34 protein-coding genes are annotated in these 45,405 nt (G+C 66.8%); 10 read left to right on the forward strand and 24 right to left on the reverse strand.

The window, feature by feature from the left end:
• On the forward strand, window positions 1-6,809 hold a 6,809-nt coding region (locus FBZ89_RS28690; protein WP_145754334.1), incomplete at its 5' end, for a hypothetical protein.
• 194 nt (window positions 6,810-7,003) lie between these two features.
• Here FBZ89_RS28690 and FBZ89_RS28695 read toward each other — a convergent pair.
• The 3 genes from FBZ89_RS28695 to FBZ89_RS28705 form a co-directional block, all read right to left on the reverse strand.
• Window positions 7,004-8,347: a nucleotidyl cyclase domain-containing protein gene (locus FBZ89_RS28695; RefSeq protein WP_145754336.1), complete on the reverse strand. Its 1,344-nt coding sequence runs from the start codon at window positions 8,345-8,347 to the stop codon at window positions 7,004-7,006.
• Between the two features lie 64 nt (window positions 8,348-8,411).
• A complete protein-coding gene (locus FBZ89_RS28700) occupies window positions 8,412-9,485 on the reverse strand; it encodes a HAMP domain-containing protein (RefSeq protein ID WP_186457639.1) in 1,074 nt (357 codons plus the stop codon).
• A gap of 44 nt (window positions 9,486-9,529) precedes the next feature.
• On the reverse strand, window positions 9,530-9,988 hold the full coding sequence (locus tag FBZ89_RS28705; RefSeq protein WP_145754339.1) for a cache domain-containing protein: 459 nt from the start codon (window positions 9,986-9,988) through the stop codon (window positions 9,530-9,532).
• 558 nt (window positions 9,989-10,546) lie between these two features.
• On the opposite strand from FBZ89_RS28705, the gene FBZ89_RS28710 reads away from it, so the two are divergent.
• Entirely contained in the window at window positions 10,547-12,328 is a 1,782-nt protein-coding gene (locus FBZ89_RS28710) for a sensor histidine kinase (RefSeq protein ID WP_186457640.1), read from the forward strand.
• A gap of 114 nt (window positions 12,329-12,442) precedes the next feature.
• Window positions 12,443-13,840: a chromate efflux transporter gene (chrA, locus tag FBZ89_RS28715; protein ID WP_145754342.1), complete on the forward strand. Its 1,398-nt coding sequence runs from the start codon at window positions 12,443-12,445 to the stop codon at window positions 13,838-13,840.
• A gap of 20 nt (window positions 13,841-13,860) precedes the next feature.
• Here chrA and FBZ89_RS28720 read toward each other — a convergent pair whose 3' ends face one another.
• The 21 genes from FBZ89_RS28720 to FBZ89_RS28825 form a co-directional block, all read right to left on the reverse strand.
• Entirely contained in the window at window positions 13,861-14,934 is a 1,074-nt protein-coding gene (locus tag FBZ89_RS28720) for a DMT family transporter (RefSeq protein WP_145754344.1), read from the reverse strand.
• 35 nt (window positions 14,935-14,969) lie between these two features.
• Complete coding sequence (locus FBZ89_RS28725) at window positions 14,970-16,121, reverse strand: M20 aminoacylase family protein (protein ID WP_145754346.1); 1,152 nt, start codon at window positions 16,119-16,121, stop codon at window positions 14,970-14,972.
• Between the two features lie 31 nt (window positions 16,122-16,152).
• Window positions 16,153-16,644 carry an Lrp/AsnC family transcriptional regulator gene (locus tag FBZ89_RS28730; RefSeq protein ID WP_004271966.1) on the reverse strand — a complete coding sequence of 164 codons (492 nt, stop codon included), beginning with the start codon at window positions 16,642-16,644 and terminating at the stop codon, window positions 16,153-16,155.
• 118 nt (window positions 16,645-16,762) lie between these two features.
• Window positions 16,763-18,166 (reverse strand): aspartate aminotransferase family protein, encoded by a 1,404-nt coding sequence (locus FBZ89_RS28735; protein WP_246172965.1) that lies wholly within the window; start codon window positions 18,164-18,166, stop codon window positions 16,763-16,765.
• A gap of 113 nt (window positions 18,167-18,279) precedes the next feature.
• Window positions 18,280-19,371: a tartrate dehydrogenase gene (locus FBZ89_RS28740; protein ID WP_145754347.1), complete on the reverse strand. Its 1,092-nt coding sequence runs from the start codon at window positions 19,369-19,371 to the stop codon at window positions 18,280-18,282.
• Window positions 19,368-20,846: an NAD-dependent succinate-semialdehyde dehydrogenase gene (locus tag FBZ89_RS28745; protein ID WP_145754348.1), complete on the reverse strand. Its 1,479-nt coding sequence runs from the start codon at window positions 20,844-20,846 to the stop codon at window positions 19,368-19,370. The genes FBZ89_RS28740 and FBZ89_RS28745 overlap by 4 nt, the downstream gene beginning before the upstream one ends.
• A gap of 23 nt (window positions 20,847-20,869) precedes the next feature.
• Complete coding sequence (locus FBZ89_RS28750) at window positions 20,870-21,727, reverse strand: GNAT family N-acetyltransferase (protein WP_145754350.1); 858 nt, start codon at window positions 21,725-21,727, stop codon at window positions 20,870-20,872.
• Window positions 21,728-21,944: 217 nt separating this feature from the next.
• Window positions 21,945-23,783 carry an ABC transporter ATP-binding protein gene (locus FBZ89_RS28755; protein WP_145754352.1) on the reverse strand — a complete coding sequence of 613 codons (1,839 nt, stop codon included), beginning with the start codon at window positions 23,781-23,783 and terminating at the stop codon, window positions 21,945-21,947.
• 1 nt (window position 23,784) lies between these two features.
• On the reverse strand, window positions 23,785-24,678 hold the full coding sequence (locus FBZ89_RS28760; protein WP_145754353.1) for an ABC transporter permease: 894 nt from the start codon (window positions 24,676-24,678) through the stop codon (window positions 23,785-23,787).
• On the reverse strand, window positions 24,675-25,661 hold the full coding sequence (locus FBZ89_RS28765; RefSeq protein ID WP_246172936.1) for an ABC transporter permease: 987 nt from the start codon (window positions 25,659-25,661) through the stop codon (window positions 24,675-24,677). Before FBZ89_RS28765 ends, FBZ89_RS28760 begins: the two co-directional genes overlap by 4 nt.
• Window positions 25,662-25,664: 3 nt before the next feature.
• Window positions 25,665-27,221, reverse strand: a complete 1,557-nt coding sequence (locus tag FBZ89_RS28770) for an ABC transporter substrate-binding protein (protein ID WP_246172951.1) — start codon at window positions 27,219-27,221, stop codon at window positions 25,665-25,667.
• Window positions 27,218-28,516 carry an NAD(P)/FAD-dependent oxidoreductase gene (locus FBZ89_RS28775; protein ID WP_145754355.1) on the reverse strand — a complete coding sequence of 433 codons (1,299 nt, stop codon included), beginning with the start codon at window positions 28,514-28,516 and terminating at the stop codon, window positions 27,218-27,220. Before FBZ89_RS28775 ends, FBZ89_RS28770 begins: the two co-directional genes overlap by 4 nt.
• 341 nt (window positions 28,517-28,857) lie before the next feature.
• Window positions 28,858-29,784 (reverse strand): 2-hydroxyacid dehydrogenase, encoded by a 927-nt coding sequence (locus FBZ89_RS28785; protein WP_145754357.1) that lies wholly within the window; start codon window positions 29,782-29,784, stop codon window positions 28,858-28,860.
• Window positions 29,781-30,887 (reverse strand): PepSY-associated TM helix domain-containing protein, encoded by a 1,107-nt coding sequence (locus FBZ89_RS28790; RefSeq protein WP_145754359.1) that lies wholly within the window; start codon window positions 30,885-30,887, stop codon window positions 29,781-29,783. Before FBZ89_RS28790 ends, FBZ89_RS28785 begins: the two co-directional genes overlap by 4 nt.
• A 122-nt stretch (window positions 30,888-31,009) precedes the next feature.
• Window positions 31,010-33,112: a TonB-dependent siderophore receptor gene (locus tag FBZ89_RS28795; protein ID WP_246172952.1), complete on the reverse strand. Its 2,103-nt coding sequence runs from the start codon at window positions 33,110-33,112 to the stop codon at window positions 31,010-31,012.
• A gap of 318 nt (window positions 33,113-33,430) precedes the next feature.
• Window positions 33,431-34,015, reverse strand: a complete 585-nt coding sequence (locus FBZ89_RS28800) for a hypothetical protein (RefSeq protein ID WP_246172961.1) — start codon at window positions 34,013-34,015, stop codon at window positions 33,431-33,433.
• A gap of 1 nt (window position 34,016) precedes the next feature.
• Window positions 34,017-34,754 carry a HupE/UreJ family protein gene (locus tag FBZ89_RS28805; RefSeq protein ID WP_145754362.1) on the reverse strand — a complete coding sequence of 246 codons (738 nt, stop codon included), beginning with the start codon at window positions 34,752-34,754 and terminating at the stop codon, window positions 34,017-34,019.
• 9 nt (window positions 34,755-34,763) lie between these two features.
• Window positions 34,764-35,147 (reverse strand): hypothetical protein, encoded by a 384-nt coding sequence (locus tag FBZ89_RS28810; RefSeq protein WP_145754364.1) that lies wholly within the window; start codon window positions 35,145-35,147, stop codon window positions 34,764-34,766.
• 29 nt (window positions 35,148-35,176) lie between these two features.
• Window positions 35,177-35,911 carry a DUF4198 domain-containing protein gene (locus tag FBZ89_RS28815; protein ID WP_145754365.1) on the reverse strand — a complete coding sequence of 245 codons (735 nt, stop codon included), beginning with the start codon at window positions 35,909-35,911 and terminating at the stop codon, window positions 35,177-35,179.
• Window positions 35,912-36,133: 222 nt separating this feature from the next.
• Window positions 36,134-36,688, reverse strand: a complete 555-nt coding sequence (locus FBZ89_RS28820; protein ID WP_145754367.1) for a DUF2231 domain-containing protein — start codon at window positions 36,686-36,688, stop codon at window positions 36,134-36,136.
• A gap of 3 nt (window positions 36,689-36,691) precedes the next feature.
• Window positions 36,692-37,084 (reverse strand): copper-binding protein, encoded by a 393-nt coding sequence (locus FBZ89_RS28825; protein ID WP_145754368.1) that lies wholly within the window; start codon window positions 37,082-37,084, stop codon window positions 36,692-36,694.
• A gap of 677 nt (window positions 37,085-37,761) precedes the next feature.
• On the opposite strand from FBZ89_RS28825, the gene FBZ89_RS28830 reads away from it, so the two are divergent.
• From FBZ89_RS28830 to FBZ89_RS28860, 7 genes are all read left to right on the forward strand, one after another.
• Window positions 37,762-38,430 carry a haloacid dehalogenase type II gene (locus tag FBZ89_RS28830; RefSeq protein ID WP_145754370.1) on the forward strand — a complete coding sequence of 223 codons (669 nt, stop codon included), beginning with the start codon at window positions 37,762-37,764 and terminating at the stop codon, window positions 38,428-38,430.
• Window positions 38,427-39,137, forward strand: coding sequence for a cupin domain-containing protein (locus FBZ89_RS28835; protein ID WP_145754371.1), 711 nt, complete (start codon window positions 38,427-38,429; stop codon window positions 39,135-39,137). The genes FBZ89_RS28830 and FBZ89_RS28835 overlap by 4 nt, the downstream gene beginning before the upstream one ends.
• 181 nt (window positions 39,138-39,318) lie before the next feature.
• A complete protein-coding gene (locus FBZ89_RS28840; RefSeq protein WP_145754373.1) occupies window positions 39,319-40,524 on the forward strand; it encodes an acetyltransferase domain-containing protein in 1,206 nt (401 codons plus the stop codon).
• Window positions 40,525-40,665: 141 nt separating this feature from the next.
• The gene (locus FBZ89_RS28845; RefSeq protein WP_145754374.1) at window positions 40,666-41,841 is read left to right on the forward strand and encodes an alanine racemase; all 1,176 of its coding nucleotides are present in this window, start codon (window positions 40,666-40,668) and stop codon (window positions 41,839-41,841) included.
• Window positions 41,842-41,846: 5 nt separating this feature from the next.
• A complete protein-coding gene (locus tag FBZ89_RS28850) occupies window positions 41,847-42,263 on the forward strand; it encodes a RidA family protein (RefSeq protein WP_145754375.1) in 417 nt (138 codons plus the stop codon).
• 119 nt (window positions 42,264-42,382) lie between these two features.
• On the forward strand, window positions 42,383-43,831 hold the full coding sequence (locus tag FBZ89_RS28855) for an aldehyde dehydrogenase family protein (protein ID WP_246172963.1): 1,449 nt from the start codon (window positions 42,383-42,385) through the stop codon (window positions 43,829-43,831).
• A 30-nt stretch (window positions 43,832-43,861) separates the two neighbouring features.
• Window positions 43,862-45,187 carry an NAD(P)/FAD-dependent oxidoreductase gene (locus FBZ89_RS28860; protein ID WP_145754378.1) on the forward strand — a complete coding sequence of 442 codons (1,326 nt, stop codon included), beginning with the start codon at window positions 43,862-43,864 and terminating at the stop codon, window positions 45,185-45,187.
• The last annotated feature ends 218 nt before the right edge of the window (window positions 45,188-45,405 follow it).

Here is a 45,405-nt window from a genome sequence, read left to right on the forward strand (position 1 = left end):
CGGCCAGCCTGACGGGCGGCGCCGTCGTCGCCACCCTGTCGTCCACGGTCAATTACCTGGCGGGCCAGGTCGGTCCCACCCTGATGACCGGCGGCGCCGGGTCCAACTACGCCGGTGTCAGCGTCACCACCAGCGGCGTCACGGGCCTCAGCATGGCCGGCACCACCAGCGGCACCGACCTGATACTGGTAGGCCTGAACGACTATGTCGGCGGCACCCTCACCAGCATCGCCAACAGCGGCACGCTCAGCGCCGTCACCGCCGTCTATATCGCCGGCACCGGCAGCCTGGGGACCCTGGCCAACAGCGGTGTCATCGCCGGCAGCATCACCAACCTGGGCAGTGGCGGCCTGACCATCACCGGCGGCGGCAACGGCACGGTGGGCACGCTCACCGGCCTGTCGGGCATGGGCGTCATCACCAGCGGCACCGCCGACGTGGTGTTCGCGTCCGGTGCCCTGGCGCTGAACGACAGCGTCAATGTCGGCAGCCACACGGTGGTGAACAGCGGGGCCAGCCTGATCCTGGCCGGCACCATCGGCGTCACCGGCGCCTACCGCCAGACGGGCGGCATCCTGCTGATCGACCCGGCCACGGCGCAACTGGTGGTCAGCAATGCCGCCAGCATCACGGGCGGCACAGTGCGGGCCAGCCTGTCGAGCGCCAGCAACTACCTGGCGGGCAGCGCCTACACCCTGGTGCAGGGCGGCGCCGGGTCCGACTATACCGGCGCCGCCATCACCGTGACGGGCCTTCAGGGCCTGGGCGGCAGCGCTTCCATCGCCACGGTGGGCGGCAGCCTCGACCTGCTGCTGGCGGTCACCACCGACTATGTCGGCGGCACGCTGGGGACGCTGTCCAACACCGGCACCTTGGGCGGCGCCACACCGGTCTACATCGCCAGCAGCGGCACGCTGGGCACCCTGGTCAACAGCGGCGTGATCCAGGGCAACATCCTCAATGCCAGCGCCAACGCCCTGACCATCCAGGGCGGCACCGGCACGGTGGTGGGCACGCTGACCGGCGGTGGCATCATGAGCACGCTGGCCAACGTGGTGCTCGCGTCGGGTAACCTGGCGCTGAACGACCAGGTCACCGTCACCGGCCACACCTTGGTCAACAGCGGCGCCTCGGTGCGGCTGACCAGCATCATCGGTGTCACCGGCGGCTACAGCCAGTCGGCCGGCACGCTGGCGCTGGCCTATGGCGGCGGCCAGCTGTCAGTGACCGGCGCCGCCGTGCTGACGGGCGGCACTATCGCCCTCAGCGGTGCGCCCGGCACCCTCAACTCGGCAGCGGGCCAGGGCGGCGGCACCGCGGCCGTGGCCGGCGGGGTGGGGTCCAGCTACATCGGCCTCAGCTACGCCTCCGGCATCACGGGGCTGGAGTTGACGGGCAGCGTCGGCGGTACCAGTCTCTACCTGGTGGGGTTGAACGACTATGTCGGCGGCACGCTGGGCACCCTGGCCAGCGGCGGCACCGTCAGCGCCGGCAACGCCGTCTATGTGGCGGCCACGGGCGGCATCGGCATCCTTTCCAACAGCGGCACGCTGGCGGGCACGCTCAGCGGCGTGCGCAACGGCGGCTCCATCGGCGCCCTGCTGAACCAGGGCCTGATCGCCGGGGCAACCGCGCTCTACAACGCGGCCGGCGCCGCCCTGGGCACGGTGACCAACAGTGGCACCCTCAGCGGCAACATCGTCAACCTGTCCTCGGGCGACCTGGTCATCGCGGGCAACGGCACGCTGGCGGGCGGCACCATCACGAACGCGGCCAGCAACCTAGTGTTCGCCGGGGGGGCCCAGGTGGTGGGCGACGCCATCAATGTGGGCAGTCACACGGTGGTGAACAGCGGCGCCAGCCTGACGCTGGCCAGCACGCTCAGCATCACCGGCAACTACAGCCAGGCCCTCGGCACGCTGGCCCTCGGCACGCTGTCGGCGGTGGTCAGCGGTATCGCCAGCATCAGCGGTGGCATGATCACCACGGCCCAGCTGGATGCCGGCGGCAACTACGTGGCGGGGGGTGCCGCCGGCACGTTGGTGCAGGGCGGGGCCGGGTCCGGCTACAGCGGGGTCAGCATCACCTCGGCCATCACCGGCCTGGCCGCCGCCACCCGCGTGGCCACCATCGGGTCCAGCGTGGACCTGCTGATCGCCGTGGCCAACGACTATGTGGGCGGCACGCTGGGCACGCTCAACAACACCGGTACTGTCAGCGGCGTCACCACGGCGGCCTACATCGGTACCCTGGGCAGCCTGGGCACCCTGGCGAATAGCGGCCTGCTGCAGGGCACGCAATACGGCGTGCACAACCTGGGCCGGATGGCCCTGGTCAGCAACAGCGGCACGATCGACGGCCGGGTGGGCCTGTACAACCAGGGCAGCATCGGCACGGTGGTCAACACCGGCGCCCTGATCGATGCGCCGTCGGTGGCGGCGGCCGGCCTGAACAATGCCGGGACCATCGGCACCATCCTGAACCAGGGGCTGATCAGCGGCACGGCCTACGGCCTGTACAACAGTGCGACCCTAGGCGCGGTCAGCAACAGTGGCACCATCGCCGGCCAGGTGGCGGTGCAAAACAGCGGTACCATCGGCACCCTCAGCAACAGCGGCACCATCGCCGGCGTCACCGCCCTGTACAACCAGGGCAGCATCGGCACCATCGCCAACAGCGGCGTCATCGCCGGCAGCATCGTCAACACCAGCGCCAACGCCCTGGTGTTCACCGGCGGCGCCGGTTCCACCATCGGCACCCTGACGGGCCAGAACGGCGCCATCGGCACCATTACCAGCACCAGCGGCACCGTGGAACTGGCCAGCGGCAACCTGCTGCTGAACGACCAGGTGAATGTCGGCACGGGCACGCTGGTGAACAGCGGCGCCAACGTGCTGCTGACCAACGCTATCAGCGTGACGGGCAACTACAGCCAGTCGGCGGGCAATCTTTCCATGGGCATCGGCAGCGGCACGGCGGGTGAGCTGCTGGTCAGCGGCGACGCCGCCTTCACCGGCGGCACGGTGGCGGTGACGGCGCTGTCGGGTAGCAACCTGATCGCGGGCCAGAGCTACACCATCGCCGAGGTGGGCGGGACCTTGACCACCAGCGGCCTCAGCGCCGCGGCCACGGGCTTCAGCGCCACGCTGGGCAGTGGCACGAACGGGTCGGCCACCGACCTGCTGCTGACCCTGCTCAGTGACTATGTCAGTGGCACGCTGGGGACCCTGACCAACAGCGGCACCATCAACGCCGCCACGGCGGTGCTGATCACCAGCGCCGGCAGCCTGGGCACCCTGGCCAACAGCGGCACCATCATCGGCAACGTGATCAACAATAGCGCCAATGACCTGGTGGTCGTGGGCGGCACCGGTGGCACGGTGGGCGGCTTCTCCGGCGGCACCATCCGCAACAGCCTGAGCAACCTGACCTTCGCGTCGGGTGCGGTCAGCCTGGCCGACGCCATCGACGTGACCGGCCACACCGTCAGCAACACCGGGGCCAGCCTGACGCTGGCCGGCGACGTGGCGGTGACGGGCAACTACAGCCAGACGGCGGGCACCCTGTCGGTGGCCGGCCATGTCCTGAGCGTCAGCGGGGCGGCGCAGGTGACGGGCGGCGTGGTGGATGCCGGGATGAGCGGCACGGCCAATTACCTGGTGGGCGACAGCGTCACCCTGATCCGGGGTGGCAACGGCTCGACCTACACCGGCTCCACGGTGGTCAGCGGCCTCACGGGCCTGGACGCCACGGGTGCTGCCAGCGGCAGCAACTTGGCAGCCGTGGCGGGCAACGACTATATCGGCGCCAGCCTGGCCGCGCTGACCGTCACCGGCACCCTGGCCAATACGGCCGGCGGCGCCACGGCGCTGTACATCGCGTCCACCGGCACCCTGGGCAGCCTGACGAACAGTGGTGTCGTCAGCGGCAACGTGACCAACGTCTCCGCCCGGGATCTGACCATCACCGGTGGCAGCGGCACTGTGGTGGGCAGCTTCACCGGCGGCACGATCCGCAACACCGGCGCCAACGTGGTGTTCGCGTCGGGCGCGGTGGCCCTGGGCGACGCGATCGACGTGGGCGGCACGCACACGGTCAGCAACATCGGGGCGGCCATCGGCCTGACCACGGACGTTGGCGTCAACGGCACCTATGCCCAGAGCGCGGGCAGCCTGACCCTGGGCGGCCATGTGCTGACGGTCAGCGGCCCGGCGCTGGTCACGGGCGGCACGGTCAGCGCCGGCGTCTCCGGCGTGGGCAACTATTTCGTGGGCGACAGCGTGACCATGATCCAGGGTGGGGCGGGGTCGTCCTACACCGGGGCCGTGGTCACCAGCGGCTTGACCGGCCTGGACGCCAAGGGGTCGGTCAGCGGCGGCGACCTGCTGGCCGTGGCGGGCAACGACTACATCGGGGCCAGCCTGGCCATGCTGAACGTCACGGGTACCCTGGCCAACAATGCCGGCGGGGCCACGGCGCTGTACATCGCCAGCACCGGCACGCTGGGCAGCCTGGCCAACAGCGGCACCATCAGCGGCAATGTGGTGAACCAGTCGGCCCGCGACCTGACCATCAACGGAGGGGGCAATGGCACGGTGGGCCGCTTCAGCGGCGGCACCATCACCAACACGGGCGCCAACGTGGTGTTCGCGTCCGGTGCGGTCAGCCTGGGCGACGTCCTCAACGTGGCGACGCATACGGTCAGCAACGCCGGCGCCAGCATCGCCCTGGCATCCGACGTGGCCGTCACGGGCAACTTCGCCCAGAGCAGCGGCACGCTGGCCGCCGGCGGTCATGTCCTGACCGTCAGTGGAGCGGCCAATGTGACGGGCGGCGTGGTCAACGCCGGGGTCAGCGCCACCGGCAACTACATCGTCGGCGACAGCGTCACCCTGATCCAGGGCGGCACGGGCTCCAACTACGCCGGGGCCACGGTCACCAGCGGCATCACCGGCCTCAGTGCCAACGCCGTGACCAGCGGCAGCACCTTGTTGGCGGCGGCGGGCAACGACTATATCGGTGCCAGCCTGGCCACGCTGACCGTCGCCGGCACCTTGGCCAATACCGCCGGCGGTGCCACGGCGCTGTACATCGCGGCTACCGGCACGCTGGGCACCCTGGCTAACAGCGGCACCATCAGCGGCAACGTGGTGAACCTGTCGGCCAACGACCTGGCGGTCGAGGGTGGCACGGATGCGGCCCCCGGCGCCCTGACCGGCGGCACCATCACCAATACCCAGTCCGACCTGCGCTTCGCCAGCGGCACGGTGCGGTTGGCCGACACGGTGAACGTCGGTAGCCACAGCGTGGTCAACAGCGGGGCCACCCTGCTGGTGAACAGCGCGGTCAACATCACCGGCAGCTATAGCCAGACGGCCGGCAGTCTGGTCATCGGCGCCACATCGCTGACCAGCTACGGCAGCCTGGTGATCAGCGGCAGCGCCAGCCTGACGGGCGGGTCGGTGACGCTGCAGGGGGCTGGCGGCAACGCTCTGCAGGCCGGTACCTACACCATCGCCACGGCGGGTAACGGCCTCAACCTCAGCGGAGTCAGCTTCAACGCCACCGGCTACACCGTCAGCTCCGCCACCGTCACGGTGGGCGGCACCACCGACCTGGTGGTGACGGTGGCGGGCACCACCACCAACTACACGGCCGTGGGCGTGGCCCAGGGCGGTGCGGCGGTGGGTTCAGGCGCCGCCCTGGACCAGATCGCCGCGCTGGCCTCCTCGTCCATCACCAGCAACGCGCAGGTGGCGGCGTTCACGCAGCAGGTGCTGGCGCCCCTCGCGAAACTGTCGGTGGAGGCCAAGCAGGTGGCGGTGGCGCAGCTGGCCCCCAGCCAGCTGACGCCGCAGCTGACCGCCACGGCGGTCACGCCGACGACGACGGCGATCAGCCAGCATCAGGAAACGGTGGCCAGCCTGATGGACGGATCGGCGAAAGGCGCCGCCGCCGGTTCTGAAGGCCGCGAGGGTGTGATCTGGGGCGAGATCCTGGGCGGCGGCGTGCTGCGCGGCACGACGACGGAGGCGGCGGGCTACCGCGCCAGCAGCAGCGGCGTGGTGCTGGGCGCCGACTGGTTCGCCAGCGACGAGGCCATGGCGGGCCTGGCCTTCAGCTGGATCAACAGCGCGTCGGTCGGCCAGGGCGTCATGGCGGGCAGCACCACGCGGGTGGGCAGCTATCAGCTGACCGCCTACAGTGTCTGGCGGCCTGACTGGGCGGACCAGCGCCTGTCGGTCGAAGGCCAGGTTGGCTGGGGCTACAACCACTACGACCAGCGCCGCGTCATCCAGTTCCTGGGGGCCCGCGCCAATGCCAACTACGGCGGGGAGCAGTACCTGGGCAAGGTGACGGTGGGCTATGACCTGCCGGTGGCGCGGGACTTCACCCTGACGCCGCAGATCAGCGTGCGGGCCGTGCGCCTGACCAACCATGCCTATAACGAGCGGGACGCAGGCATCGCCGACCTGAACATCGACGCCCTGGTGACCAACGCCATCACCCACGAGGTGGGCGTGAAGCTGGACACCCGCATCGACACCGGCATCGGCCGCCTGTTCCCCGACCTGCGGGTGTTCTGGGTGCACGACTATCTGAACGGCCCCATCGCCACCACCGGCGCGCTGGCTGGCGTGACCTTCGCCAGCACCACCGGCCGGCCGCAGGCCGACGGCCTGGGTGTCGCCCTGGGCGCCACCGTGGAACAGTCGGACGGCTTCAAGCTGCGCCTGGAGTACAACGGCGAGTACCGCCACGACTACCAGGGCCACTCCGGCGTCCTGCGGGCCAGCTGGGACTTCTGAGGGGGGCCTGCCATAAGCCATCCGGCGGCCCGCGCCCTGGGGCGTTGATCAGACGTCCTGAGCGTAACGTCTTGCGCCATCCCGTCTGCTTCGGCGCCTGGTGCGGGGCATGTGCGGGCAGTTGAGCAGCATGCAGGTGTCGCGCGGTGATTGATATGGGGTGAGTAGGACGTGGCCTCCCGGAGGCTTCGCCATTATGTTCCAGGGCCGCGGCCCAGTTCGTGGCGGGGCTTGCGAATGACGTGGCCTGGCACCGCCGTCCAGGGTCCGATGAAGTCTCCCGCCAGAAAATTAATCCCCGCCGCTGTGGCGGCGGCCTCGGCGGCCTTTATCTCCACGCCTTCCAGCAGGGTGCCCAATCGCAACTTCTGGGCTGAGGAGGCGAAATAGGCGAGATCGATGGCTATCCGTTCCGTCAGGACAGGGCCGGGCAGTGTCGCCACCACTCCCGTGGCACCCGCCGCCGCGAAGGTTGGAAGGTCGCGGCTTTGAAGTTTGGTCGCGACAGTCACGCTGCGCCCGAATGGCCGCAGACAATTGATCAACTCGCGAAGGCGGCCTTCGGGTATTCCATCCGGCAAATCCTCCAAGCGATAATTCAGGAAGGGGCGGAGGTGCGCCGGAATGCGTCCCACCAAGTCGATAACCTGCTGCCGCCGGCTGTTGACCGATATGCTTTCGTAGTGGACGGGGAGGGAAAGAAAGAAGCGGAAGCGGTTCTCGTACAGCTCCAGGTAAGTTTCGATAGCTCCCTGAATGATCACGAGATCGAGGTCCAGGACCTCCATGGGGTTGGCACTGGTACCCAAGAGCGTCCCGGTGCCCCAAAACGCGTGATTGCCCCGCATGCGGCGGGCTCGGGCGATATAGAGAAACAGCACTTGCCGGGTGACGTCCCAAGCGGGCTGGTACATGACCTCCACCGCTTCGGCCGGGACGCTCCGCCACGGTTCAGCCCAAGCGGTGCCGCTGCTTACCTGCTGCTCCGATGCGGGCCGGGCCATGGACTTCGCGACCGCTTCCAACAGCTCATCCAGTGAGGTGGCCTGGAGGTGTAGCGTGCCATCCACAATTCCGACCACGGACGTCACCTGGATGGTGGAGGTGTCTGATTCTCCCAACAGCAGGCGCTGCAGATCTTCGATGATCCTTCCGCATATAAGGCTCGCTTCGCGATTACCCAGCTGTGCGAAGACGATCACAAAGGTTCCCTCGCCATGGCGGAAAAACACGTCGTGTGGGGAGAGAACATCCGCCAACAGGCGTTCCGCCAAAGTCAGCACCTTGCTTCGGACGGCAGTCCATCGTTCGCCCAGCTTCACCTTCAAACTATCAAGGCCGATCATCTGTACGCTGCCAGCGGCCACGTGCGACCTTCCGGCCAGAATGGACCGCAAACGGTCGTTCAACTCGATCTCGGACGCGGGCGCAGGCGTGGGTGGTGGAGCGCTGTTCCCAGCTTTCCCCGCCGCCGGCAGTGGCGGTGGCGGTTCGCCGTCCTTCAGCCACGACGTGATCTTGTCGAGGAAAGCAGACACGGTCTGCGAACCTTTCGGGGCGGCGCCGTCCGAAGAGCGTCGCCTCTTGTGCCATCAGGCGGACTTAATAGATTTCCCGCGAAAATGACCGGACGACCTTGGCAAGATTCTCCAGCACCGCAACCGTGCGCGGCCCGGCGGCGGAACATTCGGGGGTGAGGGCGCCATTTCCTGGTGAAGGATCAGGACTGGCGCCGACCGGCGGATCATCACCGCGGATTTGCTCAATGGCAGTCAAAATCTCGCGCTCGACCGTCCAACTCATGGTTTCAAGCCATGCCGCCTTTTCCTGCTCGGTGCGCTGCCGCTCCGCCTCCTGCTGGCGCCGCAGGTCTTCCAGCAGGGATGCGGTTTGACGCAACCCATCCACCGCACGGGCCATCGTCCCCAGTTCGTCCTTGGCATGCAGGCCGGGAACCGTCACCGAATAGTCCTGGCGTGTAAGGTCCTGCAGAGTCCGGGTCAACGCCATGATCGGCGCCGAAACCGCCCGGATGATGACGATGACCAGGAGGATGGCGATCATGCCGACCGCGACCACGGCAGCGGCAAAGGCCAGCCGGCCCGTGTACATGGAACTTTTCAGGCGAGCGATGCGCTCCTCTTCCAATATGTCGAACTTGGATGCCAGGCCGGCCACGAGATGCTTGGTTTCGTCGTAGGCGCGGGCGGTCGCGCTCATCATGGTCAGGGCGGTACCGGGGTCAGAATCCACCATGTCGACCACCAGTGCCGCCGCTTTGGTGAACTGACGGGCATGGCCCTGGATCTCGGTGAGCGCGGCGCCATCCGCGGACTGTTCCGGGACAGCAGCGATCAGGGCGGCGGAGAGATCATCCACCACCTTCAAGTCATTGGCCGCATCATGCGCCATGCGGGTGATCTTTGGGGCGTCGCTCTCCTCCGCCGCCACGGAAACCAACCTGTAGAGGGAGGTCATGGTGGTGTCGAGCTTGGTGTCGAACGCCGCCACCTTTTGCTGGGGTCTGAGAACATCCTGGTCCAGCGCCGTGACGTGAAGGGCATCCGTTGTCAGCAGGGCAAAGGCGCCGCTGCCGATGCCCACGAGAACGATCAGCAAGATCGCGGGGGCGGCTGCAACCTTGGCGAATATCGGCATATTGTGCAGCCGCAGCATGGCCCTATGTCCCGCTTCATTCGCTGGAAAAGTATTAGGTACCGTCATGGCTTGTATATGCCGACACAGACAATGACGCTATCCGAGTGTTCGCAGTATGTAGATTTTCTGGAGATCCTCCTGGTGGACGGATCGGTGAATTTATATTCGTGCCAGAATTTGTCGTTCTTCTCGGCTAAAGAAATTCGTTCCCGTATATAATAGATGCCATCCACGTCTTGGATATCGATGAGGTTCTTGCCGACGAGTTTTGGATTGGCGCCATGGGCCAGGCAGTTTCCTGAAAAATCATAGACAACGACGTAAAGGTCGCGATCTATGAAACGAGGATATTTGGCCGTGATTTCGGAATACGCGGTCTCTGGGTTGGTTTGCTTAAGATAGGCGATGGCCCTTCGCGTCATCGCGATCGCGTCTTCGGCCGTACCGTTCTCGCCTGCCCATGCCGGGAGGGCCAGGAAGGAGAGCAGCAGCGAAAAGGCCAGGATAGAGCGCCTGTGCATCACCGTTGTCCTTGGCATTAAGGATTTTCTTGAGAAGTTCCGTGGACTCAGTCTGGTCAGCCGTTTTTACCTTAGCGGCAATCTCTTAAGGAATCGTTGTTTTGGCAGGCGGTTTGGTCAATCAAAATAAATTATCCTAAGAACGAACCTGTCCTTGATCGCGTATCAGTAATGAAATCTTAACAGATTTGGTAGATGTGGGGTGTAAACTAAATAATATGGCCTGCTGAATGTCGGTGAAATATTGAATGGATTTCCTGGCTTTGTAACTTGTGTGCCAGATGCTCGGTGATGTGAAACGACACGATCGAATGACCCCGCCAATTCCAATAGAATCAAATGATCGCCGTGCCAATCGGCGTCCAATCCGCATGCCGAGTTACACCCGCAGGCTACAGACCCGGGGCTCCGCCCCCCATGGCCTGAGCACCACGTTCCGACCTCCATCGCCACCATGCGCATAACCTGCGGCGCCGTGTCCCAGCGGCGTAATCCAAAATATTCGGTGCGGCGTGGAATAGTAGTGACATCATGCCGCTCCTTAAGGGGCAGGTAACGATGTCACTTGCGAGCCGTCTCCTCATCCTCGCCGCCGCTGCGGCGTTACCGGCTATCGCGGCCGAAATATATAATGAAATCGCATTACGCCACGCGCGCACAGACGAGGCACGTTTGGGCGTCTCGCGGCAGGCCGATTTGGTGGCGACCGATCTTGCCGCGATATTCGACGGGGGCCGTCAGGTCCTGGCCACCTTGACGAGCCTGGCTCAAGTTCAGGACCATGACATCGCCGGCTGCGGGGTAATGGCGCGGCAGGCGATGAAGGTGCACGATGGTTACGACAATATTGTCGTGGCCGATGGCGCCGGTCAAATCTGGTGTTCGGGCATTGAGGGTCCTGCTCGTGGCCTGCCGAACGTCGCGGATCGTGCCTATTTCAACCAGGCCATCAAGACGGGCCGGTTTTCCGTTGGTGAATTGGTTCCCGGGCGAATTACGGGAAAGCCGTCGGTCCAACTGGCCTTGCCCTATGCCGGCCGAGAGGGAAGCTTGGCGGGGGTGATGATCATCTCCCTCAATGCGGACTGGCTCGCTCGACATTTCGCCGCGACCGGAGAATGGACCACCGATCATACTTTGACGCTTGCGGACCGAATGGGCTCCGTGGTGGTGCGTTTGCCTGGCAACGAGAAGTTTCGGGGAACCTCTGCCCGATCCAACATCGAGGAGGTCCAGTGGTCCCCTCAGCGAGGCGTGGTGGAGACGATCAAGACGATGGACGGCGTTCCCCGGCTGGTGGGATATGTCCCGTCCACGATAGGGCCGGAGGGCTTTTACATCGGCGTCGCTGAAAGCCGTGATGCGATCTACGCCGCCTTGAATCGCGCGACGCTTCGATCATCGCTCATCAATGGCGTGGGCCTGGCGGCGGCCATGCTGGTGGCATGGTTCATGGGAGCCCGTCTGGTCCGCCGTCCGGTCAATCTTCTGCTCATGGCCGCGAAGTCCTGGCGCTCAGGCGATCTCTCCAGACGCGCCAGCATGGTGGGGAAGGGCGAATTCATTGAATTGGCCATGGCGTTCAATGAAATGGCCGAGCACTTGGAGCAGGCGAGCGCCCACAAGGACATGCTTCACAGCGAGTTGTCGCATCGCATGATGAACAGCCTGCAGATTCTGGCGACGCTGATCGACCGGCCAGCGCGAACGCTGGCGGATACGAATGCCCGGCAGACCCTGACGGAGGCGGCTGGGCGGGTCCGATCCATGGCCATGGCTTATCAACGTCTCCACCGCTCGCCGGACGGGGCTACAGTGAACGTGGCGGATTTCCTGCAGGCTCAATGCAGCGACCTGGCGGATGCCATGATGGCGACGCCGGGGCGATTGGAGGTGGACGTCGCGCCCATCCTGCTACCGGTTAGCCAAGCCATGCCATTGGCTCTTGCCGCCAATGAAATGCTGACGAATGCCCTGAAGCACGGTCAAGCGGACGGTGGCGTCAAGGTTACGCTGAAAGCGGAAGGACGCCGCTGCATCTTGACGGTGGCAAATGCGGGCGATCTGGCAACGGATACGATTGGCAAAAGAAAGGGGGGCTTCGGGTTACAACTGGTGCAAGCCATCGCCGCCCAGCTGGGTGGAGAGTTGCGGCCCAAAGCCGCTGGTGGCGGCGTGGCGTTTATTCTGTCCTTCCCTCTTGAGGATGAGATTATTCTTGGGACGAACGCTGGCGGCGGTGGAGCAATAGCTGATCCAGGCGGGGTGGATGAACCAGGCGGGGTGGATGAAAAGGTCATCCTTGGGCGCCCGCCCACAGCTGCGCCTACGAATACTTAGGACGAATACTTAGGACGGCCTGGCCCGTCGGTCACGCCGGATGCGGTGATCGCCGCCGTGCCGGCACCCGTTGGTTGGAAGTTGATGCCGATACCAAGAAGGGAAGTTGACGCCATGACCGACGCCGCCCTCCGTTCCCCCGCCGACGTGCCGGCCCACGGCATCTCCTTCGGCGAGGCGCTCAAGGTCTGGGCCCGCGTCGCCGCGCTGAGCTTCGGTGGCCCCGCCGGGCAGATCGCGGTCATGCACCGCATCGTGGTGGAGGAGAAGCGCTGGATCGGCGAGGAGCGGTTCCTGCACGCCCTTAACTACTGCATGCTGCTGCCGGGCCCGGAGGCCCAGCAACTGGCCGTCTACATCGGCTGGCTGCTGCACAAGACGCGGGGTGGCCTGGTCGCCGGCACGCTGTTCGTGCTGCCGGGCTTTCTGTCCATCCTGGCACTGAGTTGGATCTACGTCCTGCTCGGGTCGGTCGACGCCGTCGCCGGCCTGTTCTTCGGCCTGAAGTCGGCTGTGCTGGCCGTGGTGCTGCAGGCGGGGATGCGCGTGGGATCACGGACCCTGAAAAACCGGGCCATGGTGCTGCTGGCGGCCGTGGCGTTCCTGGCCATCTTCGTGGGCAAGGTGCCGTTCCCCATCATCCTGCTGGCGGCGGGCCTCATCGGTTACGCCGGTGGCAAGGCCGGGCATCCGGCATTCAAGGGCGGGCAAGGCCATGGTGCCGCCGGCGGCACGGCGGTGCTGGACCGGGAGACGGCGCTGGGCGAGGAGATGCCGGCCCATGCGCAGCCCTCCTTGCCCTGGTCGCTGCGGATTTCCGGGATCTGCCTGGTGCTGTGGCTGGTTCCCGTCGTGGCTTTGGTCCTGCTGCTGGGGCCGGACGACGTGTTCAGCCGCATCGGCATCTTCTTCTCGCAGATGGCGGTCGTCACCTTCGGCGGCGCCTATGCGGTACTGGCCTATGTCGCGCAGCAGGCGGTGGACATCTATCACTGGCTGGCGCCGGGCGAGATGCTGGACGGGTTGGGCATGGCGGAGACGACGCCCGGTCCGCTGATCATGGTGCTGGAATTCGTCGGCTTCCTGGCGGCATTCCGCGCGCCCGGTGCCCTGCCGCCGCTGGTGGCCGGCACCCTGGCGGCGGTGTTGACCACCTGGGTGACCTTCGTGCCCTGCTTCCTGTGGATTTTCCTGGGGGCGCCCTTCATCGAGAAGCTGCGCGGCAACCGCGCCGTCTCCGCCACCCTGACGGCGATCACCGCCGCCGTGGTGGGCGTGATCCTCAATCTGGCGGTCTGGTTCGCCTTGCACGCCCTGTTCCGGGAGGTGACGGACCTCAAGGCGTTCGGCCTGGTGCTGGAAATCCCTGTGCTGGCAAGCAGTAACGTGGCCGCATTGTTGCTGACCGCCGCAGCCGTCGTCGCGGTGTTCCGGTTCAAGGTCGGGATGATCCCGGTGCTGGCGGCCTGTTCCGTCGCGGGTCTCGCGCTCCGGCTGGCCGGCTTGGCCTGACCTCGTTCGGCCAGTGCCGCTCAGGACTCCGGATGGGAATGGCGGTGGTGCAGGTCGGGATAGTGGGGATGGCGGTGCACCACCGGCGTGTGCCGGTGCGCGTGGGAGTGGGGTTCGCCCGGGGATGTGCTGGGCGCGTGGTCGTGCTGGTGGTGCTCGTCATGCACATGGACGTGCTCGTGCACCATTTCCTCATGGGCATGCTCATGCTCGTGGTGCTCGACCAAGTGCAGGTAGAGCCCGATCCCCATGAGCACGGCCGCCACCATCAGGCGCCAAGTCAGGGGCTCATCGAACAGCATCAGGGCCAGGATGGCGCCGATGAAGGGTGCCATGGAGAAGTAGGCGCCGGTGCGGGCCGTGCCCAGGTGGCGCAGGCCCAGAACGAACAGCACCAGGCTGAGACCGTAGCCGAAGAAGCCCACCACGGCGGTGGCGGCGGTGACGCCGACGGACGGTAGCGCCGCTCCCTGGGACAGGGCCAGAACCAGGTTGACGCTGCCCGCCACCAGCCCCTTGGTCATGGCGATCTGGACGGGATCGGCGGAACTGAGCCGGCGGGTGAGGTTGTTGTCGATGCCCCAGGCCAGGCACGCCCCGGCGACGGCGAGCGCCCCCCAGCCGACGCCCTCCGGCCCACCCTGCCAGGACAGCAGCAGCGCCCCCGCCAGTATGGCCAGGGCGCCCAGCAGGAGACGACGATCGACGTTCTCATGGAAGGCCAACCAAGCGATGCCCATGGTGGCCAGTCCCTCCAGGTTCAGCAATAAGGCGGCGCTGGAGGCCGGGGTGCGCGTCAGGCCGACCATCAGCAGCACCGGGCCCACCACACCACCCGCCAGCACGACGGCCGCCAGCCAGGGCAAGTCCCCCCGCCGCAATGGCGCCTCTGGCGGATCGATTCCTAGGAGCCGGCGACCCAGGTGCACGATGCCCAGGCCGATGCCGGAGCCCAGGTAGAGCAGGCCCGCCAGCAGCCAGGGATCGACATGGCCCACCAGCAGCTTGGCCAGGGGCGTGCTGGCGCCGAAGAGTGCGGCCGAGGCCAGGGCCATTGGGGCGCCCGGCCAAGCGACGGATCGGGACAGGGCCATGGCGTTCCCCCTGTTAAATAATCAGGGTTAAATGATCAGGCGGCGAGCAGTCGTTCGGCCAGCGACACATGCAGGCGCACGCCAGTCGCGAGAATGGCATCGTTGAAGTCGTAGTGTGGATGATGGAGCGGCGCTGACGCCGCTCCATCCCCCTGGCCCAGCCATAGATAGGCACCCTTGCAGGCCTGCAGCATGAAGGCGAAGTCCTCTGACGTGAAGGCAGGCTCCGGCGCGGTCCTGGCGTCGGCGCAGACCGTCCCGGCGGCGGCCAGCGCCTCGGCCGCCGCGTCCGCGTCGTTGATTGTCGCCGGATAGTAGCGGTCATAGGTGACGGACATGCGGGTGCCGCTCGCAATGGCCACGCCCTCGGCCACCTGCCGCAAGGAGCCCTCGATCCGGTCCTGGACGGCCGCGTCGAAGCTTCGCACCGTGCCGGTGACGCGGACCTCGGCCGGCAGGACGTTGTGCGCGTGGCCGCCGTTGATCTGGGTGACCGACAGGACGGCCGACGCCGTGGGGGAAATCCGCCGGGCCACGATGGTGTTCAATTGGCCGACCAGGTCGCTGGCGGCCAGGATGGCGTCTGGCGTCTGGTGCGGCAGGGCCGCATGGCCGCCCCGGCCCTCCACTCGGATCTCGAACTTGTCGGCGGCGGCCATGATGGGGCCGGGTCGGGTGGCGACGGTGCCGGCCGGCAGATCCGGCCAGTTATGCAGGGCGAAGACCCGCTGGCAGGGGAAGCGCTGGAACAGGCCCTCCTGAACCATGGCCCGGGCGCCGCCCAGCCCCTCTTCCGCCGGTTGAAAGATGAAATGCACCGTGCCGTCGAAGCGACGGGTGCGGGCCAGGTGACGGGCCGCCCCCAGCAACATGGCGACATGGCCGTCGTGGCCGCAGCCATGGAAAGCGCCGGTGTGGCGGCTTTGATAAGGCAGGCCGGTCTTCTCGTGGATGGGCAGGGCGTCCATGTCGGCACGCAGGCCTACGCATCGGTCCGACGCGCCTGCCTTAAGGACGCCGATGACGCCAGTGCCGCCGATGCCCGTGTGTACCTCCAGGCCCAAGTCGGTGAGTGCCCCGGCAACGCGGGCCGCCGTGCGGTGTTCCGCAAAGCCCAATTCCGGGTGGGCGTGTAGATCGCGCCTGAAGGCGATGAGCGGTTCAATGAGATCGTCTACGTCGGCCATGGCGCGTCTCCAACGGGCTTGCCCGGGCCGCCTATCCGCGCTCGAACAGGCCCTGGATCGGGTAGTGCTGTTTGATGAAAGGGGTTTTGATGACGATGTAGCTGAAGTACTTTTCGATGCCGAAATCACCTTCCAGCATGCTCTCGATGATGGTCTGGTAATGGGTGACGCCGACCGTGATGAACTTCAGCAGGTAATCGTAGCCGCCGCTGACCAGATGGCATTCCACGATCTCGTCGATCTTGCGGATCTTTGATTCGAAACGGGAAAAGTCGCCGCTGCGGTGTTCCGACAGTGTCACTTCGGTGAACACCGTCATGAAGTCCCCTAGCTTTTGGTAATTGATCTGGGCCCCATACCCGGTGATGTATCCCGCCTTCTCCAGCCGCTTCACCCGTGCCAGGCAGGGGCTGGGCGATAGCCCCACGGCGTCGGCCAGTTCCACGTTCGTGATGCGGCCGCTCTGCTGCAGCTGTACCAGGATGTTGATGTCGATACGGTCGAGTTTGGGGCCGAGCGTCATGTTTCGGTCTGGTCTCCTGTCCCGGGCGGATGATGATGAGGCATTCCCCCGCCGCCTTGAAGGGGAAGCGGCTGCCAGCTTACATCGTCCGAAGGCGGATCAGCCCGCCCAATATTCATCATGTGAGAGCGCCCCGGACGTCCGGCTTCTCCAGTATAATGTCCAAAGTCTGGCGGATGCGGGCGAAGATCATGTCCATTTCATCTTCGGTACAGCACAGGGCCGGCGCAAGCCCCAGGATGTTGTCACCGAAGGCGCGGAAGATCACGCCGTTGCGGTACCCTTCCGCGAATAAACGTTCCGGCAGCTTCAGCGCGGGATCGAACCGTTTCTTGGATGCCTTGTCGGCGACCAATTCAATGGCACCGAGCAGGCCGCGCCCCCGGACATCCCCCACCAGGGGGTGGCCGGACAGGCCCTCCAGGCCGGCGGCGAAGCGGGGGGCGACGTGCCGCCCATTGGCCAGGATGCCGCCCTCTGTATAGAGCCGCAGCACCTCCAGCCCGATGGCGGCGCTGACCGGGTGGCCGGAATAGGTTTGGCCGTGGCCGATGGGCAGGTCGGGGGCCGCACCGTCGGCGATGCCCTGGTAGACGGCGTCGGACATCAGCACCGCCCCCATGGGCGCGTAGCCGGCGGTCAAGCCCTTGGCCACCGTCATGAGGTCGGGGTTCACGTCCTCATGCTCGCAGGCGAACAGGGGGCCGGTGCGGCCGAAGCCGGTGATGACCTCGTCGGCCACGAACAGGATGTCCAGCTCCGTACAGACGTCGCGCATGGCCTTCAGCCAGCCCGTGGGAGGGACGATGACGCCGCCTGATCCTTGGATGGGTTCGCAGAAGAAGGCGGCGACGGTGTCGGCCCCCAACTCGGCGACCTTGGCGCGCAGGTCCGCCACCGACTGCGCGATCACCGCCGCCGGGTCGGCGCCCACCGGGCTGCGGTAGGGATAGGGCGACGGAATATGATGCTGCCAGCGCAGCGGCACGTCGAAATTGCGGTGGAAGTTGCCCAGCGCCGTAAGGCCCGAACTCATGGCCGACGAACCGTGATAGCCCCGTTCCAGCGCGATGAACTGCTTCTTCCCCGGTTTGCCGATGGCGTTGAAGTAGTGGACGATGTAGCGGATGGCGCTGTCCACGGCGTCGGATCCACCCAGGGTGAAATAGACGTGGGTCAGCGACGGTGGCGCCAGTTCCACCAGGCGCTGGGCCAGGCGCACGGCCGGCTCCGATCCGAAATGGAAATAGCCGGTGGCATAGGGCAGGCGGCGGATCTGCTCGGCGGCGACCTCGGCGATGCTCTCCTGCCCATAGCCGACGTTCACGCACCACAGGCCGGCGAAGGCGTCCAGCAATTCACGGCCGTCCATGTCGGTCACGTACATGCCGCGCGCGCTCTGCAGCAGGGTGGCGCCGCGCGCCTCATGGCCGCGGAAAGAGGTGACGGGATGGATCAGATAGTCGCGATCGACATCCACGAGGGAACGGTTGCGCTTCAGCATCGGGCTCAGGCTCATCATGGTGTCCACGGCTGAAAGCCTAGCCGACACCGGCTGGTCAGATGCGCCGTGTTAGGCCCGGGCGGGTGCCGCCGCGCCCCTTCTTCCGGGTCGCGGCGGCATAAAATGCCGTGTCAGCGGAGGGCCTCGGCGATGGCCTTGCCGCAGGCCTCGGTGCCAGCCTTGCCCTTGAGGTCGGCGGTGCGCAGGCCGGGTTCCTTCAGCACGGTTTCGATGGCCGCCATGATGGCCGCGGCGGCGGCGGTTTCGCCCAGATGGTCCAGCATCATGGCGGCGGACCAGATCTGGCCCACCGGGTTGGCGATGCCCTTGCCGGCGATATCGGGGGCGGAACCGTGCACCGGCTCGAACAGCGATGGGTGGGTGCCATCAGGGTTGATATTGCCGGAGGGGGCCACGCCGATGGTGCCGGTGCAGGCCGGCCCCAGATCCGACAGGATGTCGCCGAACAGGTTGGACGCCACCACCACGTCGAAACGGTCGGGGTTCAGCACAAACTGCGCCGTCAGGATGTCGATGTGGTACTTGTCCCAGCGCACGTCGGGATACCGCGCCGCCATGGCCTCCACCCGCTGGTCCCAGAAGGGCATGGTGATGGCGATGCCGTTGGATTTGGTGGCGGAGGTCAGGTGCCGGTTGGGGCGGCGGTTCGCCAGGTCGAAGGCGTAGCGCAGCACCCGATCCACGCCGAAACGGGTCATGACCGTTTCCTGGATCACGACCTCGCGGTCCGTGCCGGCGAACATGTGGCCGCCGACAGAGGAATACTCGCCCTCGGTATTCTCCCGCACGATCCAGAAGTCGATGCTGCCCGGTTCACGCCCCGCCAGGGGCGAGGGCACGCCGGGCAACAGGCGGGCGGGGCGCAGGTTGACGTACTGGTCGTACTCGCGCCGGAACTGCAGCAGCGATCCCCAGAGGGAGATATGGTCCGGCACCGTTTCAGGCCACCCGACGGCGCCGAAGAAGATGGCGTCCGGCGCGCCGATCCGTTCCTTCCAGTCTTCCGGCATCATGCGGCCATGCCGGGCGTAGTAGTCGCAGGAGGCGAAATCGTGCCAGCGCTGCTCCACCGTGAAGCCGTAGAGGGCGGCCGCGCGTTCGAGGACGCGCACACCCTCGGGCACCACTTCCTTGCCGATGCCGTCACCCGGAATGACGGCGATGGTATAGCGGCGGCCGGACTTATTCGTCGCATCGGTCACAGCGTGGCTCCCAGCTTGAGGCCCCCGATGTGGAAGGCCTTCTGTTCAAGGTATTCCTCGATCCCGGCCTGCCCGCCCTCGCGGCCCAAGCCGGACTGCTTGACGCCGCCGAAGGGCGACATCTCCATGGCGATGGAACCGGTGTTCAGCGCCACCATCCCAGCCTCCAACCGTTCGGACACGCGCCACGCCCTGTGCAGGTCGTTGGTGTAGAAATAGCTGGCTAGGCCATAGGGCGTGGCGTTGGCCATCGTCACCGCCTCGTCCTCGCTTTCGAACCGGAACAACGGCGCCACCGGGCCGAAGGTTTCCTCGTGCGCCAGGCGCATGTCGATCGTGGCGCCGGTCAGCACGACGGGGGCTGTGAAGCGGGTGGGGTCGCCGTCGCTGGGCGCCTGGGCGGCGATGCGCGCGCCCCTGGTCAAGGCGTCATCGACATGGTCGCGCACCTTGCGCACGGCCGCCGCGTTGATCAGGGGGCCCGTGGTGACGCCGGCTGTCATGCCCGGTCCCACGCGAAGCGCCGCGACGGCCTGGCCCAGCCGTTCGGCGAAGGCGTCATGGATGCCGTCCTGCACCAGGATGCGGTTGGGGCAGACGCAGGTCTGGCCGGCATTGCGGAACTTGGCCGCCATGGCACCGGCCACGGCCAGGTCCAGGTCCGCGTCGTCGAAGATGACCAGGGGGGCGTTGCCGCCCAATTCCAGGCTCAGGCGTTTCACCGTGTCGGCGCACTGGCGCATCAGCAGGCTGCCCACACGGGTGGACCCGGTGAAGGACAGCTTGCGCACCACGGGGCTGGCCGTCAGTTCCCGGCCGATGGCATCCGGCACGCCGGTGACGACGTTCAGCACACCGGCCGGGACGCCGGCACGCTCCGCCAGCACGGCCAGCGCCAGGGCGGTGAGGGGCGTCAGGTCGGACGGCTTGATCACCACGGTGCAGCCGGCCGCGAGGGCGGGGGCGCACTTGCGGGTGATCATCGCGGCCGGGAAGTTCCAGGGGGTGATGATGGCGCAGACGCCCACCGGCTCCTTGCGCACCAGAATGCGGCGGTCCGCCTCCGGCGCCGGCACCTCATAACCGTGCACGCGGCGGCCTTCCTCCGCGAACCATTTCACGAATGACGCGGCGTACCGCACCTCGCCCGCCGCCTCGGCCAGGGGCTTGCCCTGCTCGGCCGTCATGATGCGGGCCAGGTCATCGACATTCGCCAGGATCAGGGCGTGCCAACGCGCCAGGATTTCACAGCGCTGGCTGGCGGTACGGGCCCGCCAGGGGGGCAGGGCCGCCGCGGCCGCCGCGATCGCGGCGCGCGTGTCCCCTTCGTCGCAATCGGGCGCCTCGCCCACCGGCCGGCCGGTCGCGGGGTCGAACACGGGAAGGGACCGTCCGGCGGCGGCGGGCCGCCACGTGCCGTCAATGAAGGCCAGCCCCGGCAGCAGCGCCGGGTCTTTCAGGTCGAGGATCGTCATGGCGGAACCTGGATGGTGAGCGGTCAGCCCAGCGCCTGGCTGACCAGGGAGAAGGTGTGGATGGCTTGGCCCTGGGCCGGCAGGCGCCCCCGCACCATGCGGGTGACGCGGCCGACGCAGGGCAGGCCCAGATCGTCCAGCCAGGCGGCCAGGTCGCTGTCGTGCGGAATGTCGACACGGGCCAGCATGCCGGCGTTGGACCCCAGCCAATGGGAGATCAGGGTGCGGGCGCCCTCGGCATCCGGCGCCGTGGTGGGGCCGATCACATAGCCGCGGCCGAAGCGGCGGAACAGGGCGAAGCCGATGGCCTGGCTGTCCCGGTCCAGAACCACGCCATGCGCCAGCTTGCGCAGCTGCGCGAACAGGCTGGCACGGTCCATGCCGCAGGCCTTCCGGTCCAGCGTGATGATGGCGTCATGGTCCTTGCTGCCCAGCGGCCGCACCCGCTCGTTGGGGCGCAGGCTGGGGATGGGCACGGAAAAGGCGGCACCCTGGTGCTGCAGGATTTCGCCGAAGGGGGTGAAACCCAGGCGGGTATAGAGGGGCAGGCCCTCGGTCGTGGCGTTCAGCACGATGGCGCGATCGCCCAGCCGCGCCATCATCGCGTCCATCAACTGGCGGCCGATACCCGCCCCCTGCTTTTCCTCGGCGACGATCACCATGCCCAGCGTGGCGACCTCGGGGCCGTAGGGCCAGCCCATGATGGTGCCGACGATGACCCCGTCCTCCTCCGCCACCAGGCCGGTGCCGGCCCGCAGCATGAAATCCCAATCCTCAAGGCGATGCGGCCATTGCAGCTTGCGGGAAAGCGCGTGCGCCTGGGGCAGGTCATCCGGCGTCATGTCCCGCAGTTTCACCAGGAGATCGGTTCGTCTTTCCATCGGCCATCTTCTCGTTGGCTTCCCCGGGGAATCCCGGCGCGTTCTCGGCGGTCGATGTCGGCATGATATGCCGACGGATGCGGTCGACCCTGTCAATCGTGCACAGACTATAAGGGCGGCGGCGGAGCATTCGATGCCGCCTTGCGCGTCAAATCAGAAGATTATGGCGCGCGCGGTTCGATCCGATCCCGCCAAATGCCGGCATTGGCATCTCCAGTCACGGGTTGATCGCCGATTGGCGGCCGCGTTGGAGATGCTGTAACGCCTGCCCGTCATGGTGGCACAGCAGTTCGTTGCCACCATCCAGAACGATACGGGGCGGGGGCAGGCGGTCGCACAAGCCCTCCACCCGGGCGGCGCATCGCGGCAGGAAGCGGCACAGATTCGCATCTTGGGCGGTGGCCAGGGGCGGCGGCGCCACCGCCGTTTCCTTCTCCTCCAGCCAGCCCTGGCGCATTTCCGGCACCGACCCGATCAGCAAATCCGTGTAGGGGTGGAAGGGGGCGTCGCCAAAGCCGTTGCGCGGCCCCATCTCCACCTTCTGGCCGGCATACAGCACGGCGATGTCGTCGCAGATGGCGCGGACGGTGGAGATGTCGTGGCTGATGAACAAGTAGGACAGGTCCAGTTCGCGCCGCAATTCGGCCAGCAAATCCAGGATGGCGGCGCCGACCACGGTGTCCAGCGCCGATGTCACCTCGTCGCACAGGATCAGGTGGGGATCGGCGGCCAGGGCCCGGGCCAGGTTCACGCGCTGCTTCTGGCCGCCGGACAGCTCCCCGCAGCGCCGGTCGGCAAGGCCGGCGGGCAGTTGGGTCAGGTCCAGCAGGTCGGCCACACGGCGGTCCCGTGCCCGGCCATCCATGCCGTGGTAGAAGGACAGGGGCCGGCTCAGGATGCGGGACACGGTATGAGCGGGGTTCAGCGCGGTATCCGCGTTCTGGAAGACCAGCTGGATACGTTGGAACTGTTCCCGGGTCCGGCCCGATAGTGTGGGGGCCAGGGGCTGGCCCTGGAACAGCACCTGGCCGCCGGCGGGTGCCACCAGACCGGCGATGACCCGCGCCAGCGTGGACTTGCCGGAACCGGATTCGCCGATGACACCCAGGGTGGTGCCCTTGGCGATGGATAGGGTGATGTCACGCAGCACCGGGATCTTGGGCACGCCCGCTTCCACCCGGCCATAGCCCGCGGTCAGGCCGCGCACCTCCAGAAGCGGGGGCGCCTGCTGCGGGGCGGGCCGGTGGGGCCTGGCCTGCGCCGGGGGACGCGCCGCCGCCATGAGGGTGCGGGTATAGATGTCGGCCGGCTTCTCCAGCACCTGGTTGGCATCACCGGCCTCGCGTACCCGGCCCCGTTGCAGCACCACGATGCGGTCGGCGACCTGCGCCACGACCGCCAGGTCGTGCGAAACGTACAACGCCGTGGCGCCCTGTTGGCGCACCACCCGTTTGAAGGCGCGCAGCACGTCGATCTGGGTGGTGACGTCCAGGGCGGTGGTCGGCTCGTCCAGGATCACCAGTTCCGGATCGGTCATCAGCGCCATGGCCGCCATCAGCCGTTGCAATTGCCCGCCCGACAGCTGGTGGACATAGCGCTCGCCGATGGCTTCCGGCTGGGGCAGGGCCAGGGCGCGGAACAGGCCCACGGCCTTGTCTTCGGCCGCCGGCCGGGATAGCAGGCCGCGCCCCACCGCCGTCTCCACCACCTGGTCCATGATGGTCCGCGACGGGTTGAAGGATGATGCGGCGCTCTGCGCCACATAGGCGATCCGGTTGCCGCGCACGGTGCGCAGCTGGGACGCGTCCAGGGTTAGGATTTCGGTGTCGCCCACCCGCACGCCGCCGCCGGCGATGCGGCAGTCCCCCCGGGCATAGCCCATCAAGGCCAGGGCGATGCTGGTCTTGCCCGACCCGGATTCCCCGATGAGCGCCAGCACCTGGCCCTTGGGGATGGTGAAGTCCACGTCGCTGACGATGGGCGTTTCCTGGCCGCCAGCGGCTGGCGCGGTGATCCGCAGGCCTGAAACCTGGACGTGATCCTGCGCGGCGTCCATCTCAACGCCCTCCGGTGATGCGCCGGCCGCGCCCCGGCAGGGCGTCGATCAGCAGGTTGACGCCGATGGTCAGCGTGGCGATGGCCACGGCGGGCGCCAGGATGGCCAGGGCGCCGTCGCCCAAGCCGGAGATGTTTTCCCGAACCAGGGATCCCAGGTCGGCGTTGGGCGGCTGCACGCCCAGGCCCAGGAAGCTCAAGCCTGAGAGCAGCAGCACGATGAAGACGAAGCGCAGGCCGAAATCGGCCAGCACGGGATGGATCATGTTGGGCATGATTTCGGCGGTGGCGATGTACAGCCGGCCCTCGCCCCGGGCGTAGGCCACCTGCACGTAGTCCATCTGATTTAGATTGGTGGCCAAGGCCCGGGCGATGCGGAAGGCCCCCGGGGTGTAGGTCGCCGCCGCGATCAGCAGCAGCAAGGCCAGGGACGAGCCGAAGGCCGCGACCAGCACCAGGGCGAACACCTTGCTGGGAATGGATATCAGGGTATCCATGAAACGGCTGATCACCTCATCGACCCAACGGGGGCTGACGGTGGCGGTCAACGCCAGGCCGGCGCCGGTCGCGCTGGCCAGCAAGGCGGAAGCCAGGGCCAGGCCGACCGTGTATTGGGCCCCGGAAAGCAGGCGGCTCAGCACGTCGCGGCCCAGATAGTCACTGCCCAGCCAGTGCCGGGCGCTCATGCCGTCGAAAACCTCCGGCGAGACAAAGGCGCCCACGTCATAGGGCGCCAGCAGGGGCCCGGCAGCGCCCAGGACCAGCCACAGGACGACCAGCGCCAAGCCCACCTGCCCCGATGTGGACAGGCCGGACAGCAAGTGCCAAACCCGGCCTGCGGCTGTGGACACCGGTTTCGCCATGCTTTCCTCGCGCAAGGGGACGGTGGGGGTCATTGGCCGCGCAGCCTCGGGTTGGCCAGGATGGCGCAGACATCGGCCGCCAGCATCAGCAACAGATAGGCCACGCAGAAGATCATGGCGCACGCCTGCAGCAGGGGCATGTCACGGCTGGTGACGGCGTTGACCATCAGGCTGGCGATGCCGGGATAATTGAAGATCGTCTCGACGATGACGGCGCCCCCCAGCAGGTAGGACAGGCTGAGCGCCATGGCGTTGACGATGGGGGCCACGGCGTTGGGCAGCACATGGACCAGCACGACGCGCGCGGGGGACAACCCCTTCAACAGCGCCATCTCCACATAAGGACGGTTCAACTGGTCGATGATGGCCGCGCGGGTCATGCGCGCCATCTGCGCCACCGTCACGCAGGCCAGGGTCATCACCGGCATGGCGTAGCCGCGCAGCATCTCCGCCCAGCCCATGCCCTCGCGCACCACGGTGATGGACGGCAGCCACCGCAATGTGACGGAAAAGACCAGGACGGCGATGGTCGCCACCAGGAATTCCGGCACCGCCACCATGCCCAGGGTCATCAGGTTCAGGGCGCGGTCCAGCCCCGTGTCGCGGTAAAGGGCCGACAGGATGCCAATGGCCAGGGCCAGCGGGATGGCGACGGCGGCGGTGAGGCCGGCCAGCGTCAGTGAATTGGGTAGGCGGCCGGCGATGACCTGGCCCACCGGCATATTCGCCACCAGCGACTGGCCGGGATCGCCCTTGATCATGCCGCCCAGCCAGTGCGCGTAGCGCAGGTGTGCCGGCTGGTCCAGACCCATCTGGTGGCGCAGGGCGGCCACGGCTTCAGGCGTGGCGCTCTGTCCCAGCGTTTCTTCCGCGGCGTCGCCGGGCAGCAGCGCGCTTATGGTGAAGACCACCAGGGACACCAGCAGCAAGGTCAGCAGCGCCGACCCCAGCCTGCGTAGGATCAGGCGGCCGGCCGCGGCAATTCCGCCGTGGTTTCTTGGGGTGCCATGGGCCACCGGTCAGCCCTCCCACCAGACGTGTTCCGCGAAGGAATAGCCCATGAGACCGCCGATGGGGATGGAGCCCAACCCCTTCAGGCGCTGGTCATAGCCGTCCAGCGAACTGATGAAGACGGGAATGCCGACGCCGCAATGGTCGTGCACCAGCACCTGCATGTCGCCGTACATCTGGCGCCGGCGCGCCTCGTCCCGTTCGCCACGCGCCGCCAGCAGCAATTGGTCGAACTGCTCATTCCGCCAGCCGGATTCGTTCCACGGCGCGTCCGACTTGTAGAACAGGCTGAACAGCATGTCCGCCGTCGGCCGGGGATTGGTATTGCCGAAGCCCAGCGGGTGCTTCATCCAGTGGGTAGACCAGTAGCCGTCGGCCGGCACCCGGTTTACCGCCAGGTGCAGGCCCGCCTGGGCGGCGAATTCCTGCAGCATTGAGGCCATGTCCACCGACCCGTCGGCGGCCGGCGAGGCGTAGACAGGCAGCCGCGCCCCCGCCAGGCCCGCCTTGCGCAGATGGAAGGCCGCGCGATCCGGGTCGTAGGGTCGCTGTGGCAGATCGGCCAGGTAATAGGGACTGCCGGGCGGGATTGGCTGGTCGTTGGCGATGGTGGCGTAGTTGCGGTACAGCGTGCGGCGGACGAGGTCGCGGTTGAACAGGTACTTCATGGCCAGCACGAAGTCCGGATCCCGCGAGGGAAGGGCGTCCTGCCGCATGATCAGGTTGGTGTACAGGCCGGATTTGGTTTCCAGCACGCGGTGGCCGAGCGACGCCTCGATACGGCGGGCGGAGCGGGGATTCACCGCGTTGACCAGGTGGACATCGCCCGACAGCAGGGCGTTGACGCGCGACACCTCATCCGGAATGCCGAGCAGCTCGATCCCGTCCAAATAGGGTTTGCCCTCGACCCAATAGTTTTCGTTGCGCACGGCGATGGTGGCGATGCCGGGCTGGAAGGAGGTGCAGCGGTAGGGCCCGGTGCCGATGGCTTGGCGGAAGTCGGTGGTACCGTCCTGCACGATCAGGAAGTGCGAGTCCGCCAGGATGGCCGGCAGGTCGGCGTTGGGGCCGGTCAGCTCGATCGTCACCTCGTTGGAACCGGAGACGGCGACGCGCCGGAACTGGTCCGCGATGGGCCTGACCTTGGATGCCGTGGCCGGATCCTGGTGCCGCATCAGGGAATAGACCACGTCCCGCGGTGACAGCGGCTTGCCATCATGAAAGGTCACGCCTTTGCGCAGGACGGCCCGCCACAGGGTCCGGTCGTCGCTTTCCAGCGTCTCCGCCAGGGCGGGTTCCGCCGACAGGTCCGCGCGGTACCGCGTCAGGCCGCTGTAGAACATGTAGTGGCGGGCGTAGTCGGTCGATAGGGCGCCCTTGGCCGGATCCAGCGTGTCGGCCGTTGAGCTGGACATGCCGGCCACGCGGATGCGGCCACCCCGCCGGGGGGAGGCCGTTTCCTGGCCGGCCCCGAACGCCGGTCCGCCCGCCATCAGACCAGTGGCCAGCATCCCGCCCATGAGGTGCCGCCGCGTGATCAGGGATGGGGTCGCGCGGGCCGTCAATGCAGGATGTCCTGGACGCGGTAATAGGCGCCCACCAGCGGCAGGAACCACGGCTTGCCCAGGTGCCCCGGGATGCTGGGCCAATCCAGGTCCGCCCAGGGGTTGGCCTGTGGGCGCCCCATCATCACCTCGGCCATGCGCTCCCCCATGTAGGTCGCCATCTGCACGCCGTGGCCGCTGTAGCCCATGGAGTAATACAGGCCGTCATGCTGGCCGGCACGGGGCAGGCGGTCGGCGGTCAGGTCGACCATGCCGCCCCAGCAATAATCGATGCGCGTTCCCGCCAGTTCGGGGAAGGTCCGGCCCAGCGTCACCTCCAGGATGCGCCCGCTCTTGAGGTCGGACAGGGGATTGGAAACGGCGAACCGCGCCCGCCCGCCGAAGATCAGGCGGTTGTCGGTGGTGGTCCGGAAATAGTTGCCGATATTCTTGCTGGTGACGTAGTTACGCCGCCTGGGGAACAGCCGGTCCAGCAGCGCCGGGTCCAGCGGCTGGGTGGCGATGATAAAGCTGCCGACGGAAACGATACGACGGCGGAACCATCGCAGCGGGCCCAGGGGGCCGCCGGTGCCGCCGCCGCCCGTGGCGATCAGAACCTGGTCGGCGACGATCTCGCCCCGGGGCGTCACCACCCGCCAGCCGCCGCCGGGGCGGCGCAGGATGTCGGTCGCCGGGGTGTGTTCATGAATGCGGGCGCCCGCGCGGGCGGCGGCGTGGGCCAGTCCCACCCCGAATTTGCCGACGTGCAGCTGGGCGCTGGTCGTCTGGATCAGGCCGCCGTGGAAGGCGGCGGAGCCGATCTCGTCCCCGATGTGGTCGGGCGTCACCAACGCCACATCGGTGTCGATTTCCGCCCGCAACACGTCATGCGCCCTGGCCAGCTTCTCGAAATGCTCGGGCTTGGCCGCCAGCTTGAGGCGGCCGGGGCGGCGGAAGTCGCAGTCGATATCATTCTCGCGCGCCAACCGTTCCACCGTGTCCACGGCCGCGACATGGGCGCGGTAGTAGGCGCCGGCGCGATCCCGGCCCAGCTTGGCGGACAGGGCGGCGTAGTCGTGCGCCAGGCCATTGTTGCAATGGCCGCCATTGCGTCCCGACGCGGCCCCGATGGCGCGGTCCGCCTCCAGCACGGTGACGGAAACGCCCCGTTGGCTGAGCGCCAGGGCGGCGGAAAGGCCGGTGAAGCCGGCGCCGATGATGGCGATGTCCGTGCGGCTGTCCAGGCCGCCGTCCGCGCCGCCGGTGAAGGGGGGCGCCGTGTCCAGCCAGTAGGAGCAGGTCTTGGGTCCGGTCATGGAAGTCAGGGCCCGATGAGAGCGGTCACCAGGGCGCCGTGGCGGTCGATGGTGACGTTTGGGGGCCGGAACGCGATCATGCGACGTCTTTCCTTTTGGGATGCCATGATTTGGCTGTTCGGCTCCGGCGCGGGCCCAGGCGGAGGGAAGCGCCCGGCCTTGCCGGCCAGCACCGCTTTCCACATTTCATGCGCACCCTGTCCGGTGACCATTCTTGTGAACCCATTAGGCCACAGGCCGATCAAAACATGTCCTTAAACTGCCCCGGGCCGGCGCAGGATTCCGCCTTTTGCCCATCGCATTCAGCATAGTTTGCTGCGACGCGGGAAAGGCCACCGGCGTTAATATCCGAGATCGCGCCGGATCAGGCCCTGCATGGCAATGCCGGCTTGATGACGCCGGATATTGTCAAGGAGGGCCTGACCGCCGATATCGGCCGTGGTCATGCTGGCGACGTGCGGTGTCAGGAGAATCTTGGGATGGCGCCAGAAGGGATGGGCGGCGGGCGGTGGTTCGCTGTTCAGCACATCCAGCACGGCACCGGCCAGCCGGCCGCCATCCAGGGCATCCAGCAAGTCGCTTTCGATCAGGTGTCCGCCCCGGCCGGCGTTGACCAGCCCCGCACCGGCGGGCAGCCGGTCGAAGGTCTCGCGGCATAATATGCCACGCGTCCCCGGCGTCAGCGGCAGCAGGCAGATCAGGATGTCGCATCGCGCCAGGAAGTCCGGCAACTGCTCGCGTCCGGCGTAGCAATCCACGCCGGCAATGGCGTGCGGGGTTCGGCTCCACCCCAGCAAGGGGAAGCCGAAGGCGCCCAGCCGGGCCAGGACCGCTTGCCCCAGCACACCCAGGCCCATGACGCCCACCCGCCGCTTGGCCGGCGGCACCAGGCGGGCCGGTTGCCATCGCCCTTGGCGCTGGTCGCTGATGTAGTCGATGACCCGGCGGTGCAGGGCCAAGGTCGCGAATACCGCGTATTCGACCATGCCTTCGGTCAGGCCGGCCTCAATCATGCGCACCACGGCGACGGACGGCGGCACCTGCGACAGGTCAAGCTGATCGACGCCGGCGCCGATGGAGAATAGAACCTCCAGGTTGGGCAAGGCCGCAAAGATGTCGGCGGTGGGCGCCCAGGCTGCGAGATAGCGGATGGCCGCCGGATCCCCCATCTCCGGCCAAAGATGGAAGCCGATGTCGGGGGCCTGGTCCGCGAACAGGGCCTGCCAGGCGCGGCCACGCTCGGGCTCGGACTTATAGAGGACGCTCATGACCGCACCTTCGGGATGGCGGTGACAGGGGATGGCGCGCCGGCCAGGCGGCGCCGGCGGTTGCGGGCCTTCACCAGCGCCAGGTGCAGCCACATGGCGGGACCGGTGATCGCCAGCATCGCCAACGACAGGCCGGCGAACAAGGCCAGCCCCAGTCCGGTGGCGCCCGCGATCCCGCCCGTATGGATGGGCAGGGCGATCACCCAGGCGTCGGTATTCCGGTCAGCGGGCACGGACAGGGTCTCGTGCCCGGATATCAAGTCGATGGTCACCTGGTGCACCGCCAGGGGGCCGTACTCCGGCGCCCGGAGGTACACACCCAGAAGGGTGGCGCCCTGTGACCGCAGATCGCGGACGGCGTGCCCGGGGAAACGCGCACGGGCCAGCGTCAGCGCCCCATCCCAATCGCTCATCGTCGCAAGGGGCGCCGTGGGCGATGGGGATGGGGCGGCCAGCACCATGGGTACCGCCAGGGTCAAGCCCGTCAGTGCGCTGATGGCGATGACCACGGCCGCGACCGCGCCCAGGATGCGATGGCCCTGCCGCAGGATCATGCGTGCCGGTTGGCCCCGCTGGATGGTCAGGCTTTGGCGCCAGCGCCCGGGGCGGGGCCACCAGTGGGCGAGGCCCGCCAGCGTCAACACCAGGATGGTGAGACCAACCAGGACGATGGCGGCCGTGCCCGGCCGGCCCGTCAGCATCTGGTCGTGCAGCCGGAGTAACGCGATGGCTGGGAAACGCCAGATGGACCCGTCCCTCAAAATTTCGGCCGACGCGGGGTCCAGCGCGACATAGCGGGTGCTGCCATCGGGGTCGGTCAAATGGGCCAGGTAGGGGGCATCCGCCTGGCTGGGGAAGTCCAGCCGGCGCAAGGTGGCGTTGGGATGCGCGGCGGCGAGAACCGCCTGCAGGCGTCTCAGCCGCACGGTGTCGGCGGCGGCACCATGGGTGGTTTGAGAGAGTGGCTGTTTTGTGTCCAGGCCTCGGCCCGGGGTATCCTGGAACAGCAGCAGGACACCTGACGCCGCCTGGATCAGGATGAAAACCGCTGCCACCAGGCCGCAATATTTATGCAGGTGATAAAGGGCGCGCTTGGTGATCATAAGGTCCTTCGGGCCCCAAGGCGGCCACTGAGGGTGACGCGGGCGCGCCGGGAAGGTCGCGGAATGGCGGCAGGAGCCGCCTGGTCGAGCCCTATCCCCGCCGGGGATAGGGCGTCCTCGGGTCAGAACTTATAGCGGACCCGTGCCTTGAACGTGCGTGGCGCGCCAGGCTGCACCCACAGCGCGGCGTAGCTATTCGCGTACCACGTTTCATCGAACAGATTGTTGATTTCGCCGCTCAACTCGATGTCGTCCGTCAGATGGACCGACCCCATCAACCGCACCAGCGTGTAGGCGGGCAGGGTGAAGGTCGTGCCGGTCTCCCCCAGCCGCTTGTCAACGTAGTTGACCCCGATGCCCACGTTGGCGGGCCTTTCCATCACGGAGAAGTCCTTGAACAGGATCAGGTTGCCGCTCAGTTCCGGAATGTTGATCAGTGGATCGCCCACGGCCACGACCTTGCCGAAGTCGGGGTCGAGAACCGATGACGTCGAATAGGCATCGACATAGGCGAAGCTGCCCAGCAACCGGAAATCATAGGGCAGCTTGGCACTCACGTCGAACTCGACACCTTTGCTTTCCGCGGTGCCGATGGCGATCACATAGCCCGAGTGCACGGGATCGGCCGTGATGATGTTGTCCTTGCTCATCTTGAACAGGGCGATGGAACTGGTAATCCCCTGGTCCGGCGACACGTATTTGGCGCCGATCTCGTACGATTCCGTTCTTTCGGGCGCGAAGGGTGTTCCGTAGTAATCCTGCCCGGTATTCGCGCGGAACCCCTGCCCGTAGCTGAAATAGACCGAGATCGACTTGGTCGGCTCATAGACGATGCCGGCCTGCGGGCTGAAGGAATCCGGGTTCTGCCGGGCCGTCACATGCGCCGCGCGGTCGAGGATCGACTGGGAAAAGTCGTCGTAGCGCGCACCTACACGCAGCTTGATGCTGTCGGTGACATCGATCTGATCCTGCACGTAGGTGCCGGTGGTCTTGTCCTGCTCATACTGATTGAAGACCAGGCCGGTCGTGGCGGGCAGCAAGCCCGCCGGCGTGTAGACGGGGTTGTAGATGTCGATCGCGTTCTGCTGGGCGAATGTCGGATGTGTCGACAGCGCGGGTGGCCGTGACCGCGTCTGGAAGTTGTTGAATTTGAAGTCGTCGTAGTCGGCGCCCACCAGCACGTGGTGGGTGATGCCGAAGGTGTCGAACTGCCCGTTGATTTCACCACGCAGCACCAGATCCTCGGTGTCGTAGGTGGTGTAACGGCGCTGCCGGGAGAGCGTGCGGCCATCGGTGAAGAAGGGCTGGCGGGATGCGACCAGTTCCGGCGTCTCACCATAGCCGGTGAGGTCGGTGGTGCGATAGCCCGCCCCCAGCAAGACCCCCCACTTGTCGCTGAAGTCATGCTGCAATTGCAGTTGATGGCCGTAGTCGTTGGTCTTGGTCGGCCCGTCGGCCGGCTCGCCCAGGAAACGGGAAATGGGAATGACGCCAAGTTTGCCGTTGACCGCCACGACACCCCGGTCGAACGGGACCTCCTGATGGGTGTACGCGAACTGGTAGGAGACGCTGGTGGTGTCGTTGAGGAACCATAGGACCGAGGGCGATACGGTTTCCTTTCTGGCGTGGACCGTGTCACGGAAGCTGTCCTCGTCCTCGAAGGCGCCGTTCATACGGACGGCCAGCCGCTTGCTGAGCGGGGTGGTGTAGTCCGCCTCCCCTCGGAAATGGCTATAGCTTCCGCCTTCGAGCATGACGCTGCCCTCCGGCGTGAACTGCGGCTGCTTCGTGATGATGTTGACGGTGCCGCCCGGCTCGCCACGGCCGAACAGGGCGGAGGTCGGGCCCTTCAAGACATCGATCCGCTCCACGCCGGAGACATCCCGGGTCCCGCCGAATCCGCGACCATAGTTGAAACCGTTGACGAGGAAGCCGCTGGGGACGTTGATATCGCCGGCGAAACCGCGAACGGCGAAGCCGTCCCACAGGCCGCCATAGCTGTTCTGTCGGGCCACGCCGCTGACCAGGTCCAGCGCGTCGGCAAGGCGGGTGATGCCAACTTCCTGCAACGTGGCGCCGCTCAACGTCTGAACGTTTTGCGGCACGTCCTTGGCCGGCACGGTGCCGACATATTGCTGCTTCTGCGCCGTGACCGTGATTTCGTCAAGGGTATCGCCGATGGCCGGCGCCGGGTCTTCCGCGGCGCGGGCCACGGGCTGAAGCATCAGATAAGCCGCGGTCGCGGCACAAAAGAATCGAAAACCGGAATGGCCCTTCATTTTTCTCGCCCCCTGTTCTGATTTTAATGTGAAGGCTCCCTAAGGATTCTTTTTTTGTAAAATCTTCTCCGTCGCGACGAGCGCGCGCCGCGGTGGAAGACAGTCCGGAGATTGGACCCAACTTTCGCCCGTTTTATTAGGAATGATGGTGCCTGATCTTTTGGGAATCTTTGTTCGAAGGCCAGGCCATTTTCAGGGGGAAATATTGCGGCATCTTGCCAAACGGATGAATCTGCCGGCCGCCGATGGCCGGCGTTATCACACCTATTCGGCGTGGGGCCTGAACAAATCCCCATAAAATCCGGTGGTCTTCACCGTCACCGTGATGGGGACATCGCTGCGGTTATGCCAATACCAGCCGTGCGTGCCCTCGAAGGGCGCGGTCAGGTCGCCCTGGGCGGCCGAAACCTCTTTTTCCTTCCAATAGCTGGTGAACGCGTCACCAGCGTTCACCCGTTCGCCATGCATGTCCACCTTCACGGGCGCGCTCGCTTCCCAGCGGAAAATGAAATGGTCGCCTTCCCGCATGTGGGCCTTGATCTCGGCGCCGGTATGGGGCGCCAGGGTCAGGGTCATTTCATCGCTGCGCAGGGCGGTCGTCTTTTCGATCATGGCCCGGTTGGGAATGGGAATGGCGGTCGGCGCCTGGGGCGGGGCCGTCACCTCCTTCTCAGCCTGGCCCATCCGGGTCAGGCCGATGGCGGAACCGATCCCGGTCAGGTCGATGCCGCGTTCGGCCGGCAGTACGAACAGGGTCAGGATCAGGGCCGCGGCCACGCCCGCCCCCGCCGTCGCCTTGGTCAGGGTGCGGGGGGCGACCACGTATTGGTCCATGGAAGGGCTCGCCATGTCAGGCTCCTTGCTGGAAATAGCCCGCCAGCTGATAGCCGGTCAGTACGAAGCCGGCGGCCATCAGGGTGGCGTTGGCCAGGACGACGCTGTGCCGGAAGTTCTCCGTCTGGCGCCACAGGCTCATGAGGATGAGGATGACGCTCAGCGCCAGGAACTGGCCGATCTCCACGCCCACGTTGAAGCTGACCAGGTTGGGGATCAGCCCATCCTGGGACAGCGCCAATTCCTGCAGCTTGGTCGCCAGGCCGAAGCCATGGAAAAAGCCGAAGACCAGGACGGCGGCGCGGGGATTGGGCGTGAAGCCCAGCACGGTCTTGAAGGCGCCCAGGTTGTCCAGGGCCTTGTAGACCACCGACAGGCCGATGATGGCATCCACCAGGTAAGCGTTGGCCCGCACGTCGGTCAGCACGCCCAGCAACAGCGTCGTGCTGTGGCCGATGGCGAACAGGGTGACGTAACGGCCCACGTCCTTCAGCCGGTACAGCAGAAAGATGACGCCGACCAGGAACAGCAGATGGTCATAGCCGGTGACCATGTGCTTGGCGCCCAGATAGATGTAGGGGACGATGTTGACGCCGTCGGCGCCGGTGATGAAGGCCTTGTCGGCGTCCGACACGCCGTGGGCCTGGGCGGGCGTGGTGGTGAGGGCCGTGGCCAGGGCGGCCAGCACCACCAGCCCGCGCGATGCCTTGGCCGAATGTGGGGCCGGTACGGAAAGCGGGGTTGCTGCCTGCATCGGGGTCCCCTAGTTGAGGGTGAAGGTGGTGCCCAGGCTGGTTTTCGTCGCGGTGTCGATGACCTGGACGGCGACCTGGGACTTGGCCGGGATGGTGGCGCCAGGCGCGTCGAATCGGTTGCCGTCGGCGGGCTTCAGCGCCACCACCTGCGTCTTGCCGCCGGCGGTGATGCTGATCCGCCCCGTCATGGCGGCGGCGGCCACCGGCTCGTCATCATCGGTGACGTACAGAGCCACGGCGCCGGCCTTGTTCACCAGTTCGAACACGGTTTCGCCGGCCATCAGCACCACGCCGCCATGCTGCGGCTTGGTGTTGCCATGCGCCAGGGCGGGCTGGGCGGCGGCCAGCGCCAGGGCGACCAGGGCTGGGGTCAGGAACTTCGCGAGGGTCATGGCGGGGCCTTTCAAAGAGGGGAGCGGGTTCATTCCGGCGCGTGCTGCAGCAGGAACGACAGCGTGGCCCCCAGCTCGATTTCGTCGTATTTCTTCGGATCGTCCGTCGGCGCCTTGTAGACCGCCTCGATCACGTTCAGGCCCTGGTTGCGCACCGCCAGGGTGACGGTGCCGTCGGCGGCCGTCTTCACCGGGGTGGCGTCGGGGTCGTTCACCAGGTCGTTGATGACCGAGACGCCGGCGATGGGCTTGCCCTTGTACAGGACCCTGTAGGTCATGGGCGTGCCCAGCTTTTCCGGTATGGGGCCGACCGGGACGATCTGCAGCACCTGTCCCGGCAGGGCGGGAATGGGCTTCTCCAGCGGGCCGCGAACGCCCACCGTGTATTTGATGGTCTTTTCCGAATAGAAGGCGTTCGGCATTTCCTCCCGCGTCTTCTTCTCGAACTCCTCGCCCTTCATCCGCGACCAGATGCCGTTCTGCAGGACGGCGGCCACCAGGGTCGGGCGCTGTTCGGTGTCCAGGACCACCAGCGGGCCGGCCACGCGCAGCTTGGCTTCGATCGGCTGGTAGTTGGCGTCATAGGCGGCAATGCCTTCGAAGCCCGGCAGACGCTTCACGGAATCCAGGTCGTCGGCGCCAACGCCATAGATCAGGGCCAACTGGCGGGCATGTTCGGCATACCAGATGGCGTGCGCGCCGGCGGGGCCGGAAATGAGGGCGCTGGCAAGCGCGGCGAGGGCGATGGGCTTGAAATGACGCATTATCGATCCCCTGTCTTATGTTTTGACCCAGCACGCCATTTTAGGGCGGTCCCGTTCTTTTTAAGAAGGCTAACACCCCGGATTGGCGGGATGGCACCGATTGCGGCGGGCTTGGCGGCAGAAACCCGTCCTGGGCCGGCGGGCGGACGGTCGATTGTGCTTTGGCTCTACCGGATACGCCGGCGGATGGCCGCAGTTGCATCCGCCGGCGCGTCCCATCCCTCAATGGGGCTGGTCGGTTCCCGGATCACCGTTCTGCGATGCCGGGTCGTCATGGTCGTGGTGATGGTGGTGGGCATGCCCCTGATGGTCGTCGAGGGCGGCGGGGTCGGGCAGGCGCTGCACGCCGATGCCATGGCGGTAGACGTTCTCCGCCCCGTACCATCCGGTGATTGCCACCAGCCCCATGCCGCCGGCCACGCACAGCAGCAGCAGGGGATGGGCACCCACGGCCCGCTTGCGGTCCAGCCAAGCGCCCAGCGACGCGATGGCCAGTACGGCCGCCGTGCGGTAGGCCCAGGTCAGGTGGATATGCACGTTCTCATGACCGGCGAGGTCCATGGTGGACGTGGTCATGGCCCGCTGTCCCGTCAGGATGGCCGCCAGCGCCGCCACCGTACCCAGACACAGCGACCAGCGCGCGGCGGTGGTCAGGGCCGGTGCCGTTCCGGTCTCGCGCCGAAGGAACGCGGCCGTGAAAAACAGGAACGCCAGAAGGGGCAGCGCCACGGCGAAATGAACCACCACGGGGTGCCAGTTGGGCAGGATTTCCGGCATGGCTCAACCCCCGTGGCCATCGTGGCCGTGGCCCATGGGCATGGCGGTGTCACCCGGCATGATATGGTCGATCCAATAGGCGCCCGCCGGGGATCTCCCTAAGGTGAACATGACCTGGGCGCCGGGCCGCAATCCGGCCAAGTCGATCCCCGGAGCCACGGGGAAGTCCATGGTCATGCCGGGCCAGTTCAGGGCGGTGATTGGGCCATGGGTCAGGTTCACGGTGTGGCGGCCGGCATCCACGGCGTTCACCGTGCCGGTGCCGGTCGGCATCGCCGCCTTCTCGGGCGTTTCGCCGGGATGGTCGTGGTCGGTTCGGGGCGTGGCAGCCAGCGCTGGCGCGTGTGCGATCATCAGCGCCGCCATGACGGCGTGCGCGAAGGTTTTCGGGATCATGTGATTTCTCCCAGGGAATCTGCATAGGGCCGCTCATTGCGGAACGGCCGGGATGAGGGGGCGGCCTTACAGCCGGGCCACGCCCCTGGGAGGTTCAAGGGGGGGAAGGCAGGTGATGCCGGTCCCGTCCGTATGCGCCGGCGATCCCGGCGCCCGCGCCTGATCCGCCGGCCAGTCCGGTGCGGCCGGGGGGCTGAGGGCCGCCCCATGGCAGGCCATGGCGCAGCACGGGGAGATCCCACGGCAGCAACAGCCGTCCTGGCATCCAAGATCCTGCGGGTCCGCCGCCAGGATGCGGGGCGCCGCGACGGCGACGGGGGCCGTTGCGGTCTCGATGCCCGCTTGCCGCCCCATGCCATGGGCTTGCGCCCGGCCGGCCCATCCGAGGACACAGGCGGCGATGCATAGCAGGACGAAGAGTTGCGGGAGCGGGCGGAGACGCATGCCGGCACCATAACGATCCGGTGCCGGGTATGCAAAGGGGCATCACAGGGCGCCGGTCCCATCCGCCACAACGGTATATCGTGCTGCGCCAATGCCCCCTGATGCGGAAGCCTGCCAATCGGAGCGATAACAAAGGCGCCATCATGTCGCGCGTTGGCGCTAGGCTTTCATGAAGCGCGTTGGCCGGTATGCCGATCGCAAATCCAAAAACCTTAAGCGACAGGGGGCCCTCCATGACTGTCTTGCGGCCGAAGTTCATCACGTTCGACTGCTATGGCACGCTGATCAACTTCGAGATGGCGCCGGTGGCGCGGACGGTTTACGCCGACCGCCTGGCGGGGGAGGCGCTGGAACAGTTCTGCCGTGACTTCTCCGCCTACAGGCTGGACGCCGTCCTCGGTGCCTGGCGGCCTTACCGCGACGTGGTGGTCGAGGCCCTGCAGCGCGCGTGCAAGAAGGCGGGGGTTCCGTATCGTGACGCTGATGGCGCGGCGCTCTATGCCGCCATCCCGACCTGGAACCCCCATCCCGACGTCGTTGAGCCGCTGAAGCGCGTCGCGGCCGAGTTTCCGCTCGTCATCCTGTCCAATTCGATGGTTGACCTCATCCCCCACAGCGTCGAGAAGCTGCAGGCGCCATTCCATACGGTCTGCACGGCGGAGGAGGCCCAGGCCTACAAGCCCCGGATGCGCGCCTTCGAGTTCATGTTCGACACACTGGGCTGCGGGCCGGCGGACGTGCTCCACTGCTCCTCCAGCTTCCGCTACGACTTGATGACCGCCTATGACATGGGCATCACTATGAAGGCCTTCGTCAACCGGGGGCACGAGCCGCTGAACAGCTACTACCAGGTCCACGACATCCCCAACATTGGCGGCCTGCCTGGCCTGGTGGGGCTATGATCGCGGGGGCGGCGAAGGGCCGGGTGGGGGCCGTTGTCGATCTGCGGGCCTATGCGGCGGGCACGCCCCCTGCTGGCGACTGGATCGGCGGCCGCGCTGTGCCCATCTTTACCGACGCCGCGGCCACCGTCGCGGCCCTGGCGCCACGCGGGGAGGGGCGTGTTGATGGCCTGTCGGCGGATGAATTCGTCCTGGTTCTCGACGGTGGGCTTGAAATCGACAGCGGCGGCGGCCGCCTCTCGCTGCCGGCGGGCATGAGCGGCGTGCTGCCGGTGGGGACGCGCTTCACCTGGCGGGCCGCCGAGGGAACGCTGCTGATCATCGTCAGTAGTCCGGCGGCCCAGCCGGGGACGTCGGAGATGCCGGTGACGATCGACCAGGCCGCACCTCTCTCGCCCTCCAACCCGCCGCTGGCCGAGTTGCTCGTCGGCCCCACGCCATCCTGCCGGAACCATTCCGATTACTGGTCGGCCAGCCGTGAGTTCGTCTGCGGCACCTGGGATTCCACGCCCTATCACCGCAGGCAGATGCCCTATCGCCATATCGAGCTTATGCATTTGCTGGAAGGCAGCGTCACTTTCGCCGATGCCGGCGGCAGCGTCACCTTCTCCGCTGGCGATGTCTGCCTGGCCATCCGGGGCGACGGTTGCGCGTGGATCAGCGAGGTGCATGTCAAGAAGGTCTACGCGACGCAGCGTCCCGCGTGACCCATCGCGGCGGCCATGCGCTCCGACCGCCAACGCATGGTCACGGTATCTTATATCGCCTTGCGTCCATGTCGCCGCATGACGGTGGCGCGGTTCGGCGACATACGGGAGAAGTTGCCGGCGAAGGCTGGCTTAATAAACGGCAATAAAGTCATTGCCGACAAGCACGGGGAACGGGGACATGGGCCAAATCGCGTCGGTTGGATCGGGATCATTTGGGGTGGGCGCAGTGTCCGCCAAGCGCGCGGCAATCGCGCGGCCGCGACTTCAGAATATCGACGCGTTGCGCGGGCTGGTCATGGTTTTCATGCTGCTCGACCATGTTCGCGAGACGTGGTTCCTGTATGTGCCCGTCGCCGATCCGGTCGATGCCCGGACGGCGGCACCGGCGGTGTTTCTCGCCCGTCTGCTGGTCAGCCTGTGCGCGCCGATCTTCGTGGCGCTCACCGGTCTCGGCGTCTATCTGTATGCCAGCAATCATACCAGGGGCGAAACGACGGCTTATTTGGTGAAACGCGGCCTTCTGCTGATGGCGATCGAGGTGTTGATCCTGTCGCCCATCTACTGGGGGATATCGCCGCCGATGCTCTGGCTGCAAGTCATCTGGTGCATCGGTGCGTGCATGATCGTGCTGGCGGCCTTGATCCGGCTGCCGCGCCCCGCGTTGATCACCTTGGGCTTGGTCATCGTTTGCGGTCACAATCTTCTCGATCCGATCCACCTCACCTCCGACAATCCGCTGTTCGTTCTTTGGGCCGAACTGCATCAGCGCGATTTCATCGCCCTGCCGTTTGGCCTCGTCGCGAAAACGAGCTACCCCATTCTTCCGTGGATCGGCGTGATATCGCTGGGCTATGGCATCGGTCCGTGGTTCGAGGCCGACATTTCCCCGGAAACGCGCCAGCGTCGTCTTTTGACGCTTGGTTTCGGGATGATCGCCGCCTTCGTCGTATTGCGCGCGCTCAACATCTATGGCGACAAGCCGTGGTTCGTCGTCGATGGTGATCCGCTGCGCACGATGATGAGCTTTCTGGCACTCACCAAGTATCCGCCGTCTCTTCTCTTCCTGCTGCCGACCCTGGGCGTCGGCGCGGTTCTGCTCGCCTTGCTGGACCGCGTGCGGGACTCCGGCTTCGTCGGTGTGCTGTCGGTATTCGGTGGGGCGCCGATGTTCTTTTATATCGTCCATCTCGCCACCCTTCGTATTCTGTATCACATCGCGTTCGCGATTTGGGGTTCGAACCACGGTACCGTGTTCGGGGTGGGCAGCTACGGCTGGGTGGTCGTCTGGTACCTCGGGCTGATAATTCCCTTCTACGTGCCGACCGCCTGGTTCTCCCGCCTCAAGAGGCGCCGCCGCGACATCGCCTGGCTGAAGTACTTTTAAGGCGAGGGGGCCTTGAACCGGTGCGCGCGTCGTGGCCCCTTCCAACGCCCGCATTTGACCTGCTTGTCCGCGCTTTCCAACCGGCCGCCCGTCCAACCGTCGGCATGGATTGCCAAGAGAATCCCCAATAGAGAACCCAAGATGATTGAAACCTTGTCCAAGCCGCCCACCCATGCCGGTCAGATGACTCTTGATGCGGCTCAGACCCCGGCGCTGGTGCTTGATGTGGCGCGGTTCGACCGGAACGTGGCCCGATTGAAGGCGCATCTGGCGCATCTCGGCGTCGGATTCCGGCCGCATGTGAAAACCGCCAAATCGATCGACGTGGCCCGGCGCCTTTTCGCGGGTGACCTGGGGCCGATCACTGTTTCAACTATAGCTGAAGCGGAATACTTCGCCGCCGCGGGTGCGACGGACATCGTCTATGCCGTCGGCTTGGCGCCGGGGAAGATCACGCGGATACGTGCCCTTGTGGCCCAGGGTGTCGACGTCGCGGTGCTGATCGATACCGTCGACCAGGCCCAGGCCCTTGCCGCGACGGCACGGGACGGCGGCGCGATGCCGGCGGTGTTGATCGAGATCGACTGTGACGGCCATCGCGGCGGGCTTTCCCCCGACAGCGCCACGATCATCGAGATCGCGGACATTCTGCGGGCAGGGGCGGTGGAGGTCCGCGGTGTGCTCACCCATGCCGGGGAGTCCTACGCCTGCCGGGGAGGTGTGGGCCTGGTGGAAGCCGCCGAGGGCGAGCGCGCGGCCGCGGTGGCCGCCGCTCAGGCTCTGCGCCGCCATGGGCACGCGGCACCGGTGGTCAGTGTGGGCTCGACCCCGACCGCGCATTTCGCCCGCGATCTCGATGGTGTGACGGAAGTACGCGCCGGTGCCTTCATGTTTTTCGATCTCGTGATGCATGGCATCGGCGTCTGCGCGATCGACGACATCGCCGTCTCGGTGCTGGCCACGGTCATCGGACACAAGCTGGAAAAGGGCTGGATCCTGATTGACACCGGCTGGATGGCCATGTCCCGCGACCGGGGGACGCAACGCCACCCGGTTGATCAAGGGTACGGCCTTGTCTGCGACATCGACGGGGTGCCGTGGCCGGACCTGATCGTGGACGACGCCAGCCAGGAGCATGGGATCATCAAGGTCCGGCCCGGCAGCGCCGCCGCGTTGCCTGACCTGCCGGTCGGGGCCCGCGTGCGCATTCTGCCCAACCACGCATGCGCGACCGGGGCCCAGCACGGGGCCTACCAAGTGGTCACAACCGGCAGCCGCGACATCGTGGCGGCGTGGCCGCGGATGCGGGGATGGTGAGCCTCATGGAAACGAAGATCGAGACGTTGGAACCGGAGGGCTTGGCGCCGCCAGGCGGCCATTATAGCCATGCCGCCCGCTATGGCGGCCTGGTCTTCACGGCGGGCCAACTGGGCGTTCGCGCGGACGGCTCCCATACCGCCGATCTGGGGTTTGAAGATCAGGTCCGTCAGGCGCTATCCAACGTGTTGGCGGCATTGCGCGCCGCCGGTGCCGGGCCCGGCGATATTCTCAAGGTCACCGCCTATATCGTCGGCGTTGAGAACTGGCCCCGCTTCAACGCGGTCTATGCCGAGATGATGGGGGATGCGCGGCCGGCGCGAACGGTGGTTCCGGTTGGCGAGCTGCACTACGGCTATCTGGTCGAGATCGATGCCGTTGCGGTGTGCGGCGCAGCCGGCGCCCGGGAGGGCGCGCGATGAACATGACCTGATCTCAGCCCCGCGGGCTTTCAATGGGCCGGCCATTCCGGCGAGCCCTGGTTTCCGTCCATCGTTGGCGCCCACCACCGCCATCAGGATCTGGTGCGATGACATCTGGAATGAATTCGGTTGCGGCTGGGGATGTGAATCCGGTGCGCGCCCTTTATATCGACGGGGCATGGGGGCCGGCGTCCGGCCCGGTGTCGTTGCCGGTGGTCGATCCGGCGAGCGAGGCTGTGATCGCCGAACTCGCGGCGGCCACCGCCGCCGATCTCGACCGTGCCGTCGCGGCGGCGCGCGCGGCCTTGCCGGCGTTCAGCGCCACCGCCGTCGCGGAACGGCGTGCGCTGCTTGAGCGCATACACGCCCTGATCCTGGAGCGGGCGGAGCCGCTGGCCCAGGCGCTGTCGCGTGAGATGGGTGCGGCCATCAGCCATGCCCGCGCAGCCCATATCCCCCTCGCGGCAGCGCACGTCCGTGCGGCCGCCGATGTCCTGGCGACCTATCCGTTCCTGACCATGCGGGGCAGCACCGCCATCGTGCGCGAACCGATCGGGGTCTGTGGCCTGATCACGCCGTGGAACTGGCCGCTGTACCAGATAACGGCCAAGGTCGCCCCGGCCCTGGCCGCCGGATGCACCGTGGTGCTGAAGCCCAGCGAGTTGTCACCGTTGAACGCGTTGCTGTTCGCCGAAATCATGCACGACGCGGGCACGCCGCCGGGTGTCTTCAACCTGGTCAACGGCACCGGCCCGGAAATCGGCGCGGCCATGGCGGCCCATCCCGGCATCGACATGATCTCGATCACCGGGTCCAACCGGGCCGGCGTGCTGGTTGCCCAGGCGGCGGCGGTGACCGTCAAGCGGGTGACTCAAGAATTGGGCGGCAAGTCGCCCAACGTTTTTCTGCCCGACGCCGATTTCCAGCGCGCCGTTCCGCTGGGCGTCATGGCCGCGTTCCGCAATGTCGGCCAGTCCTGCAGCGCGCCCACCCGCATGATCGTGCCCCGGGCGCGCATGGCGGAGGTGGAGGCCATCGCCCGGGCGACGGCCGGTGCCATCATCGTCGGTGATCCGTCCGACGGAAGCACCGTCCTGGGGCCCATCGCCAACCGCGCCCAGTTTGAGCGTGTCCAGGCCATGATCGCCGCCGGTATCGCGGAGGGCGCCACCCTGGTCTGCGGCGGACCCGGGCGTCCGGAGGGCAGGACCTGCGGTTTCTACGTCCGCCCGACGATCTTCTCGGGCGTCACGCGCACGATGACGGTCGCGCAGGAGGAAATCTTCGGGCCGGTCCTCTGCATCATGCCTTACGACGATGTGGACGAGGCCGTCGATATCGCTAACGACACGGTCTTCGGGCTGGGCGGCCATGTCCAGGGGGGCGATATCGAGCGGGCGCGCGATGTCGCTCGCCGCATCCGCACCGGGCAGGTCCATCTCAATCATCCCGCCTGGGATCCCCACGCGCCGTTCGGCGGCTACAAGCGGTCGGGCAACGGCCGGGAATATGGGGTCTTCGGCGTCGAGGAGTATCTCGAAACCAAGGCCATACTCGGTTACGCCTGACCTTTCCGTCTCATGGGAGATCGCATCGCCATGTCGGCGCCCCTACGCCTCATCCAATCCTCCCCCGCCCTGCCCGCTGAAGCCGACGCCGTGGTGATCGGCGGTGGCATCGTCGGCAGCTTCGCCACCTATTATCTTGCGATGCGGGGGCTGAAAGTCGCGCTGGTCGAGAAGGGCGTGGTCGGCGGGGAGCAATCGAGCCGCAACTGGGGCTGGTGCCGGCAGCAGAACCGCGACGCGCGAGAATTGCCGATATCAACCAAGAGCCTCGATCTTTGGGAGCGCTTCGCCGCCGACAGTGGCGAAGATGCCGGATTTCGCCGCTGCGGCTTGTTTTACCTGAGCAACGATGAAGAGGAACTGGACACCTGGGCCCGCTGGGGCGCTTTCGCCCGGACGGTGGGCGTCAGCACGCGGATGCTGGATGGCGCCGAGGCGACCGAACGGGGCGGTTTCACGGGGCGGCGTTGGCGGGGCGGGGTGTTGGCCCCGACCGACGGCATCGCCGATCCCGGGCTCGCGGCTCCGGCGGCGGCGAAGGCGGCGATGCGGCACGGCGGCACCGTCCACCAAGGCTGCGCCGCGCGGGGCATCGAACTGGCGGGCGGCGCGGTGAGCGGCGTCATCACCGAAAAGGGCACCATCCGCACGAAGCTGGCCATACACACCGGCGGCGCGTGGGCTTCTTCCTTTTGTCATCAACTGGGCATCCGGTTCCCCCAGGCGTCGGTGCGCCAGTCCATTGTCGCGGTGGCCAGCGACCAGATCGATTTGCCGGACGCCCTTCACACCAAGTCGGTGTCGATGACGCGCCGTGGCGACGGTTGCCATACCCTGTCGATCAGCGGGTGGGCGCGTGTCGATCCGACGTCCCAGTTTCTTCGCTTCCACCGCGAATTCCTGCCTATGTTCCTGCGGCGCTGGCGCAGTCTGTCGCCTGGGGGGCTGGAAGGCTGCCGCTCCGGCCATGAAACGGGCTCTCGCTGGACTGTCGACCAGCCGACGCCGATGGAACGGATGCGCGTTCTCGACCCCACGCCGGACCCGCGCACGGTACGCCTGACGGTGAAGCGGGCGATCGACCTCGTTCCTGCCCTTAGGGCCGCACCGGTCATCAACACCTGGGCCGGCTATATCGATAGCACGCCCGACGGCGTCCCCGTGATTAGCGGGATACCGGCCGTCCCCGGCTTCATCCTGGCGGCGGGATTCAGCGGCCACGGCTTCGGCATCGGACCCGGCGCAGGGCATTTGATCGCTGATCTTGCGACAGGCGCCGCCCCGATCGTCGATCCCCGCCCTTATGCCCTGTCACGCTTCGACAAGGGCAAGAGGATCGCCGTCGCGGACTTCTGAGCCAGGCCGGCTTCGGCTACAACCACTAATACGCGCGGCATTTGAACGTGACCGTTCAAATGCTCCCTCAGTCGCCGGGCGGCGGACATCCGTCCGCCTAGGCTTGTCCTCGCTGTGCCCTGCGGTGCTCGCTCCGGCGGCCCCAGTCGGGGCCTACAGCGGCACGAGTCTCCATCTCGTGCCGCTGTTTGGGTGGACGGCCCCATGGCATCGGATGC

The organism is Nitrospirillum amazonense (assembly GCF_007828045.1).
In the GTDB taxonomy this organism is placed as follows: domain Bacteria; phylum Pseudomonadota; class Alphaproteobacteria; order Azospirillales; family Azospirillaceae; genus Nitrospirillum; species Nitrospirillum amazonense_C.

Bases quoted from the DNA above. Each gene is read 5' to 3' on its own strand.
- FBZ89_RS28815 (WP_145754365.1), bottom strand. From the start codon at position 35,911: ATGCGTCATTTCAAGCCCATCGCCCTCGCCGCGCTTGCCAGCGCCCTC.
- FBZ89_RS28725 (WP_145754346.1), bottom strand. From the start codon at position 16,121: ATGGCCGACGTAGACGATCTCATTGAACCGCTCATCGCCTTCAGGCGC.
- chrA (WP_145754342.1), top strand. From the start codon at position 12,443: ATGACCGACGCCGCCCTCCGTTCCCCCGCCGACGTGCCGGCCCACGGC.
- FBZ89_RS28730 (WP_004271966.1), bottom strand. From the start codon at position 16,644: ATGACGCTCGGCCCCAAACTCGACCGTATCGACATCAACATCCTGGTA.
- FBZ89_RS28840 (WP_145754373.1), top strand. From the start codon at position 39,319: ATGGGCCAAATCGCGTCGGTTGGATCGGGATCATTTGGGGTGGGCGCA.
- FBZ89_RS28755 (WP_145754352.1), bottom strand. From the start codon at position 23,783: ATGGACGCCGCGCAGGATCACGTCCAGGTTTCAGGCCTGCGGATCACC.
- FBZ89_RS28710 (WP_186457640.1), top strand. From the start codon at position 10,547: ATGTCACTTGCGAGCCGTCTCCTCATCCTCGCCGCCGCTGCGGCGTTA.
- FBZ89_RS28795 (WP_246172952.1), bottom strand. From the start codon at position 33,112: ATGCTTCAGCCCGTGGCCCGCGCCGCGGAAGACCCGGCGCCGGCCATC.
- FBZ89_RS28855 (WP_246172963.1), top strand. From the start codon at position 42,383: ATGAATTCGGTTGCGGCTGGGGATGTGAATCCGGTGCGCGCCCTTTAT.
- FBZ89_RS28800 (WP_246172961.1), bottom strand. From the start codon at position 34,015: ATGGCGAGCCCTTCCATGGACCAATACGTGGTCGCCCCCCGCACCCTG.
- FBZ89_RS28790 (WP_145754359.1), bottom strand. From the start codon at position 30,887: ATGATCACCAAGCGCGCCCTTTATCACCTGCATAAATATTGCGGCCTG.
- FBZ89_RS28850 (WP_145754375.1), top strand. From the start codon at position 41,847: ATGGAAACGAAGATCGAGACGTTGGAACCGGAGGGCTTGGCGCCGCCA.
- FBZ89_RS28750 (WP_145754350.1), bottom strand. From the start codon at position 21,727: ATGGAAAGACGAACCGATCTCCTGGTGAAACTGCGGGACATGACGCCG.
- FBZ89_RS28775 (WP_145754355.1), bottom strand. From the start codon at position 28,516: ATGACCGGACCCAAGACCTGCTCCTACTGGCTGGACACGGCGCCCCCC.
- FBZ89_RS28820 (WP_145754367.1), bottom strand. From the start codon at position 36,688: ATGCCGGAAATCCTGCCCAACTGGCACCCCGTGGTGGTTCATTTCGCC.
- FBZ89_RS28805 (WP_145754362.1), bottom strand. From the start codon at position 34,754: ATGCAGGCAGCAACCCCGCTTTCCGTACCGGCCCCACATTCGGCCAAG.
- FBZ89_RS28720 (WP_145754344.1), bottom strand. From the start codon at position 14,934: ATGGCCCTGTCCCGATCCGTCGCTTGGCCGGGCGCCCCAATGGCCCTG.
- FBZ89_RS28825 (WP_145754368.1), bottom strand. From the start codon at position 37,084: ATGATCCCGAAAACCTTCGCGCACGCCGTCATGGCGGCGCTGATGATC.
- FBZ89_RS28745 (WP_145754348.1), bottom strand. From the start codon at position 20,846: ATGACGATCCTCGACCTGAAAGACCCGGCGCTGCTGCCGGGGCTGGCC.
- FBZ89_RS28830 (WP_145754370.1), top strand. From the start codon at position 37,762: ATGACTGTCTTGCGGCCGAAGTTCATCACGTTCGACTGCTATGGCACG.
- FBZ89_RS28835 (WP_145754371.1), top strand. From the start codon at position 38,427: ATGATCGCGGGGGCGGCGAAGGGCCGGGTGGGGGCCGTTGTCGATCTG.
- FBZ89_RS28760 (WP_145754353.1), bottom strand. From the start codon at position 24,678: ATGACCCCCACCGTCCCCTTGCGCGAGGAAAGCATGGCGAAACCGGTG.
- FBZ89_RS28810 (WP_145754364.1), bottom strand. From the start codon at position 35,147: ATGACCCTCGCGAAGTTCCTGACCCCAGCCCTGGTCGCCCTGGCGCTG.
- FBZ89_RS28860 (WP_145754378.1), top strand. From the start codon at position 43,862: ATGTCGGCGCCCCTACGCCTCATCCAATCCTCCCCCGCCCTGCCCGCT.
- FBZ89_RS28700 (WP_186457639.1), bottom strand. From the start codon at position 9,485: ATGCTGCGGCTGCACAATATGCCGATATTCGCCAAGGTTGCAGCCGCC.
- FBZ89_RS28785 (WP_145754357.1), bottom strand. From the start codon at position 29,784: ATGAGCGTCCTCTATAAGTCCGAGCCCGAGCGTGGCCGCGCCTGGCAG.
- FBZ89_RS28735 (WP_246172965.1), bottom strand. From the start codon at position 18,166: ATGATGAGCCTGAGCCCGATGCTGAAGCGCAACCGTTCCCTCGTGGAT.
- FBZ89_RS28705 (WP_145754339.1), bottom strand. From the start codon at position 9,988: ATGCACAGGCGCTCTATCCTGGCCTTTTCGCTGCTGCTCTCCTTCCTG.
- FBZ89_RS28845 (WP_145754374.1), top strand. From the start codon at position 40,666: ATGATTGAAACCTTGTCCAAGCCGCCCACCCATGCCGGTCAGATGACT.